Source organism: Gordonia sp. UBA7599, from assembly GCA_002477755.1.
In the GTDB taxonomy this organism is placed as follows: Bacteria; Actinomycetota; Actinomycetes; order Mycobacteriales; family Mycobacteriaceae; genus Gordonia.
Genome location: DLKD01000136.1, coordinates 785 through 58,455, shown reverse-complemented (window position 1 = coordinate 58,455; position 57,671 = coordinate 785). Strand labels below are relative to the sequence as shown.

General features: G+C 67.6%; 49 protein-coding genes (1 of these 49 cut by a window edge). 21 read left to right on the top strand and 28 right to left on the bottom strand.

Annotated elements, in window-relative coordinates; all coding sequences use genetic code 11:
• From B4L26_RS15585 to B4L26_RS15570, 4 genes are all read right to left on the bottom strand, one after another.
• Positions 1-291, bottom strand: the beginning of a protein-coding gene (locus B4L26_RS15585; protein ID WP_290720203.1) for an HAD family hydrolase. It extends 612 nt beyond the left edge of the window; the window shows 291 of its 903 coding nt (coding positions 1-291); the start codon lies at positions 289-291; its stop codon lies beyond the left edge, outside the window.
• 29 nt (positions 292-320) lie between these two features.
• The gene (locus B4L26_RS15580; RefSeq protein ID WP_290720202.1) at positions 321-797 is read right to left on the bottom strand and encodes a DUF4334 domain-containing protein; all 477 of its coding nucleotides are present in this window, start codon (positions 795-797) and stop codon (positions 321-323) included.
• Entirely contained in the window at positions 790-2,271 is a 1,482-nt protein-coding gene (locus B4L26_RS15575) for a flavin-containing monooxygenase (RefSeq protein ID WP_290720322.1), read from the bottom strand. The genes B4L26_RS15580 and B4L26_RS15575 overlap by 8 nt, the downstream gene beginning before the upstream one ends.
• Before the next feature lie 90 nt (positions 2,272-2,361).
• Positions 2,362-3,273 carry a Ku protein gene (locus tag B4L26_RS15570; RefSeq protein ID WP_409563518.1) on the bottom strand — a complete coding sequence of 304 codons (912 nt, stop codon included), beginning with the start codon at positions 3,271-3,273 and terminating at the stop codon, positions 2,362-2,364.
• A gap of 88 nt (positions 3,274-3,361) precedes the next feature.
• On the opposite strand from B4L26_RS15570, the gene B4L26_RS15565 reads away from it, so the two are divergent.
• From B4L26_RS15565 to B4L26_RS15555, 3 genes are all read left to right on the top strand, one after another.
• Positions 3,362-5,731, top strand: a complete 2,370-nt coding sequence (locus tag B4L26_RS15565; protein ID WP_290720197.1) for an ATP-dependent DNA ligase — start codon at positions 3,362-3,364, stop codon at positions 5,729-5,731.
• Between the two features lie 16 nt (positions 5,732-5,747).
• Positions 5,748-6,488 (top strand): metallophosphoesterase, encoded by a 741-nt coding sequence (locus tag B4L26_RS15560; RefSeq protein WP_290720195.1) that lies wholly within the window; start codon positions 5,748-5,750, stop codon positions 6,486-6,488.
• A 243-nt stretch (positions 6,489-6,731) separates the two neighbouring features.
• Positions 6,732-7,175: a hypothetical protein gene (locus tag B4L26_RS15555; RefSeq protein WP_290720194.1), complete on the top strand. Its 444-nt coding sequence runs from the start codon at positions 6,732-6,734 to the stop codon at positions 7,173-7,175.
• Positions 7,176-7,247: 72 nt separating this feature from the next.
• Here B4L26_RS15555 and B4L26_RS15550 read toward each other — a convergent pair whose 3' ends face one another.
• The 4 genes from B4L26_RS15550 to B4L26_RS15535 all read right to left on the bottom strand — a co-directional run bounded on the left by B4L26_RS15550 (position 7,248) and on the right by B4L26_RS15535 (position 12,799).
• Positions 7,248-8,246 carry a YdcF family protein gene (locus B4L26_RS15550; RefSeq protein WP_409563517.1) on the bottom strand — a complete coding sequence of 333 codons (999 nt, stop codon included), beginning with the start codon at positions 8,244-8,246 and terminating at the stop codon, positions 7,248-7,250.
• A gap of 121 nt (positions 8,247-8,367) precedes the next feature.
• The gene (locus B4L26_RS15545) at positions 8,368-9,579 is read right to left on the bottom strand and encodes a thiolase family protein (protein WP_290720191.1); all 1,212 of its coding nucleotides are present in this window, start codon (positions 9,577-9,579) and stop codon (positions 8,368-8,370) included.
• Entirely contained in the window at positions 9,576-11,285 is a 1,710-nt protein-coding gene (locus B4L26_RS15540) for a class I adenylate-forming enzyme family protein (protein ID WP_290720189.1), read from the bottom strand. The genes B4L26_RS15545 and B4L26_RS15540 overlap by 4 nt, the downstream gene beginning before the upstream one ends.
• Entirely contained in the window at positions 11,282-12,799 is a 1,518-nt protein-coding gene (locus B4L26_RS15535; RefSeq protein ID WP_290720186.1) for a carotenoid oxygenase family protein, read from the bottom strand. The genes B4L26_RS15540 and B4L26_RS15535 overlap by 4 nt, the downstream gene beginning before the upstream one ends.
• Before the next feature lie 135 nt (positions 12,800-12,934).
• On the opposite strand from B4L26_RS15535, the gene B4L26_RS15530 reads away from it, so the two are divergent.
• The 3 genes from B4L26_RS15530 to B4L26_RS15520 are packed head-to-tail and all read left to right on the top strand — an operon-like array spanning position 12,935 to position 16,066.
• Positions 12,935-14,152 (top strand): acetyl-CoA acetyltransferase, encoded by a 1,218-nt coding sequence (locus B4L26_RS15530; protein WP_290720184.1) that lies wholly within the window; start codon positions 12,935-12,937, stop codon positions 14,150-14,152.
• A gap of 6 nt (positions 14,153-14,158) precedes the next feature.
• The gene (locus tag B4L26_RS15525) at positions 14,159-15,121 is read left to right on the top strand and encodes an NAD(P)H-dependent flavin oxidoreductase (protein WP_290720181.1); all 963 of its coding nucleotides are present in this window, start codon (positions 14,159-14,161) and stop codon (positions 15,119-15,121) included.
• Positions 15,122-15,130: 9 nt separating this feature from the next.
• On the top strand, positions 15,131-16,066 hold the full coding sequence (locus tag B4L26_RS15520; RefSeq protein ID WP_290720179.1) for a winged helix-turn-helix transcriptional regulator: 936 nt from the start codon (positions 15,131-15,133) through the stop codon (positions 16,064-16,066).
• Between the two features lie 20 nt (positions 16,067-16,086).
• Here the strand turns inward: B4L26_RS15520 and B4L26_RS15515 are convergent, their stop codons facing one another.
• From B4L26_RS15515 to B4L26_RS15495, 5 genes are all read right to left on the bottom strand, one after another.
• On the bottom strand, positions 16,087-17,148 hold the full coding sequence (locus B4L26_RS15515) for an alpha/beta hydrolase (RefSeq protein ID WP_290720176.1): 1,062 nt from the start codon (positions 17,146-17,148) through the stop codon (positions 16,087-16,089).
• 252 nt (positions 17,149-17,400) lie between these two features.
• Positions 17,401-18,843: a Re/Si-specific NAD(P)(+) transhydrogenase subunit beta gene (pntB, locus tag B4L26_RS15510; RefSeq protein WP_290720317.1), complete on the bottom strand. Its 1,443-nt coding sequence runs from the start codon at positions 18,841-18,843 to the stop codon at positions 17,401-17,403.
• Positions 18,844-18,851: 8 nt separating this feature from the next.
• Positions 18,852-20,393 carry a Re/Si-specific NAD(P)(+) transhydrogenase subunit alpha gene (locus B4L26_RS15505; RefSeq protein WP_290720173.1) on the bottom strand — a complete coding sequence of 514 codons (1,542 nt, stop codon included), beginning with the start codon at positions 20,391-20,393 and terminating at the stop codon, positions 18,852-18,854.
• 160 nt (positions 20,394-20,553) lie between these two features.
• Complete coding sequence (locus tag B4L26_RS15500) at positions 20,554-22,077, bottom strand: FAD-binding protein (RefSeq protein ID WP_290720171.1); 1,524 nt, start codon at positions 22,075-22,077, stop codon at positions 20,554-20,556.
• Between the two features lie 50 nt (positions 22,078-22,127).
• Positions 22,128-23,762 carry a GMC oxidoreductase gene (locus tag B4L26_RS15495; protein WP_409563516.1) on the bottom strand — a complete coding sequence of 545 codons (1,635 nt, stop codon included), beginning with the start codon at positions 23,760-23,762 and terminating at the stop codon, positions 22,128-22,130.
• Positions 23,763-24,030: 268 nt separating this feature from the next.
• On the opposite strand from B4L26_RS15495, the gene B4L26_RS15490 reads away from it, so the two are divergent.
• The gene (locus B4L26_RS15490) at positions 24,031-25,242 is read left to right on the top strand and encodes an alkane 1-monooxygenase (protein ID WP_290720166.1); all 1,212 of its coding nucleotides are present in this window, start codon (positions 24,031-24,033) and stop codon (positions 25,240-25,242) included.
• A 24-nt stretch (positions 25,243-25,266) separates the two neighbouring features.
• Here the strand turns inward: B4L26_RS15490 and B4L26_RS15485 are convergent, their stop codons facing one another.
• The 4 genes from B4L26_RS15485 to B4L26_RS15470 form a co-directional block, all read right to left on the bottom strand.
• A complete protein-coding gene (locus tag B4L26_RS15485) occupies positions 25,267-25,593 on the bottom strand; it encodes a metal-sensitive transcriptional regulator (protein WP_290720165.1) in 327 nt (108 codons plus the stop codon).
• Positions 25,594-25,657: 64 nt separating this feature from the next.
• Positions 25,658-26,092 carry a hypothetical protein gene (locus tag B4L26_RS15480; RefSeq protein WP_290720163.1) on the bottom strand — a complete coding sequence of 145 codons (435 nt, stop codon included), beginning with the start codon at positions 26,090-26,092 and terminating at the stop codon, positions 25,658-25,660.
• Positions 26,093-26,363: 271 nt separating this feature from the next.
• Complete coding sequence (nadB, locus tag B4L26_RS15475; protein WP_290720162.1) at positions 26,364-28,034, bottom strand: L-aspartate oxidase; 1,671 nt, start codon at positions 28,032-28,034, stop codon at positions 26,364-26,366.
• A 47-nt stretch (positions 28,035-28,081) separates the two neighbouring features.
• Positions 28,082-28,879, bottom strand: coding sequence for an alpha/beta fold hydrolase (locus B4L26_RS15470; RefSeq protein ID WP_290720160.1), 798 nt, complete (start codon positions 28,877-28,879; stop codon positions 28,082-28,084).
• Between the two features lie 143 nt (positions 28,880-29,022).
• Between B4L26_RS15470 and B4L26_RS15465 the strand changes: the two genes are divergently transcribed.
• Both B4L26_RS15465 and B4L26_RS15460 read left to right on the top strand, forming a co-directional pair.
• On the top strand, positions 29,023-30,360 hold the full coding sequence (locus B4L26_RS15465; RefSeq protein WP_290720315.1) for an ABC1 kinase family protein: 1,338 nt from the start codon (positions 29,023-29,025) through the stop codon (positions 30,358-30,360).
• Positions 30,361-30,396: 36 nt separating this feature from the next.
• Entirely contained in the window at positions 30,397-32,007 is a 1,611-nt protein-coding gene (locus B4L26_RS15460; RefSeq protein WP_290720159.1) for a DUF3068 domain-containing protein, read from the top strand.
• 10 nt (positions 32,008-32,017) lie between these two features.
• On the opposite strand, the gene B4L26_RS15455 is transcribed toward B4L26_RS15460, so the two are convergent.
• Both B4L26_RS15455 and B4L26_RS15450 read right to left on the bottom strand, forming a co-directional pair.
• Positions 32,018-32,761 (bottom strand): TMEM165/GDT1 family protein, encoded by a 744-nt coding sequence (locus B4L26_RS15455; RefSeq protein ID WP_290720157.1) that lies wholly within the window; start codon positions 32,759-32,761, stop codon positions 32,018-32,020.
• Between the two features lie 261 nt (positions 32,762-33,022).
• A complete protein-coding gene (locus B4L26_RS15450; protein ID WP_290720156.1) occupies positions 33,023-34,048 on the bottom strand; it encodes an alpha/beta hydrolase in 1,026 nt (341 codons plus the stop codon).
• Between the two features lie 415 nt (positions 34,049-34,463).
• On the opposite strand from B4L26_RS15450, the gene B4L26_RS15445 reads away from it, so the two are divergent.
• Complete coding sequence (locus B4L26_RS15445; protein ID WP_290720153.1) at positions 34,464-35,306, top strand: 3-hydroxybutyryl-CoA dehydrogenase; 843 nt, start codon at positions 34,464-34,466, stop codon at positions 35,304-35,306.
• 48 nt (positions 35,307-35,354) lie between these two features.
• Here the strand turns inward: B4L26_RS15445 and B4L26_RS15440 are convergent, their stop codons facing one another.
• Positions 35,355-36,410, bottom strand: coding sequence for an alpha/beta hydrolase (locus tag B4L26_RS15440; RefSeq protein WP_290720151.1), 1,056 nt, complete (start codon positions 36,408-36,410; stop codon positions 35,355-35,357).
• A 75-nt stretch (positions 36,411-36,485) separates the two neighbouring features.
• On the opposite strand from B4L26_RS15440, the gene B4L26_RS15435 reads away from it, so the two are divergent.
• The 7 genes from B4L26_RS15435 (at position 36,486) to B4L26_RS15405 (ending at position 45,626) form a co-directional block, all read left to right on the top strand.
• The gene (locus B4L26_RS15435) at positions 36,486-38,159 is read left to right on the top strand and encodes an FAD-binding dehydrogenase (protein ID WP_290720149.1); all 1,674 of its coding nucleotides are present in this window, start codon (positions 36,486-36,488) and stop codon (positions 38,157-38,159) included.
• Positions 38,160-38,225: 66 nt separating this feature from the next.
• Entirely contained in the window at positions 38,226-38,678 is a 453-nt protein-coding gene (locus tag B4L26_RS15430) for a hypothetical protein (RefSeq protein ID WP_290720148.1), read from the top strand.
• 97 nt (positions 38,679-38,775) lie between these two features.
• On the top strand, positions 38,776-39,819 hold the full coding sequence (locus B4L26_RS15425) for a Dyp-type peroxidase (protein ID WP_290720146.1): 1,044 nt from the start codon (positions 38,776-38,778) through the stop codon (positions 39,817-39,819).
• Positions 39,820-39,865: 46 nt separating this feature from the next.
• Positions 39,866-40,660, top strand: coding sequence for a family 1 encapsulin nanocompartment shell protein (locus B4L26_RS15420; protein WP_290720145.1), 795 nt, complete (start codon positions 39,866-39,868; stop codon positions 40,658-40,660).
• Between the two features lie 66 nt (positions 40,661-40,726).
• Positions 40,727-42,466 (top strand): ABC transporter ATP-binding protein, encoded by a 1,740-nt coding sequence (locus B4L26_RS15415; RefSeq protein ID WP_290720143.1) that lies wholly within the window; start codon positions 40,727-40,729, stop codon positions 42,464-42,466.
• Positions 42,463-44,382, top strand: a complete 1,920-nt coding sequence (locus tag B4L26_RS15410; protein WP_290720141.1) for an ABC transporter ATP-binding protein — start codon at positions 42,463-42,465, stop codon at positions 44,380-44,382. Before B4L26_RS15415 ends, B4L26_RS15410 begins: the two co-directional genes overlap by 4 nt.
• Before the next feature lie 53 nt (positions 44,383-44,435).
• Positions 44,436-45,626 carry an acyl-CoA dehydrogenase family protein gene (locus B4L26_RS15405; protein WP_290720140.1) on the top strand — a complete coding sequence of 397 codons (1,191 nt, stop codon included), beginning with the start codon at positions 44,436-44,438 and terminating at the stop codon, positions 45,624-45,626.
• A 56-nt stretch (positions 45,627-45,682) separates the two neighbouring features.
• Here the strand turns inward: B4L26_RS15405 and B4L26_RS15400 are convergent, their stop codons facing one another.
• Complete coding sequence (locus B4L26_RS15400) at positions 45,683-46,573, bottom strand: RDD family protein (RefSeq protein ID WP_290720138.1); 891 nt, start codon at positions 46,571-46,573, stop codon at positions 45,683-45,685.
• An 89-nt stretch (positions 46,574-46,662) separates the two neighbouring features.
• Here B4L26_RS15400 and B4L26_RS15395 point away from each other — a divergent pair, with 89 nt between their 5' ends.
• A complete protein-coding gene (locus tag B4L26_RS15395) occupies positions 46,663-47,658 on the top strand; it encodes a stage II sporulation protein M (RefSeq protein WP_290720136.1) in 996 nt (331 codons plus the stop codon).
• Between the two features lie 4 nt (positions 47,659-47,662).
• On the opposite strand, the gene B4L26_RS15390 is transcribed toward B4L26_RS15395, so the two are convergent.
• The 5 genes from B4L26_RS15390 to B4L26_RS15370 are packed head-to-tail and all read right to left on the bottom strand — an operon-like array spanning position 47,663 to position 53,001.
• The gene (locus tag B4L26_RS15390; protein ID WP_290720134.1) at positions 47,663-49,072 is read right to left on the bottom strand and encodes a DUF58 domain-containing protein; all 1,410 of its coding nucleotides are present in this window, start codon (positions 49,070-49,072) and stop codon (positions 47,663-47,665) included.
• Complete coding sequence (locus B4L26_RS15385; RefSeq protein WP_290720132.1) at positions 49,072-50,052, bottom strand: AAA family ATPase; 981 nt, start codon at positions 50,050-50,052, stop codon at positions 49,072-49,074. Before B4L26_RS15385 ends, B4L26_RS15390 begins: the two co-directional genes overlap by 1 nt.
• Positions 50,049-51,296, bottom strand: coding sequence for a DUF4350 domain-containing protein (locus B4L26_RS15380; RefSeq protein ID WP_290720130.1), 1,248 nt, complete (start codon positions 51,294-51,296; stop codon positions 50,049-50,051). Before B4L26_RS15380 ends, B4L26_RS15385 begins: the two co-directional genes overlap by 4 nt.
• The gene (locus B4L26_RS15375; RefSeq protein WP_290720129.1) at positions 51,293-51,985 is read right to left on the bottom strand and encodes a DUF4129 domain-containing protein; all 693 of its coding nucleotides are present in this window, start codon (positions 51,983-51,985) and stop codon (positions 51,293-51,295) included. Before B4L26_RS15375 ends, B4L26_RS15380 begins: the two co-directional genes overlap by 4 nt.
• A complete protein-coding gene (locus tag B4L26_RS15370; RefSeq protein WP_290720128.1) occupies positions 51,985-53,001 on the bottom strand; it encodes a hypothetical protein in 1,017 nt (338 codons plus the stop codon). The genes B4L26_RS15375 and B4L26_RS15370 overlap by 1 nt, the downstream gene beginning before the upstream one ends.
• A gap of 129 nt (positions 53,002-53,130) precedes the next feature.
• On the opposite strand from B4L26_RS15370, the gene B4L26_RS15365 reads away from it, so the two are divergent.
• Complete coding sequence (locus B4L26_RS15365; protein WP_290720126.1) at positions 53,131-53,523, top strand: nuclear transport factor 2 family protein; 393 nt, start codon at positions 53,131-53,133, stop codon at positions 53,521-53,523.
• Here B4L26_RS15365 and B4L26_RS15360 read toward each other — a convergent pair whose 3' ends face one another.
• Positions 53,524-54,204 carry an SDR family oxidoreductase gene (locus B4L26_RS15360; protein ID WP_290720124.1) on the bottom strand — a complete coding sequence of 227 codons (681 nt, stop codon included), beginning with the start codon at positions 54,202-54,204 and terminating at the stop codon, positions 53,524-53,526. It abuts the gene before it with no gap.
• Between the two features lie 140 nt (positions 54,205-54,344).
• Between B4L26_RS15360 and B4L26_RS15355 the strand changes: the two genes are divergently transcribed.
• Positions 54,345-54,677, top strand: a complete 333-nt coding sequence (locus B4L26_RS15355; RefSeq protein ID WP_290720122.1) for a hypothetical protein — start codon at positions 54,345-54,347, stop codon at positions 54,675-54,677.
• A 45-nt stretch (positions 54,678-54,722) separates the two neighbouring features.
• Here the strand turns inward: B4L26_RS15355 and B4L26_RS15350 are convergent, their stop codons facing one another.
• Positions 54,723-56,150 carry an FAD-binding oxidoreductase gene (locus tag B4L26_RS15350; protein WP_290720120.1) on the bottom strand — a complete coding sequence of 476 codons (1,428 nt, stop codon included), beginning with the start codon at positions 56,148-56,150 and terminating at the stop codon, positions 54,723-54,725.
• Between the two features lie 141 nt (positions 56,151-56,291).
• Between B4L26_RS15350 and B4L26_RS15345 the strand changes: the two genes are divergently transcribed.
• Positions 56,292-57,671, top strand: a 1,380-nt coding sequence (locus B4L26_RS15345) for a BTAD domain-containing putative transcriptional regulator (RefSeq protein ID WP_290720119.1), incomplete at its 3' end; no start/stop codon positions are given.

Below are 57,671 nucleotides of genomic sequence, written 5' to 3'. Positions count from 1 at the left end.
GTCGCCTTCCTTGTGCTTGGCGAGGGCCTGCGCGAACCGCTTGAGATCACCGTCGACGGCCGCTTCGATCGCAGCGTTCGACTTCACCAGCGACTCGTCTTCGTTGCCCAGCTCGGACAGTCGGGTGCGGATGAAGTCGCCCTGGATCACCGTCGGCTTCTCGCACCACAGCGTGCCGTCGTTGTCGAAGGTGGCGATCCGCTCCTCCGGTGCCACGGTCTGGGCGGGCCCCTCGACGAAGTCGATGATCGCCTTCTTGGTCGGGCCGTCGTTCCACAGGTCCAGTGCCATCGCGACTCTCCTCTGTTATTGGTCGGCCGTCAGTCGCGGACGAGGTAGAAGTAGAAGTGGTGGTCGCGCACCAGCGACGACTTGCCGTTCATGATGCCCATCAGCGTCCGGTCATCGACGCGTTTGAAGTGGTCGATGACGGCCTGACCGTCGTAGACCATCGAGGCGGTCACCTCGCCGCGGAACTCGACGTGCCAGAGGCTGGCCTCACCCTTGCCCAGCTCCTTGTTGGAGTAGAGCTCGCCGTCGGCGTTGCGGCAGACCAGCGGCTGCACGTTCGTGCGCGAGATGAAGTTCTTGCCGTACCAGCCGACCTGCTCCAGCTGACCGTCCATCGGGTGGCCGGTCGGCAGTTCGCCGCCGCGCCACGAGCCGAGGATCTCCTCGATGCGGACAGTCGGGAGCTGGGCCCACAGTTCGTCCAACTCTTGCGCAGTGTTCTTCTCACCCGTGTCGATGCGGATAAGAATCTGGGCGGCGGCGGCCAGTGCCGCGGCGTCAGGCATTGACCCGCACCGGTGAGTCGACGGTGCCGAAGACCATGGCCTCGGTGATGTCGTAGCGGCGGGCATCGAACGCGTCGAGCACCAGGTTGTGCCGCACCACCCACGGCTGCACCGTGGACCCCTTCGGGATGTTGCCCTCCGCGCGTTTGACGTAGCCGGAGTCCAGCTCCATCAGCGGTGCGTCCTCGAGGATCTGACCGCCGGCGGTCGGGTAGGCGTGCGTGTAGCCCTTTTCGCGCATCAGCTCGATGAGCTTGGCCACCGCCTGCGCGGTGAGGTCGATACGCAGCGTCCAGGAGGCATTGGTGTAGCCGATGGCCCATGCCAGGTTGGGCACATCCTCGATCATGTAGCCGCGGTAGGCGTGGTGGTCGCCCGGCTTCTGCTCGGCGCCATCGATCGAGATCGTCGCACCGCCCATGGCGACGAGTTCGAGGCCGGTCGCGGTGACGACGATGTCGGCGTCGAGGCGCTTGCCGGACGTCAGCACGATGCCGTTCTCGTCGAAGGTCTCGATCTGGTCGGTGACGACGTCGGCCTTGCCCGACCGGATCGCGGTGTAGAAGTCACCGCTCGGGATCATGCACAAGCGCTGGTCCCACGGCTCGTACTTGGGCTTGAAGTGGACGTCGACGGGGTAGCCCTTCGGCAGCTGCAGCTTGGCCATGCGCCGCAGCGTTCGCCGCGACAGTTTCGGGAAGCTGCGACAGTACATGTAGATGCCGTAGGTCACCAGCGCGTTGCGCACCCGGATTAGCTGGTGGGCCGGCTTGTCCGGGAGGAAGCGCAGCGCCGCCTTCGTCATCGGGTCCTCCCACGGCAGCGACACCATGTACGTCGGCGAGCGCTGCAGCATGGTGATCTTCTCGACGTCGGGGGACATCGACGGGATCAGCGTCACCGCCGTCGCACCCGAGCCGATCACGACGACCTTCTTGCCCTGGTAGTCGAGGTCCTCGGGCCAAAACTGCGGGTGCACCACCTGTCCCTGGAAGTTCTCGATGCCCGGGAAGTCGGGTTCATAGCCGCGGTCGTAGCGGTAGTAGCCGGCGCAGACGTACAGGAAACGGGCGCGGTACTCGCGCTCCTGGCCGTCGACCTGCGTCGTCACCGTCCACACGTCAGTGGAGGTATCGAAGTCGGCCGAGACGACCGTGACACCGAAGTCGATGTGTTTGTCGAAGCCGAAATGGCTGGCGGTGTCCTGCAGGTACTCACGGATCTCGTGGCCCAGGGCGGTGGTGCGGGTGCCCTTCCACGGGTACCAGGGGAAGCTGAGCGTGAAGATATCGGAGTCGCTGCGCACACCGGGGTAGCGGAACAGGTCCCACGTGCCGCCGATCTGGTCGCGCTGCTCGACGATCGTGTAGGTGAGTCCCGGGTTGCGCTCGGTCAACCGGTACGCGGTGTCGATGCCGGACAGTCCGGCGCCGACGATGAGCACGTCGAGGACGTCAGTATTCGTTGCGGGCATCATTGCCTCCCCTAGATATCACGTTGATGACCAGCCTAGTCCGTGGTAACAACCCAGCCATTGTCATACCGGCGAGCAGCGCCACACGGCTCAGCTGGCGGCCTTCTTGGCGGGGGCCTTCTTGGCCGCCGCTTTCTTAGCGGGCGCCTTCTTGGCTGGTGCCTTCTTCGCAGCGGCCTGCTTGACCGGCGCCTTCGCCGCGGGCAGCTCACCGCCGGTCCGGTCCTTCACCGAAGCGCGCAATGCGGCGAGCAGATCGGCGACCTCCCCGTCGTCGTCGGTCGGCGCCGCCGGCTCGTCGTCGACGAAGGCCGGTGATCCGCCGGCCTTCGACTCGATGAGCTTGCCGAGCTCTTCGGTGTAGGTGTCGGAGTAGTCATCGGGGTCGAAGTCATTGGCCATCGTCTCGATGAGCGACTTCGCCATCTCAAGTTCCTGGTCGCGCACCTCGACGCCGGCGTCGAGGAACCCGAAGTCAGGCTTGCGCACCTCGTCGGGCCACAGCAGAGTCTGCAGCGTCATCACACCGTCGACGACACGCAGCGCCGCGAGCCGGGTGCGGTTGCGCAGGGTGAAATTCGCGATGGCCAGCCGGTCGGTGGACTCCAGTGCCTTCGCCAGCAGCACGTAGGCCTTCGGCGACTTCGACGACGGTTCCAGGTAGTACGGCTTGTCGAAGTAGATCGGATCGACCTGATCGGCGGGCACGAACTCGAGGATGGAGATCTCCGGGCTGCGGGTGACCGGCAGCGTCGCGAGGTCGCCTTTCGTCAGGACCACGGTCTGACCGTCGTCGGACTCGTACGCGTTGGCGATGTTGCTGAACTCGACCTCGGTGTCGGTTCCCTCCCGCACCCGCTTGTAGCGGATCCGCGTGCCGTCCTTGGAGTCGACCTGATGTGATTTACGGTCGTGGCTCTCCGTGGCCGAGTACGCCTTGACGGGCACATTGACCAGGCCAAAGCTCAGATCACCGTTCCAGATCGAGCGCATGGCGCCAATTGTGCCACTGCGAGTGCCGAATACGGCAGGTTGAGACAATGGTGTGACCGGTCGGCACGACCGGCGACAGCGGCGGGAGGTGGTGCGCGTGGCCGACAACGGAGTGCTCGACGTCGACGGCCGGGCCATCGGCGTCACCAACCTCGACAAGGTCCTCTATCCGGAGAGCGGGACGCGCAAGTTCGAGGTCATCGACTACTACACGCGGATCGCCGATGCGATGTTGCCGCATTTGCGGCGGCGCATCGTGACCCGTAAACGGTGGCCATCGGGCGTGGATGCGGCACCGTTCTTCGAGAAGAACCTCCCGGCGGGGTCGCCGGAGTGGCTCGACCGCTACACGGTCGGGCACTCCAAGCGAGCCATCGTCTATCCCGTCATCTCCGACCGTGCCGATCTCGTCTGGATGGCACAGATGGCGGCGCTGGAACTGCACGTGCCGCAGTGGCGGATCGACGGCGGGCCGGGCCAGGAGGGCCTGGCCAATCGGATCATCTTCGATCTCGACCCGGGTCCCGGCGTCCCGTTGACGCAGTGCGCGCAGATCGCGATCCTCATCCGCGACGTCCTCGCCGGCGCCGGCCTGCAGTCGTGGCCGGTGACCAGCGGCGGCAAAGGCATCCACGTATACGCGCGCATCGATCCGCCGGTGAGTCCCGATTCGGCCCGTGCCGTCGCCCGCGAGCTCGCCGAGGGCCTCTCGGCCGCACACCCCGATGCGATCACCGCCACGATGACCAAGGCCGTGCGCGAAGACCGTGTCTTCCTCGACTGGAGCCAGAACAGCGGATCCAAGACGACGCTCGCGCCGTACTCGTTGCGCGGCCGCGCACAGCCGTGGGTCGCCGCGCCGCGCACGTGGGAGGAACTCGCCGACGCCGATCTGGCACAACTCGCGCTGCACGAGGTACTCGAGCGCGTCGAAGCCGACGGCGATCTGTTGGCTGGTCTCGATACCCACCGGTGGTCGAGTGCCGACGAGCGCAGCGAGGACGTGTATCGAGACCCGGAGCCCGTCGTCGACCTCGGTGAATACCGACGCAAGCGCACGCCTGGCCGCACGCCCGAGCCCGCCGTCGACGCGGAAGAAATCATCGTCGACGATGACGCCGAGCCGACACCACGACCGGTCGGCCCCATCTTCGTGATCCAGGAACACCACGCGCGGCGACTGCACTACGACTTCCGCCTCGAGCACGACGGGGTGCTCGTCAGTTGGGCGGTGCCCAAGAACCTCCCCGACGACCCGACACAGAACCGTCTGGCCATCCGCACCGAGGACCACCCGCTGCAGTACGCGGGATTCTCCGGCGACATCCCCAAAGGCGAGTACGGGGGCGGTCACGTCGAGATCTGGGACACCGGCACTTTCACCGTCGAGAAGTGGCGCGACGACGAGATCATCGTCGTGCTGCACGGCGAGCGCGTCCACGGCCGCTATGCGCTGATCCGTACGGGCAAGGCCCAGGGGAACCAGAACTGGTTGGTTCATCTCATGGCCGACGAGCCGCGACCGCTGCTGCCGGAGTCACTGCACGATCCGCGGCCGATGCTGGCGACCGACGAGAAGATCGACAACCTCGACGACTCGTGGGCGTTCGAGGGCAAGTGGGACGGCTACCGGATCATTGCCCGATACGTCGACGGGCGGCTGCGCCTGTCGTCGCGCTCGGGCATCGACATGACCGCAGATTTCCCGGAGTTGGCCGAACTCTCGGAGGCGCTCGGCCTGCTCGACGTCGTCCTCGACGGTGAGGTCGTCGCGCTCGACTCGTCGGGGCGCACCAATTTCACGCTATTGAGTTCGCGGCGCCACACCGACGAGCCGTACCGCCTCAAGTTGTTCCTCTTCGACATCCTGGCGCTGGCCGGTAAGTCGCTGCTGTCGACGCCGTGGGAGCAACGCCGCACTCTCCTCGAGGAATTGGTGCCCCTGCTGCGCCGCTGCCAGCACGTCGAGATCCCTCCGCTGCTGCCCGGTCCGGGCGCCGCGGCGGTCGCCGCCAGCCGCGAGCACGGGTATGAGGGCGTCGTCGCCAAGCGCCGCAGCTCGACCTACCAGCAGGGTCGTCGGGCCAATACGTGGCTCAAGCACAAGAACTGGTCCGACATCGAGGTCGTCGTCGGTGGTTGGCGCCCGGGTCGCGGTACGAGGGCGGGCACAATCGGCTCGCTGCTCGTGGGTCTACCCGAGGAGACCGGTCTGCGCTACGTTGGCCGCGTGGGCACCGGCTTCACCGACGCAGCACTGAAGTCCCTTGCGGCAGAACTGAAACCGTTGACGATCAGCCGCAGTCCCTTCCTCGACAAGATCGATGCGCCGGTCGCTTCGAGCGCCACGTGGGTGCTACCGAAGATCGTCGGCGAGGTGCAGTTCCTAGACTGGACGTCGACCGGGCACCTCCGCCACCCCAGTTGGCGGGGGATCCGACGCGACAAGCTGCCCGGGGACCTGTAGGAGGAGGCGCAAACCGATGTTCGTGATCGCCCAGCTCTCCGACCTGCATGTCAACGGAACGCACCGCAACCGCGCGCGCATCGAGGCCGCTTTCGACTACGTGAACTCCCGGGCCGACGGCATCGACGCGCTACTCGTCACCGGCGACCTCACCGACCACGGCAGCGCCGAGGAGATGCTCGAGGCGCGCAAGCTGATCGCCAGTCCCCTGCCGACGCTGATCACCATCGGCAACCACGATGCGCGGCCGTCCTTCAACGACGTGTTCCGGCCTGGGACCGACCCCACCGCACCGGTCAACGAGGCACTGACCATCGACGGCGTGACTCTGCTGTCGGCGGACAGCTCGCTGCCCGGTGAGCGCCGGGGTTTCCTCGACGACCAGACGGTCGCCTGGTTGGACACGGCGATGACCGGCGCCGCCGGGCACGTGGTCGTGGCCTTCCACCACCCGCCGAGCACGCTGGGCATGCCGATGATGGACTCGATCATGATGTCGGATCCGGAGCGCCTCGGCGCCCTCGTTGACTCCCATCCCAATGTCGCGGCACTTGTTTGCGGGCACGCGCACTCTGCCGCGGTGACGACCTTTCACGGGCGCCCGCTGTGCCTTGCACCGGGTGTCGCGTCGACGTTGAACCTGCCGTTCGAGGGCAGCGCAGTGATCAACCGCGACCAACCCGCGGGCGTGGCCTTCCACATGCTCGACGACGATGGCCGACTGATCACGCACTACCGGACCATCCCCGGCACCTGAGAAAACTCCCGTGGTGATGCACGAAGGGAAGATTCCCCTTTGGCGCTCACCAGGGGAGGTTTCTCGGCAGGGCTGGCGGGTTTCTGGGTGCCTCCCGGCTACGGCGGATCCCACGTACGGGCGCGTTCCCACACCCCCGGATTCTGTTGCCATCACGGTCGGGCTCGTCCGGTACATACGGCGGTAGATTCCATCGCAATGTCCCTGGCGTGCGCAGCGAAATGCATGACGGCGGAGGATTTCGTGGTAGTCGCAGACTCCGTTCTCAACAAGCGCCAGATGACGATCGAGGATCTCCGAACTGCGCTTGACGGGCTGATCGACGCGAGAACAAGTCAGTTGTTGGACAAATGCGATCCAGAGTCGCAGTCGGGTACCGAGACATTGGCGCGCGTTCGCCTGGGCGCTCGCGGCTACAAGGTCTGCGTCCAACCGGCCCGACCCAGCGGCGGCAACTCCGACCTCGCGATCGGCCGACTCCTCCTCGAATGCGACAGCAAGCAGCATCACCTCCTGGACGAGGTGCAGTACGAGAAGGACCGCGAGCAGGACCGCAAATCATTGTTGGCTGGTCGGCCGACGATCCGTCTTACCTATGCGATGGTGATCCACCGCTGGGACGATGTGTTCAAAGACATCGCATTGTTCGTACGCGAGGACCGGCATCGCGACCGCCGGGGCCGCTGAGAAAGCTCCCCTGGTGATGCCCGGAGGGAAGATTCCCCTTTGGTGCTCACCGGGGGAGTCTTCTCAGCAGACCTACTTGCTCGACCCGCCCTTGACCAGCTCCTGGAAGAAGCGGCCCGCGAGGTCGCCAATGAGTCCCGGACCGGTGTCGGGCAGCATGTCGGCCGCGGTCTTGGTCACCGGGATCTTGGCCGAGCGGGTGGCCTCGTAGCGGATCCCGGCCACGCTCGTCCCGGTCAGCGGCTTGAGGAAGCGGCTCAGGTTCGTCGACGTGGTCACGGCCGCGACGACCTTTGTCCCCGCGCCGGCGAAGTTCGCCGCTCCGCGTCGGATGTGGTCGGGCGAGGTGACCAGCACGGCCTCCGAGATGCCACGAGCCCTCAGCAACTCCGTGGTGTTCTGCGCGTTGGAGACGGTGGAATCCGACTTGTCCTCGGTGGTGATGCGCGAGTCCTCGAGCCCCTTGCCGACGAGCCACTTCTTCATGGCGGCCGCCTCGGTGATCCCCTTTTTCGGGACGCCGCCGGTCACGAAGACCGGCGCGGTCGGTGATGCCTGGGCCTGCGCGAGACCGGCCTCCAGGCGCTTGACGAGCTCGGGGGCCATCGTGCCGTTCGGACGCAGCCCGTAGCCGAGGATCACGATCGCCGCGTTCGTCGGCGTGACGACCGGCGACGTCGACGGCACGATCGCGGCGGCGGCGGTCACCCCGTCGATCAGCCCGCGGATCTGGGTGGCAGCACTCGCCCGCACCGAGGTGAGCTTGGTCAATGCCGCGTCGCGGGTCGCGGTATCGGTCTCCTGGTCGGCCCACACCGCCTGCAGCGCCAAAGCGTCGGGGTCGTTGGCGGTGACGGCGAGCATGCTCTTGATGTCGGCGAGTCCACCGGGGATGTCGCGCGCGGCGAACTTCTTCTGCGCGCTGTTGTACAGCCCGGGTGCATCGACGGCATCGGCGGTGCGCACGATGGTCGGCGACCCGGCGGGCAGCGTCGCCAGTCCGATACCGCCACCCACGCCGACAGCCAGCGCTGCCATCGCCGCAGCAACGCGTACCTTAACACCAGTCACTTTAATCACACGCGTAACAGTAGGCGGGCAGTGCTACGCCGACGGTTCGGTCCGATATCGGTACGGCAACAACAGCCGCACTGATCAACATGCGCTTTTGATCGGAAACCGATCAAAACCACTAACTGATCAACCGGGCGATTACTGCGGCGGCACCCAGGCCCAGCGCCCCGGGGATCGTGAGCAGCGCATAGTCGCTATCCGTCCGTTCCAGCTCAGCGAGCGCATCGGTCAGCAGCATTCCGCCGCTGGCTCCCAGGGGATGACCGGTGGCAACGGACCCGCCATGGGGATTGACGATCGCGGGATCGAGCCCCAGTTCTCGAGTGAGCAGCAGTGGAGACACCGCGAAGGACTCGTTGGCCTCGACGACGGCGAGATCCGCCGGCGTCAGCCCGCTGCGCTGCAGCGCTATCTGCGCCGCGGTTACCGTCGCGGTCAGGCGCGGCGAGCGGACAGCCGACTGGGTAACCGCGAGGAGGAGGCCGCGCGGCGGGCCCAGGTACTCCGCCGCTGCGGCGGATCCCAGGACGATCGCCGACGCACCGTCAGCCAGCTGGGGAGCCGTCGCCATGGAGTGCAGGCCGCCCTCCGGACGGACCGCGTCAGACAGCCTTTCGAGCACGCCCGGCCACGACGGGTCGTCGCCGAAGAGTGCGGGCAGCGCGGCGAACCCCTCGACGGTCGCATCGGTCCGCCCACCCTCATCGCGCGACAGGAGGGTCTCGCCCCCCACCGATACCGGGATCACCGATGACGACGGGGAGGCGGCGCACGCCCGACGATGAGACTCGACGGCAAAGGCGTCCAACTCCTCGCGGGTGAAGCCTGCCTCGGCCGCGGTCAGGTCGGCGGAGACTCCGATCGTGACGTACCCGGTGCGGTCGCGGTAGTCGCCGTCGGACGCAAAGGCCGGGGCATCGGCCAGCATCGGCACGCGCGACATCGATTCGACGCCGCCTGCCACGACCACCTCGTTCATGCCGGATCCGATACGCGCCGCGGCCGAGCCGATCGCGTCGAACCCAGAGCAACACAGCCGACTCACGGTCCCGCCGGGCACCGTGTCGGGCCACTGGGCCCACAGCACGGCGGCCCGCGCGACGTCGCCGGCCTGCTCGCCGAAGGCGGTGCTCGTCCCGATGATCACGTCCTCCACGCGCTCGGCGTCAAGGCCACGATCGGCCAGGGCGCGCAGCAGCCCGCCGAGCAATTCGTACGACGGCACCGGCGCCAGGGTGCCGCCACCACGGCGCACCCGACCCTTCGGGGTCCGGACTGCGTCGTAGATGTAAACGTCCTCGGCGAACTGGGACGTCTCCTTCCCACTCACTTGCGCAGCTCTCGCTTGAGGATCTTCCCGACCTCGTTGCGCGGCAGCACGTCGCGGATCTCCAAGTGCTCCGGGAGCTTGAAGGAAGCAATCTTCTTGGCCCGCAGGAACTCGTTGAGCTCCTCGAGGGCGAGCTCGGCCCCTGGCCGCGGCACGACCACCGCCGCCACCCGTTCACCCATCTGCTCGTCGGCGTAACCGACCACCGCGACCTCGGCTACCGCGGGATGCTCGGAGATCAGCGCCTCGACCTCAGCGGGGGCGATGTTCATCCCACCGCGGATCACGAGGTCCTTGCACCGGTCGACGTAGCGCAGGAACTGGTTGCGGTCGCCGTCGATCTCGAACATGTCGCCGGAGCGAAGCATCCCCTCGTCGTCGAAGGGCGACGCCAGCTGGTCGGCGTGCAGGTAACCGGGGAACACGCCCGGTCCGCCGACGCGCAGTTCACCGGGGATCCCGGGTTCGGTGATCTCGGCGCCGCTCGCCAGGTCGATGAGCTTGATCTGCACGCGCTCGGTAATCCGTCCGGACCATTCCACTCCCGGCGCCCCGTAGCGGGGGAAGAAGCGCGCGCGGTTGTCGGGGTCGGGGAAGTCCTCCGGCGAGGACAGCAGTGCCACTCCCTCGTTGGACCCGAAGAAGTTGATGACCGACAGCCCCATCTTCTGCTGCCAGCCGCGGACCATCGCCGGTTGCAGCGGCGCCGATCCCGAACCGACGCGGGTCAGGCTCGACAGGTCGACCTTTGCGAGCAATTCTTCGTTGTTCAGCAGCTGCCACAACAGCGCGGGCGGTACCAGCGTGTAGGTGGGGCGCTCGACGGCGATCTGCATGAAGAAGGTCTGCGGATCGAAGGGATGGTGCTGGACCAACGTCGCGCCCTGCAGGAGCCAGGGCAGCAGCATGCCGTTGATCCCGGCCATGTTGATCATCGGGAACGGGTTCAACAGGATGTCGGCGTCGGTGATGGCCGGACCGTCGATCGGCCCCGGGGAGAAGCCGATCCAGTCGTAGTGGGCCCGGCGCACACCCTTCGGCTTGCCCTCGGTACCCGACGTCCAGCAGATCGTCGCGGCGTCGTTCGGGTCGCCCGGATCGGCAGCCACTGCGGCCGCGACCCGTTGCACCTCATCGTCGGTCGCCGGTCGCGGCTCCCAGTGCATATCGGCCGTCCCGCTGTCCTCCGACGGGTCCCCGAAAGTCACTACCGCCTCGAGACTCGGGATCTGATCACGCACCGCCATGACCTCCGCGGCCGGACGCCGGTCGCCGAAGGAACCGACGGTGATGAACGCGACGAACGACGCCGACGCGGCCATCTCGACGACCTCCCGCTCGCGGTACTGCATCGCCAGCGGCGAGACCGCGGCACCCAACCGCCATGCCGCCAGGTAGACCTCGAGGAGTTCGATCGAGTTGGGCAGCTGCATCCCGACGACGTCGCCGCGACCGACCCCTGCCTCACTCAGGCGCGCGGCGAGGGCAGTCACCTCCGCGTCGAGCTCGTTCCAGGTGAGCCGGCGCGGCGGCGAGCCGACCAGCGCCTCACGATTGGCTGGGTCGACGACGGAGAGCCGGTCCCCCTGCCGCGCCACCTGCCGACGGAAGGCGTCGTCGAGGGTGTCGGTGCTCCACCAGCCCTTCGCCAGGTAGTCGTCGATGCGCGACTGGGGGTGCAGCCCCCGGGTTTCGGCGTTAGTCACAGTGCCACCGCCTGTGCTGCCGTGTCGGTCTGACGCCACCGGCGGATGTCGCCGCCCGGGGCCCAGGTGGAGTGTGTCCCGCTGGAGATGCGCTCGGGGAGTCGCAGTTTGCATACCGGGCCGTCGGAGACGCGTGCGGCGTCGAGAACCACGCAGTAGGAAGCGTCGTCGTTCATATCCGTCGTCAGGGTGACGAGATAGCCGTCGTCCTCGGACGTGCTGCCGACACGCGGGGCCATCTGGGTCTCGCTGCCGTACACCCCGTCGGGGAGGCGATAGGCGTCGGTGTCGCCGGTGTGGAGGTCGTGGCGGACGATCCCGTTGAACAGGAACCAGCCGTCGACGCCCGACGCCGCGTAGATGTAGCGGTTGGGTTTGCCGCTGTAGTCGTCGTTGATGGTGCCGAACTCGGTGATCTGGTCCGACAGCACCTCCTCGCGCACCGCACCGGTCTTGAGGTTGAACCGCCAGCGATGCAGGCGGCACTGCATATGGTCGAGCGCCAGGAAGCGGAACGCGCGGCGCCACTTGTCGGTGATGCCGTGGTCGGAGGGTTCGGGCGCCCCCTGGAAGAAGCCCTCCATGACGATCTCGTCGCCGTCCTCGTAGGCGTTGGGGAAGTGCAGGACGAACGTGGGGTCGGCTTCAAACCATCGGATGTCCTCGGTGCTGCCCCGTCGGGGGATCACCGCGAAGCGCGACGGGATGTGCGGGTGGAAGCGGGGGTGGTGAATGCCCTTGCGCAGCAGGTCCTCGTCCCAGAACAGAGGGAAGTCGTTGAGGATCACGTAGTTCTCGGTGAAGGCCATGTCGTGGGGCAGGCGCGGGCCCGGCAGTGGCACGTCGACGTAGTGGACGAGGTCGTTGTTCTCGTCGACGACGCCGTACTTCATGTACGGCGCCTCCTTGCTGTAGTTGAAGAACAGCAGCTCGCCGGTCTTCGCGTCGACCTTCGGGTGGGCCGAGACGCCCAGGTGGTACGGGAAGGCACCGTTGAAGTCCTCTTTACCGAGGGTCTGCGCGCTATACGGGTCCAAGCGATACATGTCGCCGCACATCCAGAACGACGTGAGGGCGGTGCCGCGGTGCAGGATGACGTCGGTGCTCGACGCATCCTTCATGCGTCGCCGCGATCCCCAGCCGTCTTCGCGGATCGCCCACTCGGGCATCTCTGAACAGCCCGCCCACAGCGCCTTGCCCGCCTCATTCTCGGCGAGGAGGCCGTCGGTGCGCACGAATCGGTTGCGGTAGAAGGCGGTGCCGTCGCGGAAGCCGACGACGTGGATCATCCCGTCGCCGTCGAAAGGGTGGTAGTTCTTCGCCGCCGGGTGCAGTGGGTTCTCCGTGTTGCGCAGGTACACCCCGTCGAGGTCCTTCGGGATCTCGCCCTCGACGACCTGCAGGTCGTCGGCCTGCCACTCGGTGGTCTGCGGACGCCACGGCCCCGTGCGGTACGGGTGGTCGTCGTCCTCGGGAAGAGTGGACAACAACCGGCCCACAACCTCGACATCCATCGCCTGTCTCCTTGCTTTGCGAGCGATCGGCTGGTTACTCTGCGTGAGTTACTCTGTTAGTTGTAGCATAGATCACGAGGGTGCACGACCACCTTCGATTCGGACAGATCGATTCGGACAGAAAGAAGGTGGGCCATGCCCGAGCACGTCCACATCCTCGGCGGATACCAGACCGACTTCGCGCGCAACGTGACCAAAGAGGGCGGCGACCTCTCCACCCTGACCGACGAGGTCGTCACCGGAACACTCGCAGAGGCAGGCGTCACCGCCGACGACATCGAGGTGATCCACGTCGGCAACGCGTTCGGCCAGGTGTACACCGGCCAGGGTCACCTCGGAGCCATGCCCGCGACCATGCACCCCGAGCTCTGGGGCGTCCCGGCATCGCGCCACGAAGGCGCCTGCGCATCGGGATCCCTGGCGATCCTCGCCGCAATGAGCGATCTGGAATCGGGCCGCTACGACTGCGCGCTGGTAATCGGTGTCGAGCTGGAGAAGAACGTCCCCGGCGACGTCGGCGCGAAGAACATGGCCGGCGCCGGATGGCTCGGCCACGACGGCGAGGGTGCCACCTTCCTGTGGCCGCACACCTTCAGCCGCGTCGCCGAGGAATACGACGACCGCTTCGGGCTGGATCCCAAACACCTGTGGGCGATCGCCGAGCTCAACATCCGCAATGCCCGCACCAACCCGCGCGCACAGACCCGCGGGTGGTCGCACGACGACGCCTCGTTCACCGACGACCCCGGCGCCAATCCGGTCGTCGAGGGCCGCATGCACAAGGCCGACTGCGGACCGCTGACCGACGGCGGCGCGGGCGTCGTCCTCGTGTCCGACCGCTGGCTGGCCGCCCATCCCGAGCACGCCACCGCGCGCTCATCCATCCGCGGCTGGGGCCACCGCACCGCGGGCCTGGCGCTCGAGGAGAAGCTGGCCAAGAGCGCCGGCGACGGGCTGGTGTTCCCCCATGTCTCCGAGACCATCGGCGATGCCTTCAATCGTGCGGGCATCGCGTCGGTCGACGACCTCGACCTGATCGAGACGCACGACTGCTTCACCTCCACCGAGTACGTGGCGATCGACCACTTCGGCCTCACCGAGCCCGGCCAGAGCTGGAAGGCCGTCGAATCCGGTGAGCTGGAGATCGGCGGGCGGGTCGCGATGAACCCCAGCGGTGGTCTCATCGGCGGGGGACACCCCGTCGGCGCCACCGGGGTCCGGATGCTCCTCGATTGCCACCGGCAGGTGACCAAAGCGGCCGACGGCTATCAAGTGCCCGACGCCGCGACCGCAGCAACCCTCAATATCGGTGGCAGCATGACCACTGTCGTCAGCTTTGTCGTAGGAGTCTGAAAACACGTGACCAGCACTTCTGCCCTTCTTGAGCGCCTACGACTGCCCGTCGTGGCCGCACCGATGTTCCTCGTCTCCGGGCCCGACCTGGTCGCCGCGGCCTGCGAGGCCGGAGTCGTCGGATCGTTCCCCACCCCCAACTGCCGCACCACCGCACAGCTCGACGAGTGGATGGGCACGATCCGCGACCGGGTCGACGCCGGCGCCGCCTCGGCCCCGTGGGCGGTCAACCTGGTCACGCACAGCACCAACACCCGATTGGCCGAGGACCTGCGCATCATCGAGGCCCACCGCCCCGACATCGTCATCACCGCACTCGGTTCGCCGAAGCCGGTCATGGAGGTGGTGAAGGGCTACGGCGGCACCGTCGTCGCCGATGTGGTGAATCTGAAACTCGCCTACAAGGCGGTCGAGGCCGGCGTCGACGGCCTGGCCTGCATCTGCACCGGCGCCGGCGGACACACCGGCTACCTATCGCCCTTCGCCTTCATCAGCGCGGTGCGCCAGTTCTTCGACGGGATCGTCACCGTCGGTGGAGCGATCTCCGACGGTGCGAGCATCGCCGGAGCCGTCGCCGCAGGCGCCGACCTCGTCTACATGGGGACCCGGTTCCTGGCCAGTCAGGAGAGCATGGCCCAACCCGAGTACAAGCAGATGGTCGTCGACTACGGCATCGACGACGTCGTCGTCAGCGACGGCATCACCGGCACCAACGCATCGTGGCTGCGACCGAGCCTCGTCGACAACGGGTACGACCCGGACAACATGGCCTTCACCGGCAGCCGACAGTACGACGCCGCCGGCGACGGTCCGTCCCGGTGGAAGGACGTGTGGGCCGCCGGGCAAGGACTGCAGACGATCGGCGCGGTGTCCAGCGTCGCCGAGATCGTCGACGAACTGGCAGGCGAGTACGCCGTCGCGGTGGACCGCCTCACGACTCGTCGAGAGAGGGCACAGGACAGCGCCTAGACTTGCCGGGTGACGACCGGCCGACATACGCCCACGCGTCTGGCGACCGGTGGCGACAACGCCATCGCAGTCACGCTGGCGATCCTGGGTGACGAATGGAACCTGTGGATCCTGCGCCACGCCATGGCCGACGCCCGCCGCTACGGCGACTGGATGGCCCAGGGCTCGATCTCCAACTCCGTACTGTCCAGCCGCCTGGCCAGCCTCACCGAGTCCGGCCTCTTCGTGCAGGAGCAGTACAGCGAGCGGCCGGTCCGCTTCGAGTACGTCCTCACGCCCCGGGGCCGTGCGGTGTGGCCGATCCTCATCGCGATGTGGGCCTGGGAGCAGGAGTGGGCCCCGGCGTCGGAGGCCCCGCTCCCGACGATGCACCACACCGCCTGCGGCCACGACTTCCACCCCCGCCTGGGTTGCCGGTCGTGCGGAAACCCGGCCGATGCCCACGACGTCGTCGCCGCGTTCGGTCCCAGTGGCGACTGGTCGCGCAGCGTGCCGACCTCGGTGGGGCGGCGCCGCTCGCAGACCGCGGTGCAACCCAGCGAGCTGTTGCCACACACGATGGAGCTGTTGGGAAACAGGTGGTCGGCGTCGTTCCTGGGTGCCTTGTTCCTCGGGGCTCATCGCTTCCGCGACTTCGCCGAGCGGACCGGCGCGTCCCCGGCGATCGTCTCCGACCGCTTGCGCCGGTTCATCGAGCTCGGGGTCGTCGAGGCTCGCTCGAATGCCGAGCGGCCGGATTGGCGGACCTATCAACTCACCCAGAAGGGCCTCGCCTTCTTCCCCGTGGTCATCCTGATGATCGCCTGGGGCCAGGATTGGTTCGAGGCACCGGAGGGTCCGGCGCTGGTGCTCACCCATACGGCGTGCGGCGGGCCGTTCCATCCGGAACTACTGTGCGGCACGTGCGGTCAACCGCTGACCGGTGCCAGCATCGGGGTCCGCTAACCCGCACCGACGCGCACCTGTCACCTGAGCCGGTCGTCGACCCACCGCGTCGCCACCGCGAACCACTCCTGCGAGTTGCGGTGCAGGTTGATGTTGTGGCCTGCGTTGGGCAGGACGTAGCCGGTTAGGTCGCGCGTGCCGGTGAAGTTGGGGCGCTCCCGGTCCACGACGGTCCGCGCGGAGTCGCAGGGCCACAGCGGTCCGCAGAAGATCGAGTCGTACTGCCCGACGGCGAGCAGGACCGGCGCCGTGATGCCTTGGGTGATCGCCGGGTTGAAGGTCACCAGCGGGATGGTCGCGGCCTCGGCGAGGGTGCCGGTGTCACGCGTGTTCTCGTCGTGTGCGACGACCCGCGGGTCGGTGTTGCCCAGGTTGTAGAAACTCGCGCGAATACCGGCGAACGTGGTGTTGTAACCGGCCGGGCGGCTGGCGAGCCACGGGACCGCGGAGGCCGGCAGGTTCGTGCCGAAGACGACGTCGAAAGTGCCCGTCCACGGCGTGTGCAGCCAGTCGCTCAGGAGCACCGCGTCCACGTCGCGGTAGCGGGAGGCCTCCGTCTGCGCGGTGGCCGCGCCGAGCGAGTGCCCAACGACGGCGACCTTCGTGAACGCCGGGCCGACGCGGCCAGTGCGCAGTGCCTGAACCACCTGGTGCAGGGTGTGGGCGTGCTCGAAGAGTGTCAGCGAGAGGGCGTCGGGTTTGCTGCTGCGACCGGTCCCGAGGCGGTCGATCAGCAGCACCGTCTGTCCGCGCGCCACTGCGTATCGCGCGTAGGAGTGCGTCTCGGGGCGGTAGCCGAAGTCCCAGTACTCGCTGTTGTAGGTGTAGCCGGGGACCAGGATCGACACCTTGGTGCTGCGGGGGCCGCACAGCCGTCCGGCGATCGTCTGACGCTGCGGAGAGTGCTCGAGCGTGACAGGGAAGGACACCGCCTTACAAGGCACCGCCGGACTGGGTGCCGCCGACGCCGAGGCACCGATCGACAGGGTCATTGCAACCGTCGCGGTTACCGTCGAAGCGAGAACCGTTCTCGCCGCGCGGGCCCACCGACGATCGGTCTTACCGGACGTCATCTTGCTCATCACGATCTCCTCACTGCCGGAGTGATCGTACTATAGTAAACAGAGTGACTCTGGCGAATGAGGCCAAATTCTCGCCGAGCGAGCCCATTCTCATGCCGAGCGAGCCCGATTTTCCGCCGAACGAGCCTACTTCCACACCGACTGAGCCCATTTCCGCGTCGAGCGAGCCTAGAGGGGGCTCGCTCGGCGAAGTTTCGGGCTCGCTCGGCGAAGTTTCGGGCTCGCTCGGCGAAGTTTCGGGCTCGGTCGGCGTTAGAGGGCGGCGATGATGTCGTCGACGCGCTCCTTGGCGTCGCCGAAGAGCATCTGGGTGTTGTCGCGGAAGAACAGCGGGTTCTGCACACCCGCGTAGCCCGCGGCCATCGAGCGCTTGAACACGATGACGTCGCGCGCGTTCCACACCTCGAGCACCGGCATGCCCGCGATGGGCGACGACGGGTCCTCGGCGGCGGCCGGATTGACGGTGTCGTTGGCACCGATCACCAGCACGACGTCGGTGTCGGCGAAATCATCGTTGATCTCGTCCATCTCCAGGACGATGTCGTAGGGCAGTTTCGCCTCGGCCAGAAGCACGTTCATGTGCCCGGGCAGACGACCGGCGACGGGGTGGATGCCGAAGCGGACGTCGATGCCCCGGGCCCGCAGCTTCTTGGTCAGGTCGGCGACCGGGTACTGCGCCTGAGCGACGGCCATGCCGTAGCCGGGGGTGATGACGACCGAGCCGGCCCCCTCCAGCAGTTCGGCGACGGCGTCGGCCTGGATCTCGCGGTGCTCGCCGTAGTCGGTGTCGTCGGCGGGCCCGGCCTCGATGCCGAAGCCGCCGGCGATCACCGAGATGAACGAGCGGTTCATCGCCTTGCACATGATGTAGGACAGGTAGGCACCCGACGATCCGACGAGCGCACCGGTCACGATCAGGAGGTCGTTGCCTAGCAGGAAGCCCGACGCGGCAGCGGCCCAACCGGAGTACGAGTTCAGCATCGACACAACGACGGGCATGTCGCCGCCGCCAATCGAGGCGACGAGGTGCCAGCCCAGCAGTAGCGCCAGGACGGTGATCGCGGCCAGCAGGATCCACGGCCGGGCACCGGTATGACCGTCGGTGCACACGTACAGCACGGTCAGCACGGCGAAGAGGAGTAGGGCGCCGACGTTGATGAAGTTCTTGCCCGGCAGCATCAGCGGCGAGGACTTCATCCGCGCCGACAGCTTGAGGTTCGCCACGATCGACCCGGTGAACGTCACCGCACCGATGAAGATGCCGATCGCGATCTCCGCCTCGTGGACGTTGGTCAGAGTCCGGACGTCGGAGAGATCGATACCCTCGCCGTGGAAGCCACCAAGCGCACCGTTCCATCCGATGAGGACCGCCGCGATACCGACGAAGGAGTGCAGCAACGCGATGAGCTCGGGCATGCCGGTCATCTCGACGATGCGCGCCCGCCACAAGCCGATGAGCGCACCGATCACGATGGCACCGGCGAGCAGTGCGATCGGGACCAACTTGTCGTCGAGTCCCTTCATGTGGTTCAGGCTCAGCGCGATAGTCGCGACCAACGCAAGCCCCATCCCGACGATTCCGTACGTCAGGCCGCTGCGCGAGGTCTCATGCTTGGACAGCCCGGCCAGCGACAGGATGAAGCACAGCGCGGCGATGATGTAGGCCGCCGTCGTGATGGCGGGAATGATGCCAATCGTCACCGTCAGGCCCCCTTGCTGAACATGGCGAGCATGCGGCGGGTCACCGCGAAGCCACCGAAGACGTTGATAGAGGCGACGAGGATCGCGATCGCCGACAGGATTCTGATCGTGGTCGCGTTCTCGACGTCACCGACGGCGATCTGCAAGAGGGCGCCGACGATGACGACGCCGGAGATCGCGTTGGTCACCGACATCAGCGGCGTGTGCAGCGCGTGCGCCACATTGCCGATGACGTAGTAGCCGATGACGATGGCGAGCATCAGGACGGTGAAGTGCTGCGGCAGGGGCTGCGGCGATACCGCGAGAAGCCCGCCGAATAACAGGATTCCGACGAGCGCGAGACCGACCTTCTTCGCCGGCGACATCGGCGCCTTGGGTTCGGCGACGACAACGGGCGCGGCGTCGGCCTTCGGCGCCGCGGACACCTGCACCGGCGGCGGCGGCCACATGCTCTCGCCGTCGCGGGTGACGGTGATGCCGCGCTGCACCACGTCGTCCATGTCGAGGGTCAGCTCGCCGTCCTTCTCGGGCGTGAGCAGCTTGAGCAGGTTGACGATGTTGGTGCCGTACAGCTGCGACGTCTGCGCGGCGAGTCGGCCGGCGAGGTCGGTGTAGCCGAGGATCGTGACACCGTTGTCGGTGACGACCTTCTCGTCGGCGACGGTGCCCGCGGCATTGCCGCCGTTGGCCGCGGCCATGTCGACGATCACCGATCCGCCGTTCATCCCGGCGACGGTCTCCGCGCTGAGCAGCTTCGGCGCCGGACGCCCGGGGATCAGGGCGGTCGTGATGACAATGTCGGCGGCACGTGCCTCCTCGTCGTACATCGACGCGGTGGCGGCCTCCTGCTCGGCGGTCATCTCCTTGGCGTAGCCGTCGGCGGACTTCTCCGCCTCGAAGTCGACGTGGACGAACTCCGCGCCCATCGACTCGACCTGTTCGGCAACCTCGGGCCGGACATCGAAGGCGCGCACGATCGCGCCCATCGCCGACGCCGCGCCGATCGCGGCCAGGCCGGCGACGCCGGCACCGACGACGAAGACCCGTGCGGGCGGGACCTTGCCCGCCGCGGTGACCTGGCCGGTGAACATCCGACCGAACTCGTGGGCGGCTTCAACGACAGCGCGGTAGCCCGCCACGTTGGCCATCGAGGACAGCACGTCCATCGACTGGGCCCGCGAGATGCGCGGCACGGCGTCCATCGCGAGCGCGGTGACACCGGCGGCCTGCAGCTTCTCGACGAGTTCCGGGCTGCGCGCCGGGGCCATGATCGAGATCAGGACGGCACCGCGGCGCAGCTTTGCGATCTCCTCGTCGGTCGGCGCATTGACCTTGACGACGACGTCGGCGCCCAGCGCCTCGTCTGCCGTACCGATCCGGGCACCCGCGTCGGCGAAGGACGCGTCCGGCTGGTCGGCATGGGTGCCGGCGCCGGATTCGACGACGACCTCGTAACCGAGTTGCTTCAGTTGGGCCACTGTCTTGGCAGTGGCAGCGACGAGGTTTTCCCCCGTCTTGGATTCCCGGGGGATGCCGATCAGCATGGCGTCGCCTCTCCGGCTAAGTGGCGCCTACCGACAGCCACGTGGGTCACAAACTCGTTGAACATAACACGGGGAACTGCCTGCTCAACCAGACAGTCAGATACGTCACAAACGCGACGAATGCCTACCCGTCGGTAGGCGCCTGTACCGCCGGTTCTCGTCAGGCCCCGACGTCGACACGGGCAGTCGCGGCTGCGTGGCGTCCGGCTCGGCGCCCGAAGTAGGAGCCCTCACCGAGCTGGGTTCCGCTGGCGTACCCCTTTCCGTCCTGCGCGATGTTGGCCGCGCAGGCCCCGGCCGCATACAGGCCGGAGATCGGCGCACCGCTGCCGTCGAGCACCTCGCCGTCGACACTGGTAGCCATACCGCCGATCGTGAATCCGGCGTACATCGCCTTGCCCAGGCTCAGGTCGAATGCGGCCCACGGGCCGGAGTCCTGCGGGGCGAGGAACTCCTCGCTCTTGTGGAAGTCGGGATCCTCTCCCTTCGCGGCGAACTCGTTGTAGCGGCCCAGCGTCGCGACGAGGTTCCCCTCTGGGATGCCGAGGGCCGACTCCATCTCCTCCACCGTCTCCCAGCCGTCGATGAAGGTGATGAGCGGTACCGCGGGGCGCTCCATGTGCGCCTCGTCGACGATGAGATACGCCGTCGACTCCGGCTGCTCCAGCACGAACTGTGACGTACGCGAGTGGTAGCTGTCCTCGGTGACGAACCGCTGTCCGTCTTTGTTGACGATGATCCCGTTGAGAAGGATCGACGGCGGGTAGGCCGGGGCGGTCACGAAAGGCGACTCCATGTGCTTGAGCTTCGCGCCGACCGACTCACCCATCCGGATACCCAGACCGTCGTCGTAGCTGCTTCCTAGGACGAAGGGCTTCTCCGCCAGCTGCGGCACGTAGCGCGCAACCATCTCGGGGTTCATCACGAACCCACCCGCGGCGATCACCACCGCCTTCGCGCGGATGAAGCCCTCGCCCTCGGTGGTCTTCCACCGCACACCCACGACACGACCATCGTCGACCTGACCCGACCCGCTCGCTCCGCTCCCGGCGTCGACGATCAGATTGCGGGCCCCCGTCTCGTAGCGGACCTCCACTCCGAGACGCTCGAGTTCGGCCTGCAGCAGGTCGATCACCATCGACGCCCCGCCGGTGTCGCCGGGCTTGGGCACTTTGTGTCCGCGCGGCGCCGGTTTGGCCATGTTCTTGAACGGCCAGACCTTCTCGTTGCCGGTGAACATGAGGCCCTCGGTGTTGGGCTGGATCACGGCCTTGCCAGGGAAGTAGGACCGCTCGAACTCCAACCCCAGCGACTCGAGCCAATCGAAGTGCTCCACGCTGTCGGTGCAGTAGGCGTGGATCTTCTCCGGCTCGGGGTCGAGCGACACCGCGGTGATGTAGCGCTCCATCTCCTCGGGGCTGTCGTCGTGCCCGGTGGCCTGCTGGACCGCGGTTCCGCCGCCGAGATAGAAGTGACCACCGGCCATCCGCGTGGTCCCGCCGGCGTCGGCGGCGCGCTCGAGGACGAGCACCTTCGCACCCGCTCGCGCGGCATCGACCGCGGCGCACCCGCCGCCGATGCCGAAGCCGACGACGAGAACGTCGACTTCATCGGTGTAGTTGTCGACCGTCGACGCGTCGATGACGTCGGGAAGCGCGGTGCCTTTGGCTTCAGCGATGCTCATGGTGCATCACCCTAGCGCACCGGTAGAACGTGTTCTAGTTCCAGTATTGGTCAGCGACCGAGGTAGTTGTCCATCGCGCGCTCGGCCAGCGCGGTGATCGTCAGCGCCGGGTTGGCCGTCGCCGTGCTGCCGGGAACGGCCGCACCGTCGACGACGAGAAGATCCTTGTAGCCGTGCACCCGGCCGTAGCTGTCGGTGGCCCGGCCGAGCACCGCGCCGCCGAGCGGGTGGGCGGTGAAGTTCGCGTTCGCCGCGCGTCCGATGAAGTCGTACTCCATGAACGACTCGCCGCGCTGGGCGATCCGGTGGTTCACCGCATGTGCCGCCGCCCGAGCCCGCTCGTTACCGCCCTTGGGCCAACTCAGCGTCACACCGCCGCCGGGTGTGGCGCGGAAGCGGCCGCGCGTCGGGTCCATCACGATACCCAGCGATGCAAGCGTCCCGGTCTCGATGGGGATGCCCGGGACGTACCAGTTCTGCAGGGTGACGGGCAGGCCATTGGCAACGGTCCGGATCTGGCTCGCACACGGCACACCTTGACCCGTGGCCTTAATGCCCGTGACACCGCGCGCCAGCGCGACATCGCCGTTGGTGCCCCACCCGCGGCCGATGTGTCCGTTGAGACGGCCCAGCGAACCCGAGGCCTTCCCCTTCACCAACAGCTCCGACGTACCCACCGATCCGGCGGCGAGGATCAGCTTGTCCGCGGTCAGCGTGCGGGTCCGCAGCACCTCGCCGGTCGGGGAGATCTTGCGCGCGTGCACGACGTAGCGCTTGCCGTCATGACCGATCGAGGTGACCTCGTGGCCCGGGTAGATGCGCGCCCGGCCAGTGGCCTTGGCCTGCCGCAGGTAGTTCTGGTTGAGGTCGTACTTCGCCCCGTTCGAGTTGCCCAGGTTGCTGCGGGCGGCCGTCGCCGACGCGCGGGTCTGGCCGGCCATCTCGCCGCGAACAGTCGACCATTTGAAGATCGAATCCACCTTCGTCGGGCGGAAGCCGGCTGCGCGGGCCTGGGCATCCCACTCGCGGGAGTGGGCGAATGGCGCCGAGTTGTAGATGTCGCCGGGCATCGTGTTCAAGCGCAGCTTCCGCTGCACGCGCGGGTAATACCGAGACGTCATCTCGTCGTAGGAGACGGTTCCGCCGAATACCTGCTCGAACAGGTGGCGCGGGGGCACCGGCATTGCGCCGGTGAAGATGACCGACCCGCCGCCGACCGCGGACGCGCGCCAGACGTCGATAGTCGGGTAGGACGTGCAGTCCAACACACCGCCGAACGACGTGAAGGGCATGGGTACCTGCGTGACGCCGGTGAAGCTGGTGCGATGCCAAAAGCCGCGGCCGTCCGGCATGTCGTCGCCGGTGAAGATCTCGCGCTGCGGATCATTGGGCCACTTCGAGCCGCGTTCAAGGACCGTGGTCTTGATCCCGGCCTGGGCGAGGCGCAGTGCCGCAACGGCCCCGCCGAAGCCGGAGCCGATGACGACTGCCGTGGTGTGCGAGGGCGGATCGGGCAGCGGCTGGAAGATTTCGGGGACCCAAGAACGGAAAGCCGCGTCCCACACCACGTCGCCGCGCGCCGGGGCCGGCGCCGCCAACGCAGCGCCGGTTGCGCCGGCCGCAGCCGTCACGCCCATCAGCGCCAGGAATTCTCGGCGATCCACAGTCGGTTTCCCCTCGGTCATCAGCTCATCGGCGCCCACGAAGCCGCGGGACACAAATGTCTCCGGTACATCCTAGTCAACCGCACGCAGGGTCCCTAATCGGCAGATTCATGACCCCAGTTCGATCAAGTTCGCCGACGTGCCTTTCATCACCAACCGGGCCAGCGAGGTTGGTGCCATCGTGATAGTTGCCGTAACCTGCGAGTAACCAACGCAACCGATTCACGGGGGATTCGGCGCGAGATTATTGCTCCAAACAATGCATCGTTCGGGGTGGGAGGTGTTCACGATGGCTAACCCCGCTGGTCAGGTGTACCGCGACCCTAAACGCTGGTTGTGGTTGTTGAGTCTGATGGCCCCGATTTGCGCGCTTTTGCCTTCGACGCTGGTGGCGTTGACCGGGATCAAGGCGTTCTGGTGGTTCGGTGTCTTCGTCATCTTCGTGATCGTGCCCGCGGTCGATCTGATCTTCGGTGAGGACGGGATCAACCCGCCCAACTGGGCTTACCGGCAGCTGTCGAACGACAAGTTCTACCGCTGGTGCACCTTCTTGTTCATCCCGCTGTTGTTCGCCGCCTTCGCCATCGCGTGTTACCTGTGGGCCGATCCGGCGCTGAGCCTGCTGGACAAGGTCGGCCTGGCCATGACCATCGGCCTGTTCAGCGGACTGGGCATCAACGCCGCCCACGAGTTGGGCCACCGCAACACCAAACTGGAGAAATGGTTGGCCAAGATCGCCCTGGCCCAAAGCGCCTACGGCCACTTCTTCGTCGAACACAACCACGGCCACCATGCACGCGTGGCCACCCCCGAAGACGCGGCCAGCTCACGTCTGGGTGAACGCCTCTACGAGTTCATCCCCCGCAGCATCATCTTCAGCCTGATCTCGGGCTGGGGCCTGGAGATGGCGCGGCTGCGCCGCCGCAACCACCGCGTACTGTCGCGGCACAACGAGATCCTGCAGGCCTGGGCGATGACACTGGTGCTGTTCGCCGTGGCCATCGGCCTGTTCGGATTCGCCATCTTCCCCTACCTGGTGCTCCAAGCCGCCATCGCGATCATCATGCTCGAGAACGTCAACTACATCGAGCACTACGGGCTGTGCCGGGCCAAACGCCCCGACGGCCGCTACGACCCCATCCGACCCGAGCACAGCTGGAACAGCGACCAACGCGTGAGCAACCTGATGATGTTCCAGGTGCAACGCCACAGCGACCACCACGCCCACCCCGGCCGGCGCTACCAAACCCTGCGCACCCTCGACGAAGCACCGCAATCCCCGTATGGCTACGCACCGATGCTGCTGCTGTCGATGACACCGTTCTGGCTGCGCGTCATGGGACCGCGCGTCGTCGCCTACTACAACGGCGACGTCACCCGCGCCAACATCGCACCACAACGACGAGACAAAATGATCGCCCGCTTCGGCGGTCCGCGACCAGTCCCCAAGCCCGCCGCGACACCCGAAGCGGAGCCGACATCGGCCGACTCTGCGGCCTGAGCCCGAAACCGGCCGGGGTGCAGGCTATTTCACCAATCTGGTGATGGCCGCCATCGCCTCGTCAATCTTGCCCTGGGCATCGTCACCGCCCTTGGCGGCCGCGTCGAGGACACAGTGGTTCATGTGGTCGGCCAATAGGCCCAGGCTCACCGACTGCAGGGCCTTGGTCATCGCGGAAACCTGCGTCAGGATGTCAATGCAATAGGCGTCTTCGTCGACCATCCGCTGCAACCCGCGCGCCTGCCCTTCGATGCGACGCAGCCGCTTGAGATAGTCATCCTTGGCCACGATGTAGCCATGACTGTGGCTGCTGTCCCCGCATTGGCACCCGGATTCGCTTTGCTGCTGCACCATCGGCTCCTCCCGCTCCGCCGTATACCCCCCTATGGTATATCGACCAGCGGTTCAGGCGGTGCTATCCGGCTCGGCGGCGCAGGACCCGAGCCAACTTCTCCACGGCCTCGGCGAGCTCGATGAGCGCTTCGACGACGACATCGTCGGCGCTTCCCTCGACCACCGGATCCGAGGCGTGTGCAGTCGGTGCCACCGCTGGCGCGGCGGGCTGCGCGACGCGTGCGCCCCGCTCCGCCGGTTGGATTGCCGGCTCCGCTTCCCGCGCCGTCACCCGCGCCGACGCCGACGGCGATTGAGTCGACTCCGAACGCGCGTGCCCACCGTCGGCCGGGCCGGTCGGCATCCGGACATCGGAGGCGTCGATCTCACCCGAGGGCACTGAATGGAGACCTGGCTGAGCCGGGGCACCGTAATAGTGCATGCCGCCGTGGGCGATGAAGAGCAGACAGGGTGCGCCGGCATGGCTGTACATCGGGCATGCGTCCCGCGAAGTCACCCGATGCACCGACCGGTCGTCCCACATCAGCCAGGCCCGACGATCCTGGCGCGGCCGCATGCTTGCGTCAGTGGCATGGTCGCCGGCGTGTCCGTCAGACAACCGGCAGGTCAGCAACCATTCCCCGTCGGAGGCCAATCCGAGGGACCGTCGCTCGGACTCCGAGCAGATTGCGGTCGACCAGCAGGCGCCTGTCATCAGAGATTCCCTTCACAACCCGGGAAACAGAGATTGTTTCCAGGGGAACTATGCGAGCGTACGTTGCGAATCGCTAGGGCGCGAGAGTGCGTCCCACGAGCCGCGGCTGCGGGGCGGGCTCCGGCACACCGTCTGCGCCCAAGGTGAAAGCGGTCGAGTGCGCTTGGGCGTCGTCCGTATCGGGGAAGTCCGCCCGGCCGTGCGCCCCGCGCGACTCCGTGCGCGCCATCGCAGCCGCACACACCGCCTCGGCGACGAGAGTGAGTCCGGCATCCTCGTAGTCGGCGATACCGCGCAACTCGACCACCGGCGCGGCCTGCAGCTTGACGAGCACCTCACCCATTTCCGCTCCTGTGCGGCTCAGCGCCACGTGACGGCTCATCAGGTTCTGCAGTTCACGGCGGGGCATGACTGCGCCCAGTAATACTGGGTCCGGTACGTCGACCGACGCGAATGAATCGTCGATCCGCGACGCCTCATCGGCCGCCCGGGCGCCCATCACCAGCCCCTCGAGCAAGCTGTTGGACGCCAGCCGATTAGCGCCGTGGAGCCCCGTTCGGGCGCATTCCCCGGCGGCCAACAACCCGGGGACCGTCGTGGCCCCCCACTCGTCGGTGACGATCCCACCGCACAGGTAGTGCGCGCCGGGCACAACCGGGATCTTGCCGTCGATGATGTCGACCCCGGCTGCTTTGATCCCCGCAAGCACCGTCGGGAAGCGGGTGGCGAAGTCGTGCAGCGGGGTCGTGTCGAGGTAGACGCAGTCGGCGCCGGTCCGCTCGATCGCGGCTTCCACCCCCCGGGCGACGACGTCGCGGGGTGCAAGGTCGCCCATCGGGTGGACACCGGCGGTAACCGAGTCGCCGTTGACGTCGACGAGGCGCCCCCCTTCGCCGCGCAGCGCCTCGCTGACCAATGACCGACGACCCCGAGCACCCGGCACGTACAGCATCGTCGGGTGGAACTGGATGAACTCGAGATCTGCCACCGCAGCCCCGGCGCGCAGGGCCAATGCGACACCGTCGCCGGTTGCGCCAGTCGGGTTGGTGGTCGCGGAATACAGGTGCCCGGCCCCTCCGGTGGCGAGGAGGACCACCGGAGCGGCGATGGCTTCGCGGCGCACCTCGCCACCGTCGTCGACGATGTACGCGACACCGGCGACTGACGGACCGCGGTCGGCCGACTCGTCGCCGGAGAGCAGTATCTCCGTCGCCATGGCGTGGTTGATGCACTCGAGGTCGAGCCCGGCGGCAATGGCCTCGGTAGTCGCCCGCTCGAGGCTGCGCTGCACCTGGGCGCCGGTCGCGTCGCCACCGGCATGGATGATGCGCCGCACACTGTGGCCACCCTCGCGGGTGAGCAGGAGGCGGCCGTCGGGACCCCGGTCGAAGACGGCGCCATCGGCTATGAGGGCCGCGACGGCGGCCGCACCGTCGGCGACGATCGTCGCGGTGCAGTCGGGTGCGACCAGACCGGCTCCGGCAACCAATGTGTCGGCGACATGCAGCGCCACCGAGTCGTCTGGATTGTCGGGCAGGACCACGGCAATGCCGCCCTGGGCGTAGAAGGTCGACGCCGAAGGCTCCGCGACCCCCGGACCCGAACCCGCTGCCGCGCCCACCCCCTTGTTGAGGACGACGACCCGTCGCCCCGCCCGCGCCGCACGCAGCGCGGCCGTCAACCCGGCCACTCCGGCCCCGACGACGACAAGGTCCGCATGGCGGTGCTGCGCACTGGAAACCATCAGCCCTCCAGGTTTTCGACTCCTAATCGAAAACTCTACTCCAGCGCTCAGCGAAGGAAAGCGGCCGCGCGATCGCCCCAGGTCGCGAGATCGGCGGGCGTGCTCGCGACGACGAGCTCGGCATTGGGCAGCGCACCGGCCAGCGTCTCACCCGACGACACCGGGTGGGTCGCGTCACCCGTCCAACTCAGGACCAGAACCGGCAAGTCCAGGCGCGCGATCTCCTCGCGCGGCGGAAAATCGGTCTGCGCCGAGCCGCGGAACACCGCGGGCAACCGCGACGCGGCCACGCAGACCGGGGTGATGAACCGCCGCGCGTTCGCCAACGCCGGCGAGGCGGGTTCGTCCACCGAGAGTGCGACCAGGGCGGCCACTCCCTTGTCCTGGACCAACTGCGCCGAGCCCAGCCGCATCCCGTTGGCGGCCGGGCGCGTCTCCCAAAACGTCGGAACCGTGGTGAGCACGAGCCGCCGGAACCGCTCCGGACGCGAGAGCGCCGCGTACAAGATCGTCGCAGTCCCCATTGACGAGCCGATCGCACCGATGGGCGCCGAACCGACCGGTGGCACCACGGCGTCCACCAGCGCGAGTAGATCGGCACCCAACTCCGGCCAGGTGTACTCCACCGGGTCGACGCCACCGCTCGACCGCCCGTGCCCCCGTGCGTCGTAGCGGATCAACCGGTGCTCGCGCGAGACCGGGCGCCAATCGAACTGGCCGGCATTCTCCTGGGTGTAGGCCGCTGAGCCCATCCCGTGCACCCAAACCACCGGCGAGCCGGTCCCGGTGGAGTTGTAGGCGAGCCGCGCACCCCGCACATCCGCGTATTGGAAAGCCGGTGTCATGTGGCGCAGCATACGTTCTCCGAATTCGGATTCGAAGCGGTGACCTCGTAGAATGTTCTCCGGTGAGCACACAACGAGACAAGGCCGCGCGGCCCGGTTCCACGACCGGCGCCGCAGGCACCGAACGCTCCCGCCTCCCCTCGATTTCGCCCCTGCACGAGATCGGTCGGGCCGGGGTGACCAGCGTTACCGCCGCCGCCGGCGTCGGCCGCTTTCTCTTCCACACGGCCAACGACGCGCTGCACCTGCGCCTGCCCACGAAAGCCGGTGTCGCCCACGAGGTTCGCACCACGTTCGAACACCTTGGCCCCACCTACGTAAAGCTCGGCCAGCTGATCGCCTCGAGCCCCGGTGTCTTCACCGAGGAGCTCTCGGCAGAGTTCGAGTCACTCCTCGACCGCGTCCCGCCGGCTGATCCGGACGAGATCACCGCCCTGTTCGTCGAGGAATTCGGTGCCCGCCCCGACGAGGTGTTCGCCACCTTCGACCCCGAGCCCATCGCCTCGGCGTCGATCGCCCAGGTGCACACCGCAACGCTGCACGACGGCCAAGAGGTCGTCGTCAAAATCCAGCGCCCGCGGATCGCTGACCGACTTGCCCCCGACGTCGCCATCCTCGAGCGCGCGGCCGGCCTCATCGAGATCAGCGAGTACGGCCGTATGCTGTCAGCCCGGCACGTCGTCGAGGACTTCGCCAACGGCCTCGACGAGGAGCTCGACTTCCGCAACGAAGCCGCCGCCATGCGCGAGTGGTACGAATGCCTGCAGCCGAGCAAGTTCGGCGACCAGGTCCGTGTACCCCAGGTGTACGACGAGTTCACCACCGCTCGCGTCCTCACCATGGAACGCATCTACGCGACGCGCATCGATGACGTCGAGGCCGTGAAGGCGGCCGGACACGACGGCGTGGCACTGTGCCGCACTTTGTTCCTGTCCCTGCTGGAGTCGGCGTTCCACGGCGGTCTTTTCCACGGTGACCTGCACGCCGGCAACGTCCTCGTCGACGCCGACGGGAAACTGGTGCTCCTGGACTTCGGCATCGTCGGCCGGTTCACACCGCGCACCCGCCGGATCCTGCGCCAACTCGTCGTCGACCTGATCGTCCGGAAGGACTACGAGTCGGCCGGGCGGGCCATCTTCCTGCTGGGCGCAGTCCACAAGCCGGGGTCGACCTCCAAGGGCGGCGCCGACATCAAGAAGGTCGCAATGCCGTTGACCAGCACCGAACTCGGCGAGATGTCCTACACCGACCTGGGGCGTCAGATGGCGGCGGTCGCCAAGGCCCACGACGCCCGCCTACCGCGCGAGCTCGTCCTCGTCGGGAAGCAACTGCTCTACGTCGAGAAGTACATCAAGCTCCTCGCGCCACGGTGGAAGGCGATGTCGGACCCGGAGATATTCGGGTACATGGCCTCGATCATGAAAGAGGCCGAACGCGACCGTCGTGCGGACACCGCATCGGGCAATACCGCCCAAGGCTAAGCCAGAGCCCAGGTTGGGCCGGATACAGTAGTCGGCATGAAACGCATCGTCACAAGCGTGCTGGGCGTCTTGGGCTTCGCCCTCCTGACCGCGGCCGTTGGGGTCAACCTGTTCCTCGTGCCCCAACTCCGCGTCGTACCGCTCGACCTGGATATCGTCTCGGACGCGACCACTGTGTCTCCCGACGACCAGGCCGGCAACCGCTTCCCGGCGACACTGTTCGACCGCTGCTCCATCCAGGGCAAGAAGGCGCGCACGTTCGACGCCCACCTGACCCAGCAGCGGCGCTCCCGGATCGTCGAGCCGTCCAACCGCCGCCAGGCGACGCTCCAGTCGGCGCAGACGGTGCGGATCGACCGGATCCGGGAGGCCAACGGCAACGAGGTCGAGCCGACAATGGCCAAGGCCGGCGAACCGCGCAAGTGCACCGACGCGCTGCTGACGGCCAGCATCGACCGCGTCTCGGTCAACCGCAAGACCGCGGTACCCAACGGTGCGGTCAGCTCCATCCAGACCGAGGCTGCGCCCCCTGGCACCGACCCGCGGACGGTGTCGGTAGAGGTCAAGCGGCAGGGCTTCCAGTATAAGTTCGGCTTCAACGTGCAGAAGCACGACTACCTCTACTTCGACTTGAACACGCGCCAGGACACCCGCGCAAAGTTCGTCGACGAGAAGAAGATCGACGGCTTGACGGTGTACCACTTCGTCACCGAGGTGCCCGAGACCGACCTGGCCGACCTGGAAACGCCGCAGGGCGAGGCCGCCCTGGGCACCATGGTGTCGATGCCCGCCCGCTGGTGGGGGATCACCGGCCGGGGCGTCAAGCCGGGCGAGACGCTGACCATGCACCGCTACGCCAAGGCGACACGGCACGTGTGGGTGGAGCCCAAGACCGGCACCATCGTCGACGGCCGCGAGGACCAGTCCCAGTACTTCCGGTTCCCCGACCGCAGCGACGAGACCCCCCAGGCGGTCCGCGACTTCGAGCTAACGTCGCTCAAGGCGACGTTCCAGTGGGAGCCCACGACCGTCAAAGCCCAGGCCGAGCGCGCTCAGGAGTACGTGTCCAAGCTCCGGTTCGGTCAGACCGTCCTTCCACTGATCCTCGGTATCGCCGGACTCCTGTCCCTCCTTGCCGCGGGAGCTCTGCTGTTCTTCGGCCGCCGTTCGCCCGACAACGAGCCCACGGCCCTCGCCCCGTCTCTCATTCCCGAATCTGTCACCACTGCCGGAGCGGGGCCGCTGGGCGCCGCTACGGCCGCACCGGATCTCGCGCCGCCGGCGACTGCCTCACCGTGGAGTTCAGATGCCCCCTGGCACCGCGTCGAATACGAGGCGACCGAAGTTGCGTATCCCGAGGGCTACACGACGGAGCAGGGCTACTCGACGGAGCAGGGCTACACGACGGAGCAGGGCTACGCACCGGAGCAGGGCTACTCGACGGCGCAGGGGTATGCCGAGCAGGGGTACCCGGTGGAACCGGCGGTGACACCGCACGTCGCGTCTGACGCACCTCGCGTGTGGGTACCCGACGCCGACCAACCGCCGGTCGGACCGAGCGCCGAGGAGACCACGCGCTGGCGCTACGACGAGAGCGGTCGCTATGTCATCGACACCGACGAAGACCCCGACCAGCCTCTGCGCTAGCGCGGCGGGGTTAGCGCGCCGGAGCTAGTTCGCCGACGGCGCTCGTGCCCGACTCGGCGTCGGTGTTGGCTTCCGCGTCGGTGTCGGCTTTGGCTTCCCCGGCCCGCTGCCGGCGGATCACCGCGACCCCGACGATCACGATCACCGCGGTCAGGGCGACGACACCGACGATAAGCGCGGTCCCGGCGCCTTGCAGGCCCTCGTAGAGGAGCCACGCACCGAAGCCGAAGAAAAGCGTCGCCGCACCGCGGCTGATGATGTGCGGCGGCAGATTGCGGGCCATTGCGGCACCCACCAAGATCGCGAGGGCATCAGCTGCGACCATGCCCAGCGTCGAGCCGATCCACACGCCGAACCAATTGTTGTCGGTCGCCAGCGCGATCGTCGTGAACATCGTCTTGTCGCCCAGCTCGGCGAGGAAGAAGGCGACGGTCACCGCGAAGAACGCCGACGCACCGACCTTCGTCGGGCGCAACGGGCCGGAATCGATCGAATCCCCGCGGATCGTCCACAGGCCGAACACGATCATTGCCAGCCCGGCGACCACCGAGGTGAGGTGCGCCGGGATCGACGCACCGAGGTAGTGGCCGACGACGACGGACATGAGGTGGATCGCGGCGGTGGCGGTCGTGATGGCGCCGATGACCATCCACGAGCGGTAGCGCATCGCAAACATCATCGCCATCAGCTGCGATCGGTCGCCGAGTTCGGCGACGAAAACCACGCCGAAACTCAGGATCAATGCAGCAGTCATGACAATGACGGTAGAGGCTCTCAGCGGGGCCGCGCAACAGATGGATTGGCCGCATTTCCCCAGCTAGGAGGCACAAAACCATCATTTCGGGATGCCGAAAACAAAGACCCGGAATCGCAGTTGAACCACGCCGGGCGGCCGCAGACTTAGGATCGCCTACCCTCGGGCCCGCGACCAGCGAAAAGGTAGCAATCGAGCCGGGACACGACACGGGGCCACCGGTGAAAACCGGTGGCCCCGAGGATGTTCGCCAGGTGTCGGCTAGCTTCCGCTGCCGGTGCTGCCCAGGCTGCCGAGGCTGCCCGAACCCAGATTGTTGTTACCACCCGCGCCACCGAAGAAGGACGGCTTGTAAGTGGTGTACCAGGACTCCTTGAAGCGGCGCTGCCAGTAGTCCCACCAGTGACCGCCGTCGGGCGAAATGTGGGTGGTCAGATGCACGCCCACGGTCCGCAGCCGGGCGATGTACAGCTGGCTGCTGATCGACGCGGCAGTCTCCAAGGGCACCATCTGGACGAACCGCATCGGGTCGAAGTTGGGGCTGCCCGGGTTGATCGCGCTGTCGTACTTACTTGTGATGCCGGTACCCGAGGAGACGTACACCCACTTGCCAGCCAGGTTGCCAGCCGAAAGGAACGGGTCGTTGGCGAACCAATCGCCGCCCGGGAACATGCCCCACATGTTGACCGGGTTGCCACCGACCTCGGCCACCGACATCTGGATGCCCTGGTTGAAGCCCGGCATCGTCACAGTCGGGTAGCCGCTGTAGGAGGCTACGGACTTGTACATCGAGGCGTGGCGCGATGCGATGTTCAACGCCGAGGTGCCCGACATCGACAAGCCGCCGATGCCGTTGCGCACACCGTCGGACTGGTACTTCGACTTCATGTACCGCGGAAGCTCGCGGGTCAGGAAGGTCTCCCAGCGGTTGAGGCCGAGCTTAGGGTCGCGCTGCTGCCAGTCGGTGTAGAAGCTGCCGGCACCGCCGAACGGCATCACCAGGTTCACACCCTTGCCGCGCATGAAGTTCGCGACATTGGTGTTGATCAGCCAACCCGTGTCATTGGCGGGGGCACGCAGACCGTCGAGCAGGTAGATCGTCGGGGCGTTGGGCCGATTCGCCGGCACGACATACACGGGAATCGACCTGTGCATGGCTCGCGAGTAGACGCGGTCGGTGGCTGCGCGGGCCTCGGCCGACGGGGCGCTGACGGCCGAGGCCAGTCCTGCACCCACCATCAGCGTCATCGCGCCGGCGAGAAGCCGCGTACGTGCTCGTGTCGTCATTGATAAATGTCCTTTGGATTGGACAGCCGCACACCTCGGTCTGCGCGTGGGCTGCTTACTCTGCTCCGAAGATCTTGGAAGCACGACGGCATTGACGTGACCCCGATCGCAGACGAGTGTAACGGCTCGATAACGAAGGGGCAAAAGGTCCTCAGGCCCCCCTCAGGGACGCTCCCGCGCGCACTCACTTCTCAACGGTATGTCACCTGGACCGGATCGACGACATCGGATGCATTACAAACCAGGCACAGCATGTGCGCATCACGTGGTCTCCGCTCGGTGGCACAACGCCCTTCGGGAGGGCGCCGTCGGCGACGCGGGAGCCCGGAATTGGCCCTGGCACGCCTGTGCGGTTGGATCGTCGGGGGGTCGGCCATCGGGCTGCCCAGGGACCAGCGTCAGGAGTGGTTGGCAGATGAAGAATGTCGGAGTGATCGGCGGCGGCACGATGGGTGCCGGAATCGCCGAGGTCGTGGCCCGCGCCGGATCGACCGTGCGGGTGGTCGAGCGGGCCGAAGCCGTCGAGGCTGCGCAACAGCGCATCGAGAAGAGCCTCGCGCGCGCCGTGAAGTCGGGACGTCTGTCCGACGACGACGCCAAGGCCGCACTCGGGCGCATCACCATCACGCCCGACTTGACGACCCTGAGCGAATCGGAACTCGTCATCGAGGCGATGCCGGAGATCGAGGAGCTCAAGGTCGAATACTTCACCAAACTCGATGAGATCGTCTCTGCCGACGCGATCCTGGCGACCAACACCTCGTCGATCCCGGTGATCCGGCTGGCCAACGCCACCAAGCATCCCGAGCGCGTGCTGGGCATGCACTTCTTCAATCCGGTGCCGGTCATGGCGCTGGTGGAGATCGTGACCACGCTGAAGGCCGACCGTGCCATCGTCGACAAGGTCGCCGCCTATGCCCGCGACACCCTGGGCAAGAAGACCATCGAATCCAAGGACCAAGCCGGGTTCATCGTCAACGCACTGCTGATCCCGTACCTGACCCATGCGATCCGCATGTTCGAAACCGGCTTCGCCAGCGCCGAGGACATCGATGAGGGCATGGTCAGCGGCTGCGGCCACCCGATGGGCCCGCTGCGCCTGTGCGACACCGTGGGACTCGACATCTGCCTGGCTGTCGCCGAATCCCTCTACGCCGAATTCGGCGAAGCGCACTACGCACCGCCGGTGCTGCTGCGCCGCATGGTCGACGCCGGCTACCTCGGCCGCAAGACCGGGCGCGGGTTCTACGAGTACTGATCCCGACGGTGGTCGAGTAACCGCGAGGACGAGCGGTCGTATCGAGACCTAGCCCGTCACGTGCCGGGCGAAGGCGATCGACTCGGCCAGCGCGCGCTGCCCGGCCTCAGTCCCCAGCTCGTACTGGAACTCGTGGCCGAGCTGCTCGGGCGTCGACTCGTCGAAAATCAGCGTCGCGACGTCGATTCCCTTCTCCCGTAGCGCCGCGGCGAACGGCACACTCTGCGTCGCGGTCAGCGGATCGGCGTTCCCGCCGCTGATCCACGTCGGCGGGAACTGCGCGGTGAGGTGCCGGATCGTCGACATCTGATCGCGGCCCGACGACGGCGACTGCCGCTGACCGGTGTAGGCCCACAGGGTGTTGTCGATGCCCCAGCTAAGGATCCGGGTGACAGTGCTGTGCGGCGGGTCGTCGGACTGCAACGTGTAGGCGTTGTAGACCCCGCAGTTCAGCAGGACCCCGCGCAGCCGCTCCGCGCCGATTCCGGGGGTTAGGCCGACCTCGCGGGCAAAGCCGGGGTTGGTAATCATCGCCGACAGTTGCGACGCGAGGTTGGCCCCGGCCGAGTCCCCCGCGAGCACCAGCTTCGTCGGGTCGATGCGGTGCTCGGCGGCGTGGTCGACGAGGAACCGCAGCGCCTCGTTGAGTTGGGCGATCGCGAGCGGGTACCGCTTCTCCGGTGCGAGCGAGTAGTTGAGGGAGACGACGGTGAAACCGCCTGCGGACAACCTCGTCAGGTAATGCCCGGGATCGCTTTTGTCTCCCGACACCCAGCCACCGCCGTGGATCCACACGATCGTCGGGAGCGGACCCGCGTCCTGCCCGGGTGGGTGGTAGACGTCGAACTGTGTGTCACGGGCATCGTTCCCGGCCAGGGGCGCCCCCGCCGGGATGTAGGCGATGTCGCGGGTGAAGGTCACGTTCGGATCGGCGTACTGGGCGTTGCGCTCTTTCACCTGCGCCGCACCGGCGTCGAACACGCGCCGGGTCAGCAACGCACCCGGGGTCGGAGTGACCTGCAGGATGAACACCGCCGTCACGAACAGGAACACCAGGACCGAGACGATCCACCACAACCATCCGCTTTTCAGCACTCTGCTCATCGTCCTAGCTTGCCCGACCGCCGGCATCGCCGGTACGCCCTTTCCCCCTTCGCCCATCATCTAGGCTCGGCTTCCATGGGTTCCAAGAAGGATTTCACCGCTGACGCGATCGTCGTCGGGTCCGGCCTCGCCGGTCTCGTTGCCACCTACGAATTGACCCAGGCGGGCAAACGAGTGCTGGTCGTCGACCAGGAGAATCGCAACAACCTCGGCGGTCAGGCGTTCTGGTCGCTCGGCGGGCTGTTCCTCGTCGACACCCCCGAGCAGCGCCGCCTCGGAATCCATGACTCCGAAGAGCTCGCACTGACCGACTGGATGGGATCGGCGCAGTTCGACCGCGATGACGAGGATTACTGGGGCCGCCAGTGGGCGCGCGCGTATGTCCACTTCGCCGCGACCGAGAAGCGCGACTACCTGCACGGTCTCGGCCTGCGCATCACGCCGGTCGTCGGCTGGGCCGAACGCGGCGGGGGTTTTGCCGACGGCCACGGCAACTCGGTCCCCCGTTTCCACCTCACCTGGGGCACCGGACCCGAAGTGGTGCGCGTCTTCGCCGAGCCCGTCCTCAAAGCCGAGAAGCGGGGGCTGGTCGAGTTCGCGTTCCGACACCGTGTCGACGAACTCATCGGCGACGACGGTGCGATCGTCGGGGTCCGCGGGTCGGTGCTGGAGCCGGCCGACGCCGAGCGGGGCATCGCCACGTCGCGCGAGGTCGTCGGCGAGTTCGAGTTCCGCGCACCGGCGGTCATCGTCACCACCGGCGGGATCGGCCACAACCACGAACTGGTCCGGGCGAATTGGCCGACCGACCGACTGGGGCCCATCCCGGAGCACATGATCGCCGGCGTCCCCGCCTACGTCGACGGTCGGATGCTCGCGATCGCGCAGGACGCCGGGGCGAACCTGGTCAACCGGGACCGCATGTGGCACTACACCGAGGGCATCCACAATTGGGACCCGATCTGGCCCGACCACGCGATCCGGATCATCCCCGGCCCGTCGTCATTGTGGCTCGACGCGAACGGCGAGCGCCTCGAGCCGCCGAACTTCCCCGGCTTCGACACCAACTCGACGATGAAGGCGATCCTCGCCACCGGTTACGACTACTCGTGGTTCATCCTCACCCACTCGATCGTCGAGAAGGAGTTCGCACTGTCGGGGTCCGAGCAGAACCCCGACATCACCGAGAAGGACCTCAAGGTCGCGGCCAAGAGCCGCCTGGCCAAGGGTGTGCCCGGGCCCATCCAGGCGTTCCTCGACCACGGCGTGGACTTCGTCACCGCGCCGAACCTCGCCGATCTGGTCGCCAAAATGAATGAGATCAGCCGCGGCCCCAAGCTGGACCTCACCCAGGTCGAGCGGGTGGTCTCCGCACGCGACGGCCAGCTGGACAACAAGTACTCCAAGGACGCCCAGCTGATGGCGATGACCAATGCTCGCCAGTACCTGGGCGACAAGGTCGTGCGTGTGGCCAAGCCGCACAAGCTGACCGACCCGAAGCACGGGCCGATGATCGCGGTCCGGCTCAACATCCTGACGCGCAAGACCCTCGGCGGAATCCAGACGAACCTCGACTCGCAGGCCATCGGCACCGACGGCTCCCCCGTACCCGGTCTGTACGCCGCCGGTGAGGTCGCCGGTTTCGGCGGAGGCGGCGTCCACGGATACAACGCGCTGGAGGGCACCTTCCTGGGCGGTTGCATCTTCTCTGGGCGCAATGCCGGCCGGGGTGCGGCGCGCAACGTCTAAGGTCTGGAGTTCGGGCAGCCGACCCAACCGCGGCCGATGTCCGAGCACGTCACTACCGTGCGAGCCATGGACGGCTTGCTGACAAAACTGGGTGCGGTGCTTACCGGGCCGCCGGATGGGCGCCAGCGGGAGCTTGACGTGCTGTGGGCGCAGATCGATGCCGACGACCACGCCGCGCGGTGCATCGCTGCGCACTACATCGCTGACGCGCAGGGCGATCTCGACGCCGAGGTCGGCTGGGACGAGACATCGCTGACCGAGGTGGCACTCACCTGCGACGACGAACTGCAGGCGATCCACCCGACGCTATCGGTGGCCGGATTCCTGCCGTCGCTGCACCTCAACCTCGCCGACGGTTATCGGCGTCAAGGCCGGTTCACCGAGGCCGCAGATCAGTTGCGGCAGAGCCGGGAGTTCGACTTCGCACTCAATGGCGCCGCCGATCCCTCGTATTCGGCGGGGATCCGTACGGCGCAGGCGGAACTAGCCGCCAAGATCGCTAGCGACGATAGGACCTGACCGAAGGCATCGCCAGGGTGGGACGAAGGCCCCCGATCACCGTCGTTCTCCGGATGAGACGGGCACCGCGCCGGGCTATCCATTAGCGTGGAAAACCGTGGCCGCACCGCAGACGATCATCACGCGCAAGCACCCGCACGCGATCTTCCTCGTGCTGACGCTGGCCGATAGCGCCGACATCGGTGCGGTACGCGATGTGATCTCGGGATTCACCGGCACGGTTCGGTCGGTGGGCTCGCGCAACCCCGAGGCCAGCCTCGTCGGCATCCTGGGCATCGGATCGAAGGCGTGGGACCGTCTGTTCAGCGGGCCCCGCCCAGCGATGCTGCACCCGTTCATCGAGTTGCGCGGCCCGCACACCGCGCCGTCGACCCCCGGCGACCTGCTCATCCACCTCAAGGCCGACGTCACGGGACTCTGCTACGAGGTCGCCACCAAGGTGACCGACGCCCTCGGCGGCAACGCCACCATCGTCGACGAAGTGCACGGCTTCCGCTACTTCGACGTGCGCGACCTCATCGGGTTTGTCGACGGGACCGAGAACCCGACCGGCCAGGACGCGATCGACGCCATCACCGCCGACGACGAGGACCCGTCCCTACAGGGGGGCAGCTACGTCGCCATTCAGCGCTACGTGCACGACATGCCCGCGTGGACGTCGCTCAGTACTGAGTCACAGGAGGCGGCCATCGGCCGCACGAAGGCCGACAACATCGAGATGGACGACGCGGTGAAACCGTCGAACAGCCACATCGCCCTCAACGTGATCACCGATGACGACGGGAATGAGCTCGACATCCTGCGCGACAACATGCCCTATGGCTACGCCGACGGGGAGCGCGGCACCTTCTTCATCGCGTACTCGCGCTCACCGGAGATCACCGAGCGCATGCTGGAGAACATGTTCATCGGCGACCCGCCCGGCAACACCGATCGGCTGCTCGACTTCACGACCGCGGTCACCGGCAGCCAGTACTACGCGCCACCGGGCGACTTCCTCGACGACCCGCCGCCACCGCCGGGCGGTTCGGCGGCCGCGCCCGCCGAACCGACACTGGTCGCGACGACCACCTCAGCGGCCGAGCCGACGGAGAGCTCCGCCCGGAGCGACGGATCCCTCGGCATCGGATCGCTGCACTGACAACCACCGAACCCACCAACGCCCATACCCCCACCCAGGAGGCACCATGAACAACCTGCATCGCGAACTCGCACCGATCTCGGCGGCGGCCTGGGAGGAGATCGAGACCGAGGCCTCACGCTCCTTCAAGCGCAACGTCGCCGGGCGCCGGGTCGTCGACGTGGTCGGCCCGCTCGGGCTCGACGCCGCGTCGGTCGGGACGGGCCGCACCCACAAGATCGACTCGCCCAGCGACGGCATCCATGCATCGCTGCGCGACTCGCAGTCGCTCGTCGAGCTACGCGTGCCGTTCACCATCACCCGCGAGGCGATCGACAACGTCGACCGCGGTTCCAAGTCGTCGGACTGGGACCCCGTGCGCGACGCCGCCCGCGACCTGGCCCTGGCGGAGGACCGGGCGATCTTCGAGGGCTACGCCGCCGCCGGGATCAAGGGCATCCGGGAGGACGCGCTCGGGCCGATCAAGCTCCCGGAGGACGTCGTCGACCTTCCCGAGACTCTCGCCGAGGCGCTCTCGAAGCTGAAGATGGAGTCGGTGGACCACCCGTACTCGGTGGCCGTGTCGGCCGATCTCTACAACGCGATCAGCGAGACCTCCAATCACGGCTATCCGGTGCGCGAGCACCTGCAGCGCCAGCTCGTCGAGGGTGACATCCTGTGGGCCCCCGCACTCACCGGTGCCTACGTGATCTCCAAGCGCGGCGGCGACTTCGAGCTGACGATCGGCCAGGACGTGTCGATCGGTTACGACTCGCACACCGCCGATGTGGTGAACCTGTACTTCATCGAGTCCTTCACCTTCCTCGTGTACACGCCCGAGGCCGCGGTCGCCCTGACCTAAGCCGCCTGAAACGGACATTCGTAAACCTTCTGGCGCCACGCTCGGCCGAGCAGTACCGTCGGCACAGTGCTGACCCGCCTCCTGCGCACTTACTTATCCCGATACAAGCGCGAACTGGTCCTGGTCGTCGTACTCCAGCTTCTGGCGACGGCGGCCATGCTCTACTTGCCGACACTCAACGCCGACATCATCGACTACGGCGTCGCCCGTGGTGATACCGACTACATCCTGCACACCGGCGTCGTCATGCTTGCGGTCACGCTGGCCCAGGTGTTCGGCAGTGTCGTCGCCATCTATTTCGGGGCACGCGCGGCCATGGCTACCGGGCGCGACATCCGCCACGACCTTGCGCACCGGGTGAACGACTTCTCCCAGCGCGAGATGGGAAAGTTCGGCGCACCGTCGCTGATCACGCGCACCACCAACGACGTCCAGCAGGTCCAGATGCTCGCGGTGATGAGCGTCAGCCTGGTGATCATGGCGCCGATCATGTGCATCGGCGGTGTCATCATGGGCATCCGGGTCGCCCCGGGCATGTGGTGGGTCCTCGCCGTCGCCGTCCCGATCCTCGGTGTGTTCATGACGGTCGCGATCAATCGCATGATCCCCGGATTCCGCGCAATGCAGGAGCGGATCGACACCGTGAACCGCGTGCTGCGAGAACAGATCACCGGTATCCGCGTCGTCCGCGCCTTCGTCCGCGAGCCGGAGGAGATCGAGCGCTTCGGCGTCGCCAACGATCTCCTCGCCTCCGCGGCGCTGCGAGTCGGCCGGATATTCGCGATGGTGTTCCCGGTCGTCATGGGCGTCACCAACGTCACGATGGTCGCGATCATCTGGGTCGGTGGACACCAGATCGTCGACGGGAAGATGGAGATCGGTGCGCTGACCGCGCTGATGAGTTATGTGATGCAGATCTTGATGGCCGTCATGATGGTGTCCTTCCTGGCGATGATGGCTCCGCGCGCCGCGGTTTGCGCCGAGCGGATCATGGAGGTCCTCGAGACCCCGACCAGCGTCGCACCGCCGCCGTATCCGGTCGGGTTCACCAGCGATCCCGCCGAGGTCGAGTTCCACGACGCGGCCTTCGCCTACCCCGGCGCCGACGAGCCCGTTCTGACCAACCTGACTTTCACCTGCCGGCCCGGCACCACGACCGCCATCGTCGGGTCGACCGGATCGGGGAAGTCGACGCTCGTCTCGCTGATACCGCGACTCATCGACACCACCGCCGGTGCGGTCACCGTCGGAGGCACACCGGTCGCCGACCTGGATCCCGATCTGCTGCGCTCGGTCATCGGCGTCGTGCCGCAGCGGCCGTACCTGTTCTCCGGCACCGTCGCGTCGAACCTGCGCTACGGACGGGCCGAAGCCACCGACGAGGAGCTGTGGGAGGCGCTGCGCATCGCGCAGGCCGCGGACTTCGTCGCGGAGATGCCCGACGGCCTGGAGTCGGCAATCGCCCAGGGCGGCACCACCGTCTCGGGCGGGCAGCGCCAGCGCTTGGCCATCGCCCGCGCGCTGGTCCGCCGCCCATCGGTGTACCTGTTCGACGACGCGTTCTCCGCGCTCGACGTCGCCACCGACGCACGGTTGCGCGCCGCGCTGGCCCCGGCCACGGCCGACTCGACGGTGATCATCGTCGCCCAGCGAATCTCGACAATCGCCGACGCCGACCAGATCATCGTCTTGGACCGCGGACACGTCGTCGGGCGCGGGCGTCACGACGAACTGCTCGCCAGTTGTCCCACCTACGCCGAAATCGCCGAGTCTCAGCTGGCCATTACCGCGGGAGGTGCGGCATGACCGGCCCACGCGGCGGGCCCATGATGGGTACTCCCGGGCCCGCGGAGAAGGCCCAGTCCTTCGGTCCATCGGTGAAGCGACTCATCGGCCTGCTCGCCCATCACCGCGTCGCGATGATCGTCGTGATCGGCTCCGTCGTGGGTTCAGTGGCCGGCACCGCCGTTTCCCCACGCGTCCTTGGTCACGCGACGGACCTCATCTTCAACGGCATCATCGGAGCACGACTGCCGGCGGGCATCACCAAGGAGCAGGCCGTCGCCGGGTTGCGCGAGCACGGCCAGAAGACCTTCGCCGACATGGTCGCCGCGATGGACCTGACACCCGGCGTCGGCGTCGACTTCACCGCTGTCGCCCGGGTCCTGTCCATTGTCCTGTGCCTCTACGCCGCGGCGAGCCTGCTCGGCTGGCTGGCGTCCTACCTACTGAACAACGTCGTGGTGAGCACGATCGCCGATCTGCGCTCCGACGTGGAGGCCAAGATCCATCGGCTGCCGCTGCGCTACTACGACGAGGCGCAGCGCGGCGATCTGCTGAGCCGTGTCACCAACGACCTGGACAACCTGTCGCAGACCGTGCAGCAGACCATCATGCAGCTCCTCAACTCGGTGCTGATGGTGATCGGCATCCTCGCGATGATGCTGTGGATCTCCCCGCTGCTGTCGATCATCGCGCTGCTGACGATTCCCGCGGCCGGGATCGCGACGGCGATGATCGCGAAGCGCTCCAAGCCGCACTTCTTGCAGCAGTGGAAGTCGACGGGCACCTTGAACGCGCAGATCGAGGAGGCGTTCACCGGGCACGAGCTAGTGACCGTCTTCGGCCGGCAGCGCCAGGTCATGGACGCTTTCGACGACCGCAACGAGAAGCTTTACAACGCCAGTTGGCGCGCACAGTTCATCTCCGGCATCGTCATGCCGACGATCATGTTCCTCGGTAACGTCAACTACGTCGCCGTCGCCGTCGTCGGCGGTCTGCGCGTGGCTTCGGGGTCGTTGAGCTTGGGCGAAGTGCAAGCGTTCATCCAGTACTCGCGCCAATTCACCCAGCCGCTGACCCAGATCGGTGCCATGTTCAACCTGATGCAGTCCGGCGTGGCATCGGCCGAGCGCATCTTCGAGATCCTCGACGCGCAAGAGGAGACTCCCGACCCGCTCGAGCCCGAATCCCCCGACAGCACACGCGGCCGGATCGAGTTCACCGACGTGTCGTTCCGCTACATCGAGGACGCGCCGCTGATCGACGAGCTGTCGTTGGTCGCCGAGCCGGGCCACCTCGTGGCGATCGTCGGTCCTACGGGCGCGGGCAAGACGACGCTGGTGAACCTGATCATGCGGTTCTACGACGTCGATTCCGGTTCGATCTCCCTGGACGGCGTCGACACCCGCACGATGACGCGGCGCGACCTGCGCGCCCGCACCGGCATGGTGTTGCAGGACTCGTGGCTCTTCGGCGGCACGATCTTCGACAACATCGCCTATGGCGATCCGACGGCGAGCCGTGAGGAAGTCATCGAAGCGGCGCGCGCCGCCCACGTCGACCACTTCGTCTCGACGCTGCCCGACGGCTACGACACGATCATCGACGAGGAGGGCGGTGGTGTCAGCGCCGGCGAGCGCCAGCTCATCACGATCGCCCGAGCCTTTCTGGCCCGCCCGACGATCCTGATCCTCGACGAGGCGACGAGCTCGGTCGACACCCGCACCGAGTTGCTGATCCAGCAGGCGATGGCCGCGCTGCGCAGCGACCGCACCTGCTTCGTCATCGCCCACCGCCTCTCGACGATCCGCGACGCCGACACCATCGTCGTGATGGAGAAGGGCCGAATCGTCGAGCAGGGCATGCACAACGAGCTGCTCGAGGCGAAGGGCGCCTACTACCGCCTGTACCAGAGCCAGTTCAGCGGCGCCCTCGACTGATTCCCGAGTCGCCCACTGGACTTAGAACCTTACTGCCGAGTAAGGTTACTGGCATGGCAATCAACACCGAGCTCCCCGAGAAGCTCAACTCGACGGTCGAGTCGGCCCATCTGGCGGCCGAGCACATCTTCCGGCCCATCTCGCGCAAGTACGACAAGGCCGAGCACGAGTACCCCGTCGAGCTCGACGAGTTCGCGAAGCTTGCCAAGCAGGCCGCCGAGCGCGACCGGTCCGAGACCCGGGAGAAGCCCGCTGGCGAGGAGACCGTCAACGGCATGAACCTTCGTGGCGTGCTCTCGGCCGCGGAGATGAGCTGGGGCGACGTCGGCCTGATGCTGTCGATCCCGGGCCGCGGCCTGGGCAATGCCGCCATCGCCGCCGTCGCCAGCCCCGAGCAACTCGAGCGCTTCGGTGATGTGTGGGCCTCGATGGCGATCACCGAGCCGAGCTTCGGCTCCGACTCGGCCGCGGTCACCACGACCGCCACCCTCGACGGTGACGACTACGTCATCAACGGCGAGAAGATCTTCGTGACCTCCGGTTCGCGCGCCAGCCACGTCGTGGTGTGGGCGACCCTGGACCGCTCGGTCGGCCGCGCCGCCATCAAGTCCTTCGTCGTGCCGATGGACACCCCCGGGGTCACCGTCGCACGCTTGGAGCACAAGCTCGGCATCAAGGCCTCCGACACCGCCGTGATCGTGTTCGAGAACGCCCGCGTACCCAAGGAGAACCTCCTGGGCTCGCCGGAGATCGACACCAAGAAGGGTTTCGGCGGGGTCATGCAGACCTTCGACAACACCCGACCGGTGGTTGCCGCAATGGCCGTCGGCGTCGGCCGCGCGGCCCTGGAAGAGATGCGCCGCCTCATCGAAGAGGCCGGCCACGAGATCGACTACGACAAGCCTGCCGCCGCGCAGCACGCTGCCGTCGCGGAGTTCATCCGCCTGGAGTCGGACTGGGAAGCCGGATGGCTGCTCACGCTGCGCGCGGCATGGATGATGGACAACCGCGAGCCGAACTCTGTCGAGGCGTCGATGTCGAAGGCCAAGGCCGGGCGCACCGTCACCGACATCACCAACAAGGCTGTCGAGGTGGGGGCGACCGTTGGGTTCGCCGAGACGTCACTGCTGGAGAAGTGGGCGCGCGACGCCAAGATCCTCGACATCTTCGAGGGCACCCAGCAGATCCAGCAACTCATCATCGCCCGTCGCATCCTCGGGAAGTCCAGCTCCGACCTGCGGTAATCGCACCGCACTGGTCTTCTCGGTGAGCGAGTCGAGGGGTCTCGATCACCGTTGGATCAGCGCGAGAACAGCGCGGCCGCCAACTTCTGGTTACGGGCGATCCGTGCTGCGTCACGCCGGTATCGTTCGGCGGCGATCGCTGCGAGCACACGTTCGGGCGGCGACGTTGGCGGCGGTGGCGGTGCTACGTAGCCGACAGCCCGCTGGACCAGCTGCTGGCCGGTGACCGCCCGCGCCTGCGGCGTGAACGTGTCGTAGCGGTCGAGGAATCCTCGGATACCCGTGGCCAGGGTCGGCGGCATCGGCGCAAAATCAGCGCTCGTGGCCCATTCCGCCAGTTCTGGCGGCATCGCGATGTGCCGCGAAGGTGGTACCGAAGCCCGGTCACGGATGACGTAGGTGCCGGCGACGAGGTCGCTCAGGCGCTTGCACTTCGGGTTGATCGCCGCGGTGACGAGCGCCGGGATGCCGCCGAAGAAGTACAGCTCGGGCATGCCGACCAGTGCGCGCCCGAACGCCTGCCGCACCGTGATGGGCCCGGCACCGTCGTTGACGGTGCGGATGCCAAGGATCAGGTGACCCAGGGTCTTGCCCCGCGTCAAGGTCTCGACGACGGTCGGGATCAGCAGGAACACGAGAATCGTCCAGGCCGTGCCCAGACCGGTGCGAAGCGCCCCGTCGAGGTGCACGATCTGGTTGAGCTTGGGCATGAGGTAGAGGAACCACAGCCAAAACAGCAGCCAGCCGATCGTGACGTCGATGAACCCGGACAGCACCCGCAGTCCCAGGTTCGCCGGCGGCAGATCGAGCGCGACGGCCTCACCGGACACGAAGTCGTCGCGCCCGACACCTCGGGTGGCGCTTTGGCTCGGCGAGACCGGTGGCGGCAAAGGTCGCATCGGCGGGCGGGGCGCAGCCCGATACGGACCGGGCGTCGGATGCGACATGAGTTTCACCCTAATGCCACCGCACCGCGGCCGGGACCGTCCGATTCGGCTGACGGACACAGCCGCAGGGCGGGCACTAGGGTGGTGGCGTGGACTTGGACGCCTACCTCGACGCCCATCGCGCCGAGTGGACTCGGCTCGATGCGCTCGTGAAGTCGCGTCGACTGACCGGCGCCGAGTCCGACGAGCTGCTCAACCTCTACCAGCGTGCCGCCACGCACCTGTCCGTCATCCGGTCCACATCACCCGACGCTCGGACCGTCGAATACCTGTCGACGCTCGTGGCGCGCGCCCGTTTCCGGGCCACCGGTTCCAAGCCGTTCACGTGGGCAGCGGTCGCGACGTACCTGACGCGCACGCTCCCCGCCGGTTTCTACCGGTTGCGATGGTGGTGGCTGCCGATCATGGTCGGCTCGGTCGCGGCGATGACGGCCATGGTGGTGTGGAGCCTGAACCACCCCACGACGATGGACTGGCTGCTGCGCAAGTACGGGCGCAGCTACATCGACAGCAGCTTCGCCGACTACTACTCCAACCACCAGGCGCAGTACTTCGCCTTCCAGGTGTGGACCAACAACTTCCGCTTGGCCCTGCTCGCCATCGCCTTCGGCGTCTTCTTCCTTCCTGTTGTGTACGTCCTCTACGAGAACGTCGTGGCGATCGGCGAGGTCGCCGCCCTGATGATCGGCAACGGCAAGGCGGATGTGTTCTTCGGGCTGATCCTGCCCCACGGGATGCTCGAGGTGACCTGCCTGTTCGTCTCCTGCGGTATCGGCCTCAAGCTGTTCTGGACCTGGGTCGCGCCAGGCCACCGGACGCGCACCCGGGCACTCGCCGAGGAGGGGCGCACCGCGATCTCGCTGGGCGTCGGGCTCGTCGGCCTGCTCCTACTCTCCGGGGTGATCGAGGCATTCGTGACGCCCTCGCCCCTGCCGACGGCCGCTCGGATCGGCATCGGTCTGACCGCGTGGCTCGGCTTCCTCGCCTACGTGTTCATCCTCGGCCGCAGCGCCTACCTCGACGGTGCTACCGGCGACCTCGAAGACGAGGTCGACCGCGGCTACGAGGCACCCGTCGCTGCGTAGCGCGTCAGAGCAATCCGCGCGACTTCAACGACAGGTAGTGGTCGGCCAGCGCCGGCGGCAGATCCTCTGGACCCCGGTCGATGACCATCACGCCCAGTCTCGCGAGGACCGTCGCGGTGTCTTCCCGCTGGGTGAGCGTGCGCGCCGACGCGGCCGCACGGTACGACGAAGAGGTATCGCCGCGCCCGGCCAGCATCTCGTCGAGCTCGGGATCGGACACCGAGGCGATGACGACCTGGTAGCGCTGCGCCAGCACGGCCAGCGTCGGGAGCAACGACTCGGCGATCGCCGACGGCTCCAACGGTGTCAGCAAGACGACGAGCGCCCGCTGGGAAACCGTGCGCGTGACCTCGGCACCGAGCAGCCCCCAATCGGCCTCCAGCAGCGCGGACTCCAGCGGTGCCATCGCAGTGACCATCTCGTTGAGGAGGTTGACCCGCCGCGTGGCGCGGACCTTCTTGTGGATGACGCGGTCACCGGCGATGAAGTCGATACGGTCACCCGCGTGCGAGGCGAGCGCCGCCAGCAACAGCGCGGCATCCATCGCGGCATCGAGGCGCGGTTGGTCACCGATGCGTCCGGCCGACGTCCGTGACGTGTCCAGGACGAGGACGACGTGGCGGTCGCGCTCGGGCTGCCAGGTCCGCACCACCGTCGACCGCCGCCGAGCCGTCGCGCGCCAGTCGATGGACCGCACGTCATCGCCCTCCACGTAGTCGCGCAGCGAGTCGAACTCGGTGCCCTGCCCACGGGTGCGCACCGCCGAGCGGCCGTCGAGCTGGCGCAACGAGGCCAGCCTCGACGGCAGGTGCTTGCGCGAGTCGAACGCCGGCAGCGCCCGCACCGCGCCCGGCAGGAATAGCGACCGCTGACGACCCGCCAGGCCCAGCGGGCCGTTGCGACGCAACGTCAACCGGATGGCGAGCCGATCGCCGCGCCGCGTCGGCTGCAGGCCCACGTCGAAGAACTGCCGCTCCTCCGGCGCCAAGTTCAGGTCCCGCCGGTTGGACAGGGGGCCGGGCGGTGCCGGATCGCCGGACACCTGCAGACGCAGCTCCTCCCACCGCCGGGCGAGATCGGTGTAGAAGCCCGGTTCGCGCACGGGCCGCCGGTCACGACTGTCCGCCCCGGCACCGGCCGAGGGCTGCCACGCGTCACGCAACCGGCCGCGGTAGCGCCGTCGCGACGAGTTGACCACCGACAGTTGCGTCGTCGTGTGCTCACCGAGTCGAATGGGCGCGGTCTTCGCACGGGACACAGCGACCGCCGTCGTCGGGCCGGCCAGCACGACGTCGCACAGCATGACGAAGAACGCGCCGGCCGCCCAGGCCACCACCGTCCACCCCGACGGCCAGATCACCACGGGAATGGCGCCGAGTGCGACGAGGAGGGCGAAGCGACCGGTGACGAACATCAGCGCGGCACGGGTACAGAATTGATTGCGGCGTCGAGGACGGCCGAGACGGACACGCCCTCCAGTTCGGCCTCCGGGCGCATCCCCAGCCGGTGCGCCAGCGTCGACTGGGCCAGCGCCTTGACGTCATCGGGGGTGACGAAATCGCGTCCCGACAGCCACGCCCACGCGCGACTGGTGGCCAGCAGCGCAGTAGCGCCGCGCGGGCTCACCCCCAGCGACAGCGACGGGGACATCCGGGTCGCGCGAGCGATGTCGACGATGTAGCCGAGCACCGCCGGAGCGATCGCGACGCGCTTGACCGCGGCGACACCGGCGGCGATGTCGTCGGGGGTGGCGACAGGGACCATCCCTGCGCCGGCGAGGTTGCGCGGGTCGAATCCGGCGGCATGGCGTCCCAGGATCGCGATCTCGTCCTCACGGGGCGGCAGCGGCAGCGTCACCTTCAGCAGGAAGCGGTCGAGCTGAGCCTCGGGCAGCGGGTAGGTGCCCTCGTACTCGACGGGGTTCTGCGTCGCGGCGACCACGAACGGTGATGGCAGCTTGCGCGGCACACCGTCGATGGAGACCTGGTGCTCCTCCATCGCCTCAAGCAGCGATGCCTGGGTCTTGGGCGGCGTGCGGTTGATCTCGTCGGCCAGCAGCATGTTGGTGAACACCGGACCCTCGCGGAAGGTGAACTCCGAGGTGGCGTTGTCGAACACGAGCGAGCCGGTGACGTCGCCGGGCATGAGGTCGGGGGTGAACTGGACGCGCTTGGTGTCGACTGCGAGCGCGGCGGCGACCGACCGGACGAGCAAGGTCTTGGCGACGCCCGGCACACCCTCGAGCAGAATGTGCCCGCGGCAGAGCAATGCGATAAGAATGCCGGCGACGGCGGAGTCCTGTCCCACGACGGTCTTGGCGACCTCGCCGCGGACCGCCGACAATGCGGCACGCGCCCGGTCGGACTCGAGTTGATGATCGGCTGGTGTCGTCATAGTACGGGTCGGACTTCCTCTTCAAGGGTGGACAGATCGGTGGCAAAGGCGACGAGGCCGTCGTTGGTGACCGGCAGCGGTCCAGCGAGCAGGGCGAACACCGAGGTGTAGTCGCGCCCGGTGGCTCGCGCGACTGCCGTGACGACATCCTCGACGGGGGCGTGGCGCGAGACGCCGAGTCGGCGCGGGATGGTTCGCAGGGCGTGGGTCCGCAGTTGGTCGGCGGCGCGAGAGGCATCACCGGACGCCTGATAGAGCCGGCCACGCGCCTCCGTCGTCTCCGCCGCCTTCACGACAGCCGGAAGGGGTTCGGTGACGAGCTGGCCGAAACGTCGGCCGCGCCACAGCATCAGCGCGAACAGGACAACGGCGCCCAGGCCGACCATCGGCCACAGCCACCGCGGGACATCGGGCTGCAGCGTGGGTTTGTTCGGCTGTTCAGGATCGTCCTTGGCCAGGTCGCCATAGTTTGGCGCGAACCACTGCACCGAGTCACCCGCACCGATCATCCGCACGGCGATACCGGCCTGGTCGTACTCGAGAATCTCACCGTTGGTGAACCAGTCCTGCGGCGCGACGACGACCTCCGGACGGCCCGCAGTCGCAGGGAAAACCGCCACGGCCGCCACCGCGGGTTGCCCCAGCGCCGGGAAGCATCGGGTGACGCGTTGGGGCAGGTCGGGAACCACAAGGACCCGGGGTGCGGAGGCACGATCATCCGAACGGATCCCCGCCGCGGTGCAATCCCCCGTCGGGGAGACAGGGGCACCGGTCGACGGGTAAAGACTCGCGGAGAAGCCGAATTGGGCGAGGACCTCCGAACGCGGATCCAGCAGCACGATCCGACGGGCATTGCGGGAGCGTTCGCGCAGGATCCGCGTGCTGCTCTTCGACGCACCGGCCGCGCGGGAGATCACAACGACCGTCGACGATGAGGCCGGCCGCAGATCTGTCAGCTCCTCCTGGGTGCGCGCAAGCTGCACTCGCACTCCATGGGTTCGAAGTGTTTCGACGAGAGCGGCAGTCCCGTCGCCGCCGGCGTTACCCGGATCCCCCGGGACGCGGTTGACGGCCCGAACGGGGTCGCGGCTCCCGCCGACGACGAGGACCCCGAGGACGAGAGCGGCGACAGCGCCGACGACGAGGAGTACCGCGACGACCGCGCCTGTGCCGGACCGTCGACCTCTCCCCGACGGGCCGGGCGCGGGCGCCACCGAAGGCGCGGGCACCGTTGGGGCGCTCATCGGCTCACCGGAGGCAGCAGCGGCAGTGACATCTCGGCGATCTCACCGTCGACGAATCCGGTCGGTTTCGCTTCGCTCAGTTCCACGTCGAGGGCGACCAGCGCCGCCGCCGATGTCTGATCGGCCCGGCGCCCGCCGTAGGCGACGGCGTCGAAAACATCAGCGGCGGTGTACAACGCCGGGTAGTGGGCGGGGAAGATGTGGCGCAACCGCCGCACGATGTCGTGGGCGGTGGCCGAACGCGCACCCAGCAGCAGTGTCCGGTCCGAGGCCGTCTGCGCGATGGCCCGCATGGCGGCGAGCACCGCCGCGTTGTAGTCGCCCGCCGCCAATGCCGCTTGGGCATCTGCCCGGAACTGATCAGCGGTCCCGACGACCCCGCCGAGTACCGAGCCGGGCTGGTCGTCGGTGTCGTCACCCCGTTTGCGACGCGTCTCGCGGCGCACCCGGAACACGACGTACACCGCCCCGGCGATCAACAGCGCCAGCAGGATGAACCCGACCGTCTGCGAGAGACCACTGTTGAACAGGCCCGACAACCACCTGCCCAACCGTGTGAGCCAGCTCGGTTCCTCGGGCGGGGACCACTGGTTCGACGAGGGGTTCTCGTGGTAGCGGGGTTTCGACAGCTCGTCGCGCAACCACCCGCGGGCGGTGTCGTTGTCTGGGTCCAACGCCAGGTAGAGCATCAGCGCGCCTGCCCGGCCAGTAGCGTCACGTCGTAGGCCTCCAGCCGGATCCGGGTGTCGACGTAGGACATGACCGCGAACCCGACGACGGTCGGGGAGACCACCGCGGCGGTGGTCAGCAGCGCGAGCGGCGATGCACCGAAGAAGAAGCGCCCCACGACGAGGATCGCGAAGCCGATGGTGCCGTAGAGCAACGCCTGCAGGGCGGTCGAGACGATGTGGCGCGCCATGCCCCGGCCCGTCAGGTACAGCGCGCGACGGATCGCCGTCAGGAGCGGTGCGCCCTCGACCGCGACGACGACGAGGGCCATCTGGATCGGCGCGCCGACCAGCAGGTACACCGTCAGCGGAATCGCGTAGAGCACCGGCAGCGCCATGATCAGCACGGTCTGCATGGCCATCGAGGTAAGCCCTGCCAGGGTGAGACCCGCGAGGATGGCGGGTGCCGCAAGAAGCACTGCACCGATTGCGCCGAGGGTGACCCGCGAGCCGGAGAAGGTCGTGGCCAGTGCCGCACGCAACGGCATGGGCACGCCGATCGCGGCCGCGTGTATCGGCGCGGCCAGCGGACCGGTGAGCAAGACCGGAACGACGAGCGCCGCGATGAACTGCGCCAGCATGCCCAGCCGGTCGTCGGCGAGGCCCGCGAGTGCGACCACCGCGGCGACGGGCACCCAGACGCACGACCAGACGATTGCTAGGACGGCGGTGTTGCCGCGCGCGACGTTGACCGCTCCGCTGACGATGTCGAGGAATCCCAGAGGGCGCAGCGGGGCGGCGCCGGGCTTGTGGGCGGCGAGCCCGGCCTCCGGGGTGGGCTGCGGCTCGGGCAGCTGCGTCGGCAGGTCGACGCCGGGAAGCGCCGGGAAGTGGGCGGTGGCGGGACGGAGAACTCGCTGTTGGGAGGCCGGAACCGCCTGCCACTCCGGCCCCGGGGCGGCCGCGGTCGGCAGGGCTGCGTTGACGTTGGGCGCGGTCCATCCGGACACCGGCGACTGATCGTCGTGCGCCGTCATCGCAACCTCGCCTCTCTCCATATGGGTGAGCCTTGTTTGTCCGAACCCCAAACCTACTCAAGCAAACACCAATCGGCTGCTACCGTGACTAGAACATGTTCTAGTTCTGTCATTCGAGGAGTGCACGAGATGGCCGAGACCGCCACCGACCTGACCGCGAAGATCGACGCTGCCGTCGACCGTTACATCGAACTGCTCACCAGCGGGGACACCGAGGCAATCGCCGACCTCTACGCCGAGGGCGCCACCGTCGAGGATCCGATCGGTGCACCGGTGCGCTCCACCCGCGCCGAACTGATCGAGTTCTACGGGCTCGTCTGCAACCTCGATGAGCACACCGCGACGCTGAAGTGGAAGAAGATCGCCGGTGACACCGCGGTGTTCGAGTTTCACCTCTTCACCAAGGCTGGTGACGCCGGATTCGAGATCACGCCAATCGACATCATGGTCTTCGACGCCGACGGCAAGGTGAAGTCCATGCGCGCCGTCTGGGACCCGGCGACCGACCTCAAGCAGGTCTAGCTAGCGCCGCCCGGTCGGCCGCAGCACGATTTCCGCGGGATGCGCATCGGCCGGCGTGTGGATCGCTGCCACGACCGCTGAGGCGACCGTCGTCGGGTCGAGGAAGCGAGTCGGCTCGTAGTCGTCGCCCTCGATGGCGACGATGTCGCGCTGCATGTCGGTGTCGATACGACCTGGGAAGATCGACGTGACGCGCAGGTCCGGTTCCTCGAGCCGAAGCGCGTCGGCCAGCGCCCGCAGCCCGAACTTGCTGGCCGCATACGGCGCCCAGCCCGGGTTGGCGCGCATCCCGGCCCCGGAGTTGATGAAGACGACGTGCCCCTGCACTGTCCGCAACGCGGGGAGCAGCAGCCGCGTGAGTTCGGCGGCGGCGACGAGGTTCACCTCCAGGAGGTGCTGCCACTCTTCGACGGGAGTGTCGGCGATCGGTTCAAGGTTCGAGGACACCCCCGCGTTGTGCACCAGCACGTCCAATGAGGTGATGGCCTCGGTCGCGGCGGCCACCGCGTCGTAGTCGGTGAGTTCCACGTCGAAGGTGGCCGCGCCGTCGAGCGAGGTGGCCAGTGCATCCAATTCGGGCGACGGCCGCCCACCCAGCAGTAGGTCGTGGGTCGGCGCGAGTGCGCGGGCGATGGCGGCGCCGAGGCCGCGGCTCGCGCCGGTTATCAAAGCGGTGGGCACGGCCTCGACCCTACCCGCCAACCGGACGACCATCCCTGGACGGCCAATCGGTCAGGTCGGGCGAAACCCCGAAAACGCGACGGCTCGCCCAAACCAGGTCTAGCGTTCCCAACACCCACCCACGGCGAACGGAGAATCCAATGAAACACCTGGTGATAGCGGGTCTCCTGACACTAGCGCTGGCCGGTTGCGGTGGCGGTGGTTCGACCACCGACACCGCTCCGGCAACCACCACGACGACGACCTCGGCGGCGGCCTCGGGATGCAGTGCGAGCGGACTGGACGCCATGACTGCCCTCTCCGATTTCCAGCTCCAGATGAATGCGGCCCAGAAGGCCGGGAAGATCACCGTCGACCAGTTGATCGCCGCGCGCGACAAGTTGTTCAAGGAGACGCAGGCGGCACAGTCGGCGAACAATTGGACCGCCTACTGCAAGGCCATCGACGACATGCGCGCCGAACTGGGGTTGTGACCCAGTCCGGCGCGCTCGGCCGTCGACGACGGCCCGACGTCGGCCTCAGCCCGTCGCCTCGCCGTGCTCGTACAACCGCGGAATGCGATGGTTCGCGACGAGGACCCCGTCGGGGTCGACGGCTGAGCGGATCGTGGCCAACCTCAGCCACGCGTCCTCCGGATAGCCGGCCCGCACATCGGTGGGATCCTCGGCGAAGTTGAGGTAGTTGCGCCCGTTGGTCCATGGCGACATCCGTTCGACGACCTGCGCCCCGGCCGCCGCGACCACCGACGCGAACTCGGGGGTCGGGGCCATCCCGCCACACACGAGCGCGAACTCGCCGTCAAGATGTGACAGCACACCGCCGCCCTCGTGCGGCCGGCCCACCGCCCCGCCGAGCTGGCGCAGCTCGACGATCATCAGCGGCGTTTCCACGCCGGGGCCGACGGCCTCAAGCAGCGCTGCGGCAGCCGCGTCGTCGAGGGTGCGCAGCATCGTCGACGTCACGTGTCCGGGCCCGGGCTCCTCGGGATCCATGTGCAGGTGCACGAGCACTTCGCTGGGCATGCGGCCGAAGGTGTCCATCTCCGGACCCAGCGCGCGCAGCGGCTCGATGATGCGCGCCGCCTGATCGTCGTCGGCCAGGACGGCCCCGTCGATCACGACGATGCTGCGTCCGCGGACCGGTTCGGGCACCTCCGGGATGGGCGGGATGCGCATGATTCGCAACGACGTGGTCACCTCGTCGGGGGCGTCCGGCGCCCATCGGCGCCATGCATCGAGCACACGGGGCGCCTCGCTGATGTCCCACATCATCAACCCGGCATAGGCGGTGGAGAAGTCGTAGGCACGAAACTCCATCGCCGTGACGATGCCGAAGTTCCCGCCGCCGCCGCGCACCGCCCAGAACAGGTCGGTGTGATGGGTGGCGTCGGCGCGGAGGAACTCGCCGGCGCCGGTGACGAGTTCGACCGCCACCAGGCTGTTGGCCGCCATGCCCAGGCTGCGCGAATACCACCCCAGGCCGCCACCCAGGGTGTACCCGGCGATGCCGACGTCGACGGCCGAGCCGTGCAGCACCGACAGGCCGTGCGCGGCCGCGGCGTCGACGGCCGGCTTCCAGACGACTCCGCCGCCGACGCGCACCGTCTTGCGCTCCGGGTCGACGCGGATCTCATCGAGCGCCCCGGTGCGCAGGATGATCACGTCGTCGAGGGACTGCGCCGCGAGCGGACCGGCGTTGTGCCCGGTCGATTGCGGGGCGACCTGCAGACCGAGGATGCGGGCGGCACGCACGATGCGGACCACCTCGCACGCATTCGTCGGCGATGCCACGGCCGCCGGCCGCTGGTCGATGGCAAGATTCCAGGCGATGCGCGCCTCGTCGTATCCCGGGTCGTCGGGGTAGACGATCGCGATGTCTTCGAGTCCGGGGAACTCGCGGAGCTCGCGGACGGCGGACTGGTCGGTCGAAATGGTCGAGACGGTCATGATGTGCTCCTCGCACTGGTGGTGAATCTGACACCGTGAGCGTGCGGTCGAGCACTTGGGATCGACTGGGAGCGCACTTGGAACCCCGCCGCGCGCAGGTCGGACCGGACCCGGGCCGCGGTGCGCCACTAGGATTTCCCCGTGGAGCTTCGTGTGCTGGGTCCGGTCGAGATGTATCTCGACGGCGCACGGTTGGACCTCGGCACACCCAAGCAGCGGGCACTCGTCGCGGCCCTCGCCCTCTCGTCCGGACGGCCGGTCAGCGTCGACGCGATCGTCGACCTGCTGTGGGGCGACGAGCCGCCACCCGGGGTGACCGCCACCCTGCAGGCCTACGTGTCGGGGCTGCGCAAGGTGCTCGAGCCGCAGCGCGAGCGCCGCGCACCCGCAACGGTGCTCGTCACCGCGACGCCCGGCTACGCACTGCGGCTGCCCGCGGGCGCCGTCATCGACGTCGCCACGTTCGAACAGGACGTGGCCGAGGTGCACCGCCTCCTGACCAATCCCGATCCCGGCCGCGCCGACCTTGAGCAGGCCGTGACCACCCTGGATCGTTCGCTGGCACGGTGGACCGGACAGGCGTACGCCGAACTCGGCGACGCGCCCGCCGCCGTGGCCGAGCGGGCACGACTCGATGAGACCCGGCTCGTCGCCGTCGAGGACCGCGCGGTGGCGCAACTGGCACTCGGCCAGCACGCCACCGTCGCCGGCGACCTGGAGGCGCTGACCACCGCCCATCCGCTGCGTGAACGGTTGTGGGCGCTGCGCGCCCTGGCTCTGGCCCGCTCGGGTCGCCAGGGTGAGGCCCTCGACGTGCTCCGCCAGGTGCGTCAGGTCCTCGACGATGAGTTGGGCATCGACCCGGGCGCGGAACTGCGCGAACTCCAAGACCAAGTACTGCGCCAGGACCCTGCACTGGCTTGGACTCCGCCGTCCGACGGGATTGCCAACGAACCCGCAGCGGCGGCCTCACCGTGGCCCATGGTCGGGCGCGACCGGCCGAAGGAGGCACTGCTGCGCGGCCTGGATGCCGCGTTGGCCGGCACTCCGTCGTTCGCCGCGGTCACCGGCGAGCCCGGTATCGGCAAGACCCGCTTGGTGGCCGAATTGTCGCGCGATGCGCAGGCCGACGGGGCCACCGTGGTGCGGGCCCTCAGCTCGAGCGATGACGGCGCGCCGCCGCTATGGCCGTGGCGGTCGGTCCTGACGGCACTCGACATCCCTTTCCCCCAGGTCGACGACGATGACGGGCCCTTCGCCGTGCGAGGCGAAATCGTCGGAGCCGTCGTGGACGCGGCGCGCACGAGACCGGTCGTGCTGGTCCTGGAGGACCTGCACTGGGCCGATCCGGCTTCCCTGCGGGTGCTGCTGCTTCTTACCGAGACGGTGACCACCGGGCAACTCTTCGTCGTAGCAACGTGGCGCGACCATCCCGAGCCGACCGGGGTGCTGGCCGACGTCGCCGAGGCGTTCGCTCGCAGACACGCGTTACGCCTGGCCCTGACCGGCCTGTCCGCGGAG

Excerpts from the sequence above, each read along its gene's own strand:
- B4L26_RS15580 (WP_290720202.1), bottom strand. The coding sequence starts at position 797 with ATGCCTGACGCCGCGGCACTGGCCGCCGCCGCCCAGATTCTTATCCGC.
- B4L26_RS15575 (WP_290720322.1), bottom strand. The coding sequence starts at position 2,271 with ATGCCCGCAACGAATACTGACGTCCTCGACGTGCTCATCGTCGGCGCC.
- B4L26_RS15560 (WP_290720195.1), top strand. The coding sequence starts at position 5,748 with ATGTTCGTGATCGCCCAGCTCTCCGACCTGCATGTCAACGGAACGCAC.
- B4L26_RS15535 (WP_290720186.1), bottom strand. The coding sequence starts at position 12,799 with ATGGATGTCGAGGTTGTGGGCCGGTTGTTGTCCACTCTTCCCGAGGAC.
- B4L26_RS15530 (WP_290720184.1), top strand. The coding sequence starts at position 12,935 with ATGCCCGAGCACGTCCACATCCTCGGCGGATACCAGACCGACTTCGCG.
- B4L26_RS15515 (WP_290720176.1), bottom strand. The coding sequence starts at position 17,148 with ATGAGCAAGATGACGTCCGGTAAGACCGATCGTCGGTGGGCCCGCGCG.
- B4L26_RS15505 (WP_290720173.1), bottom strand. The coding sequence starts at position 20,393 with ATGCTGATCGGCATCCCCCGGGAATCCAAGACGGGGGAAAACCTCGTC.
- B4L26_RS15500 (WP_290720171.1), bottom strand. The coding sequence starts at position 22,077 with ATGAGCATCGCTGAAGCCAAAGGCACCGCGCTTCCCGACGTCATCGAC.
- B4L26_RS15495 (WP_409563516.1), bottom strand. The coding sequence starts at position 23,762 with ATGACCGAGGGGAAACCGACTGTGGATCGCCGAGAATTCCTGGCGCTG.
- B4L26_RS15490 (WP_290720166.1), top strand. The coding sequence starts at position 24,031 with ATGGCTAACCCCGCTGGTCAGGTGTACCGCGACCCTAAACGCTGGTTG.
- nadB (WP_290720162.1), bottom strand. The coding sequence starts at position 28,034 with ATGGTTTCCAGTGCGCAGCACCGCCATGCGGACCTTGTCGTCGTCGGG.
- B4L26_RS15470 (WP_290720160.1), bottom strand. The coding sequence starts at position 28,879 with ATGACACCGGCTTTCCAATACGCGGATGTGCGGGGTGCGCGGCTCGCC.
- B4L26_RS15460 (WP_290720159.1), top strand. The coding sequence starts at position 30,397 with ATGAAACGCATCGTCACAAGCGTGCTGGGCGTCTTGGGCTTCGCCCTC.
- B4L26_RS15455 (WP_290720157.1), bottom strand. The coding sequence starts at position 32,761 with ATGACTGCTGCATTGATCCTGAGTTTCGGCGTGGTTTTCGTCGCCGAA.
- B4L26_RS15450 (WP_290720156.1), bottom strand. The coding sequence starts at position 34,048 with ATGACGACACGAGCACGTACGCGGCTTCTCGCCGGCGCGATGACGCTG.
- B4L26_RS15445 (WP_290720153.1), top strand. The coding sequence starts at position 34,464 with ATGAAGAATGTCGGAGTGATCGGCGGCGGCACGATGGGTGCCGGAATC.
- B4L26_RS15440 (WP_290720151.1), bottom strand. The coding sequence starts at position 36,410 with ATGAGCAGAGTGCTGAAAAGCGGATGGTTGTGGTGGATCGTCTCGGTC.
- B4L26_RS15435 (WP_290720149.1), top strand. The coding sequence starts at position 36,486 with ATGGGTTCCAAGAAGGATTTCACCGCTGACGCGATCGTCGTCGGGTCC.
- B4L26_RS15430 (WP_290720148.1), top strand. The coding sequence starts at position 38,226 with ATGGACGGCTTGCTGACAAAACTGGGTGCGGTGCTTACCGGGCCGCCG.
- B4L26_RS15420 (WP_290720145.1), top strand. The coding sequence starts at position 39,866 with ATGAACAACCTGCATCGCGAACTCGCACCGATCTCGGCGGCGGCCTGG.
- B4L26_RS15410 (WP_290720141.1), top strand. The coding sequence starts at position 42,463 with ATGACCGGCCCACGCGGCGGGCCCATGATGGGTACTCCCGGGCCCGCG.
- B4L26_RS15405 (WP_290720140.1), top strand. The coding sequence starts at position 44,436 with ATGGCAATCAACACCGAGCTCCCCGAGAAGCTCAACTCGACGGTCGAG.
- B4L26_RS15400 (WP_290720138.1), bottom strand. The coding sequence starts at position 46,573 with ATGTCGCATCCGACGCCCGGTCCGTATCGGGCTGCGCCCCGCCCGCCG.
- B4L26_RS15390 (WP_290720134.1), bottom strand. The coding sequence starts at position 49,072 with ATGTTCGTCACCGGTCGCTTCGCCCTCCTCGTCGCACTCGGCGCCATT.
- B4L26_RS15385 (WP_290720132.1), bottom strand. The coding sequence starts at position 50,052 with ATGACGACACCAGCCGATCATCAACTCGAGTCCGACCGGGCGCGTGCC.
- B4L26_RS15380 (WP_290720130.1), bottom strand. The coding sequence starts at position 51,296 with ATGAGCGCCCCAACGGTGCCCGCGCCTTCGGTGGCGCCCGCGCCCGGC.
- B4L26_RS15375 (WP_290720129.1), bottom strand. The coding sequence starts at position 51,985 with ATGCTCTACCTGGCGTTGGACCCAGACAACGACACCGCCCGCGGGTGG.
- B4L26_RS15370 (WP_290720128.1), bottom strand. The coding sequence starts at position 53,001 with ATGACGGCGCACGACGATCAGTCGCCGGTGTCCGGATGGACCGCGCCC.
- B4L26_RS15365 (WP_290720126.1), top strand. The coding sequence starts at position 53,131 with ATGGCCGAGACCGCCACCGACCTGACCGCGAAGATCGACGCTGCCGTC.
- B4L26_RS15355 (WP_290720122.1), top strand. The coding sequence starts at position 54,345 with ATGAAACACCTGGTGATAGCGGGTCTCCTGACACTAGCGCTGGCCGGT.
- B4L26_RS15350 (WP_290720120.1), bottom strand. The coding sequence starts at position 56,150 with ATGACCGTCTCGACCATTTCGACCGACCAGTCCGCCGTCCGCGAGCTC.